Genomic DNA, 57,671 nt, shown 5'->3' with positions numbered 1-57,671 from the left:
TCCGCCTGTCGCGGGAGGCCGACCTGGTGGTGGTGGCCCCCGCCACCGCTGACCTGATGGCCAAGGCGGCCAACGGCTTCGCCGACGACCTCGCCTCCACCGCGCTGCTGGCCACCGACAAGCCGGTGCTGTTCGCCCCGGCCATGAACCCGCGCATGTGGAGCCACCCGGCCACCCGGCGCAATCTGGCGCTGCTGAAAGGCGACGGCGCCGGCATCATCGGCCCCAATGCGGGGGCCATGGCCGAGCGCGGCGAATTCGGCGAGGGGCGCATGGCCGAGCCGATGGAGATCCTCGCCGCCATCGAGGCGCGGTTCGAGGCCCATGCCCCGCTCTTGAAGGGCCGCCGGGTGCTGGTGACGTCGGGGCCCACGGTCGAGCCCATCGACCCGGTGCGCTATATCGCCAACCGCTCCTCCGGCAAGCAGGGCCACGCCATTGCCGCCGCCGCCGCCGCGGCGGGCGCGGAGGTGGTGCTGGTCTCCGGCCCGGTGCAGGTGCCGGACCCGCGCGGCGTCACCGTCATCCATGTGGAGCGCGCCCGCGACATGCTGGCGGCGGTGGAGGAGCATCTGCCGGCGGACATCGCCATCTTCGCCGCTGCGGTCGCCGACTGGCGGGTGGCGGGCGAGGCGGAGCAGAAGATCAAGAAGGGACCGGAGGGCACGCCGGACCTGGCGCTGGTGGAGAATCCGGACATCCTCGCCACCGTCTCGCACCATTCCACCCTGCGGCCGCGCTTGGTGGTGGGCTTTGCCGCCGAGACCGAGAACGTGGTGCCCAATGCCAAGGCCAAGCGCCTGCGCAAGGGCTGCGACTGGATCGTCGCCAACGACGTCTCGCCCGCCACCGGCATCATGGGCGGGGACGCCAACACCGTGCATCTGGTCACCGCCGAAGGGGTAGAGGACTGGCCCTCCGCCAGCAAGGGCGAGGTGGCCCGCCGCCTCGTCGCCCGCCTCGCAGGGGCGCTGACCTGAGCCTGGGCGGACCGGGCTCCCGCGCCGCAGGGCAGGGGGCTTTGCCGCTCGCATCGTGACAGAGGACGAGAAGATGAGTGCAGTCGAAGTGCCGGTGGTCCGGCTGGCCCATGGCGAGGGGCTGCCGCTGCCCGACTATGCGACGGCGGCCTCCGCCGGCATGGACCTCCTGGCGGCGGTGCCGGAGGCCGAGCCGCTGACCTTGCGGCCCGGTTGCTGGGCGCTGGTGCCCACCGGCCTCACCCTGGCGCTGCCCGGCGGCTTCGAGGGGCAGGTGCGTCCGCGCTCCGGCCTGGCGCTGAAATTCGGCGTCACGGTGCTGAACGCGCCGGGCACGATCGATGCCGATTATCGCGGCGAGGTGCAGGTGCTGCTGGTCAACCACGGTCGCGAACCCTTTGTGATCACGCGTGGATTGCGGATCGCCCAGCTGGTGGTGGCGGGGATAAACCAAATAAAGCTGGTAGAAAGTGGAAAATTGGGAGAAACTGCACGTGGCGTCGGTGGTTTTGGCTCGACAGGGCTCGACGGGGCGCCTCAATCGAGATAGCCACAGTCCCATGCCGCGTTTATCCGACAAAAGCCTGCTCGCCATCGCCGCCGTCGTGGACGTTGCCGTTCATGCCCGCGGCACCCCCGTCGCCGCGAAATCCCTGGCTGCCCGCCATGGCCTGCCGCCCCGCCGGCTGGAGCCCGTGCTCCAGGCGCTGGTGCATGCCGGCGTGCTGAAGGGCGTGCGCGGCCCGCGCGGCGGCTACGAGCTGGCGCGGGAGCGCCGCCGCGTCTCCGTGGCGGAGATCGTCCGCGTGGTGGAGGGGGCCGAGGAGGAGAAGGAGATCATCCTCCCGCCTTTGGTCACCGACGTGGTGCAGCCGGCGGTCGCCGCCGCCGAGCAGACCTTCGACACCGCCCTCGACACCGTGACCCTGGAAGACCTGTGCCGCGCCGCCGACACCAAGGGGCACGGCTCGGATCACGACCGCATCGATTTCATCATCTGACCGGCGCGGCCCTCCGCCGTCCGCCGTCCCAATTCGCGAGGAGAACGTCCATGGCGCCGTCCGCTGCCAAAGCCGCCCCTGCGGCCGCCCATCGCCCCGGCCGCGGGCGGGTCTATGATTCCGTCACCGAGACCATCGGCGACACCCCGCTGGTCCGCCTGCACCGCCTGCCGGAACTGCGCGGCGTGAAGGCGAACATCCTCGCCAAGCTGGAATTCTTCAATCCCATCGCCAGCGTGAAGGACCGCATCGGCGTCGCCATGGTGGACGCCATGGCCGAGGCCGGCGCGCTCGACGCCGACACCGTGCTGGTGGAGCCCACCTCCGGCAACACCGGCATCGCGCTCGCCTTCGTCGCCGCCGCGCGCGGCCTGCGGCTGATCCTCGTCATGCCCGAGAGCATGTCGGTGGAGCGCCGCAAGATGCTGGCGCTGCTGGGCGCCGAGCTGGTGCTGACCCCGGCCAACCTTGGCATGCGCGGCGCGGTGCAGAAGGCCGAGGAACTGATCAAGGAACTGCCCAAGGCGGTGATGCCGCAGCAGTTCAAGAACAAGGCCAATCCCGAAGTCCACCGCCGCACCACGGCGGAGGAGATCTGGAACGACACCGACGGCGCGGTGGACGTGGTGGTGTCGGGCGTGGGCACCGGCGGCACCATCACCGGCATCGGCCAGGTGCTGAAGCCGCGCAAGGCCTCGCTGCGCATGGTGGCGGTGGAGCCGGAGGATTCTCCGGTGCTGTCCGGCGGCCAGCCCGGCCCGCACAAGATCCAGGGCATTGGCGCCGGCTTCGTGCCGGACGTGCTGGACCGCAGCATCATCGACGAGGTGGTGACCGTGGGCAACCAGACCGCGTTCGACACCGCCCGCGCGCTCGCCCGCTACGAGGGCATTCCCGGCGGCATCTCCTCGGGCGCGGCCATCGCGGCGGCGCTGGAGATCGGCGCCCGGCCGGAGAATGCCGGCAAGAATATCGTCGTCATCGTGCCCTCCTTCGCCGAGCGCTATCTCTCGACCGCGCTGTTCGAAGGGCTCTGAGGCGCCTCCGGCCCGGCCCCCGTGGGGGGGCGGGCCGCCATGGTTGCCCCATCGGGCAACTGCCGCCAGTATCCTCCCGCACAAGATGACCGGCCGCACATCGATCCGCAGCGGCCGGCGCGAGGGAGGATTGCAGATGGTTCGCACGGGGCGCCTGATCGCCGCGCTGGTGGCGCTTGCTCTTGGGTCATGGTCTGTGGCGCCGGCCGCGCTGGCCCAGTCCGCGCCGCAGGCCGCGGCCGCCGTTCCGGCGGTTCAGACCCGGCCGAAGGTGACGACGCTGGGGCCGGACTTCCCCAAGAGCGCGCTCTTCGTCGGCAACAGCTTCTTCTATTACAACAACGGCATCCACAGCCAGGTGCTGGCGCTGGAGAAGGCCGCCGACCCCGACAACAAGGCCGCCTACCGGGCGATCATGGTGACCATCGGCGGCTCCGGCCTCGATTGGCACGACATGGCGAGCTATTTCCGCCCCGGCGGCCTCGGCGCCTACACGTTCGACGACCAGAACAACGTGGTCTTCAACAAGCCGGGCCGGCTGTTCGACGTGGCGGTGATGATGGATTGCAGCCAGTGCCCGATCCATCCCCAGCTCAAGGCCGCCTTCGCCAGCGAGGTGAAGAAGGACAGCGCCATCGTGCGGCAGAACGAGGCGCGTCCCGTCCTGTTCATGTCCTGGGCTTATGCGGACAAGCCGGAGATGACGGCGGAGCTGGCCGAGGCCTACACCACGGTGGGCAATGCCAATGACGCTCTGGTGATCCCGGCGGGCCTCGCCTTCGCCCGCATGCGCGCCCGCCAGCCGGAGCTGAACCTCTATGCGGCGGACAAGCGCCATCCGAGCCCGGCGGGCAGCTATCTCGCCGCCAGCGTGATCTTCGCCGCGCTGACCGGCCGCTCGCCGGTGGGCAACAGCTATGTCGGCAGCATCGACGCGCCGACCGCCGCCCTGATCCAGGCCGTCGCCTGGGAGACGGTGCAGGACTATTACGGCAAGTGAGCGCCGGGGGCCGGAACGGCTGGGCCTGTCGCAGCCGCCCGGCGGGCCGGAAAGCCCTCTCCCGCGATGCGGGAGAGGGAGCGGGTCGCGCGGGAGGCGTCAGGACCGCGCGCAAGGCATCCCCCCGCCGCGCGGGAGAGGGCGGCGCCGGGTCCCCGGGGCGGGCTTCTAACCCCGGGCCGCCTCCATTAGGATCGGACGCTGATTCGCAGTGGCGGCGCGGCGCTCATGAGGAGCGCTCTGGCGAACGGAAGGACATGGGGCGGATGGCCGATCGGAGCCGGAGCATCGGCGCGCCGTGGACGATCCGGGCGCATCCCAGCGCCGACCACGGCACCGCCACCGCCCCCGCCTTCGTCGCGCAGGTTCCCCAGCCCCTCATGTCCGTGATCCTCTCCCGGCGCCCCGTCCGTTCCGCCCGCCTGCCCGGCGCGGGCCGCTTCCTCGCCGCCGCGCCCGCCGCCGGCGTCCTGCTCCACGCGGGCACCGCCCATGCGGCGGCGGCGGACGGGCTCGCCGCCTCCGGTCTCCTCCTCGGCCTCGCCGGCGGCACCTCGCTGATCGCGCTCGCCGCCGCCGGCCTCGCCGTCGTCACGCTCGGCCGCAAGACGGCGGCGGAGCGGCGGGCAGGGGAGGCCACGCTGCGGCTGCGGGCCGAACTCCAGGCGCTGCGGGCGCTGCTCGCGGTCGGCGCGCGCGGCCTGGTGCTGTGGCGCGACGACGGCGTGCTCGACAGCATCGGCGATGCCGGCGCCGCCTTTCCCGACCCGGCCGACGCCGCCGCCCTGGCCACGGGCCTGCCGCGCTGGCTCGGCGCGGAGGCCGCCGCCGCCCTCGCCGCGCCGCTCGCCCTGCTGCAAGGCGAGGGGCGGGGGTTCAGCCTCCTGACGCGCGATGGCGCCGGCGCGGCGATCCGCGTGGACGGCCGCACGGTGGCCGGCGCCCGGCTGCTGGTGGCCCGGCCCGAACTCGGCGCCGCCGCGCTGCCGCGCGCCGAGGCGGCGGGGGCCAGCATCGAGGCGGAGGCGCTGAAGGCGCTGTTCGACCTTGCCCCGCTGCCCATGTGGCGCCGGGGCATCGACGGCGCGCTGGCCTCGGTCAACGCCGCCTTCGCCAAGGCGGTGGGCGGGCCCGGCGCCGCGCCGGTGGAACTGCTCGACCAGGCGGCCCGCGAGGCGGCGGATGCCGCCCATCGCCAGGGCCAGCCCTATGCCGCCCGCGTGCGCGTGGTGGCCGGCGGCAAGCGCCGCCTGCTGGACGTCACCGAGGCCGCCGGCAGCTTCGGCGCCGCCGGGCTGGCGGTGGACGTCACCGAGGCCGATGCGGCGCGCATCGAGCACGAGCGCGGCCTTGCCGCGCACCGCCGCACGCTCGACCAGCTCAATACGGCGGTGGTGATCTTCGGCGCCGACGAGCGCGTGGTGTTCCACAACACCGCCTATGAGCGCCTGTTCGCCCTGGAGCCGGCCTATCTGGAGCAGCGGCCCAGCGAGAGCGAGGTGCTGGAGCGCCTGCGCGCGGCCCGCAAGGTGCCCGAGCAAGCCGACTTCCGTGCCTGGCGCGAGCAATTGCGCGAATCCTACCGCGCATTGGAGCCGGTGCACGACTGGTGGCATTTACCCGGCGGGCAGATGCTGCGGGTGGTCGCCACCCCCAATGCGGAGGGCGGCGTCACCTATCTGTTCGACGATCTGTCCGAGCGCATGGCGCTGGAGAGCCGCTACAACAGCCTCATCCGCATCCAGGGCGAGACGCTGGACGGCCTCGCCGAGGCGGTGGCGGTGTTCGGCTCCGACGGCCGGCTGCGGCTCTACAACCAGGCCTTCCTGCACCTCTGGTCGCTGAGCGCGCAGGCCCTGGGCGAGCGTCCGCACATCGACGCGGTGGCCGCCATGTGCCGGCCCAAGCACGGCGAGAGCGGCGCCTGGGCGCGCATCCGCAACGTGGTCACCGCCCTCGACCACCGCGAGGGCGAGAGCCTGCGCCTGGAGACCGCCGACAAGCGCGTGCTCGACGGCGCCGCCCAGCCCTTGCCGGACGGCGGCACCATGGTGACCTTCCGCGATGTCACCGACAGCGTGAAGGTGGAGCGGGCGCTGATCGAGCGCAACGAGGCGCTGGAAGCCGCCGACGCGCTGAAGAACGCCTTCGTCGGCCATGTCTCCTACCACCTGCGCACGCCGCTCAACACGCTGATCGGCTATGCCCACATGCTGGCCGAGGGCGTGGCGGGCGAGCTGAACCCGCGCCAGCGCGAATTCCTCGCCCATGTGGGCCAGTCCTCGGACGCGCTCCGGGCGCTGATCGACGACATCCTGGATCTCGCCACCATCGATGCCGGGGCGATGACGCTGGACCTCGCCGAGGTGGACGTGCGCGGGGTGCTGGAAGCGTCGGCGGATTCGGTGCGCGACCTGCTGGAGGAAGCGGGCGTCAGCGTGCAGATCGAGGCCGGCGCGGACCTCGGCAGCTTCGTCGCCGACGGCCGGCGGGTGCGGCAGATCCTGTTCAACCTCCTGTCCAACGCCATCGCGGCCGCCCCGGCCGGCAGCGCCGTGCGCCTGCGCGCCGAGCGCACCGCCGACGCCTTGGTGCTGAGCGTGCGCGACCAGGGGCCCGGCGTGGCGCCGGACATGGTGGAACACCTGTTCCAGCGCTTCGAGACGGCGGGTACCCATCCCGGCGGCACGCGGCATCGCGGCGTCGGGCTCGGCCTGTCCATCGTGCGCTCCTTCATGGAACTGCACGGCGGCACCGTGAGCCTCGCCCCGGCCAAGGGCGGCGGCACGCTCGCCACCTGCGTCTTCCCCCTGGCCGCGCGCCGCCAAGAGGCCGCCGCATGAGCCTGACCCTGGAGCGCGTCCCCGGCGGCATTCCCGCCTTGTCGGTGGTGCTGAACGATCTGGCCGACACCGAGCAGCTGGCCGCCATGCTGGCGCCCTGGCTCGCCACTGGCGACGTGGTGGCGCTGTCCGGCGATCTCGGCGCGGGCAAGACCGCCCTGGCCCGCTTCCTGGTGCGGGCGCTGGCGGGCGAACCGCGCCTGGAGGTGCCCAGCCCCACTTTCTCGCTGGTCATCGGCTACGACTTCGGCCGCGGCAAGGTGGTGCATGCGGACCTCTACCGCCTGGCCGAGCCGGACGAACTGGACGAGATCGGCTGGGACGAGCTGAGCACCGATGCCATCGTGCTGGTGGAATGGCCGGAGCGCGCCGAGGGGCGGCTGCCGGCCAGCCGGCTGGACATCGGCCTGGAGCTGGCCCCGGACATCGGCCCGGAGGCGCGGCGCGCCTTCCTGGTGGGCTCGGGCGCCTTCATCGAGCGGCTCGACCGCATGCATGTGGCCGAATTCCTGGTCGAGGCCAGCGGCTTCGCCGGCGCCGAGCGGCAGTATCTCCAGGGCGACGCCTCCAGCCGCTCCTACGCCCGGCTCGTGCTCGGGCGCAGGTCCGCCGTGCTGATGAACGCGCCCAAGCGCCCGGACGGGCCGCCGGTGCGGCGCGGCCTGCCCTACAGCCGCCTCGCCCATCTGGCGGAGGACGTGCGCCCCTTCGTCGCCATGGCGCGCGGGCTCAGGGCGGAGGGCTTCTCGGCGCCTGAAATCTATGCCGCCGACCTCGACCGGGGCCTCTTGATCCTGGAGGACCTGGGCAGTGACGGCGTCGTCTCCGGCACCCCGCCGGAGCCGATCCGCGAGCGCTACGCGGTGGCGGCCGAGCTGCTGGCGGCGCTGCATTCCCGCCCGCTGCCGAGCGTGCTGCACATCGCCCCGCAGGTGGAATACGTGCTGCCCACCTATACGCTCGAAGCCTTCCTGATCGAGCTGGAGCTGCTGCTGGACTGGTACCTGCCGTTCCGGGGCGCGCAGGCCGACGCGGTGGTGCGCGAGGAATTCCTGCTGCTGTGGCGCGGGGCGCTGAGCGCCGTGCTCTCCGAGCCGCAGACCTGGGTGCTGCGCGACTATCACTCGCCCAACCTGATCTGGCTCAACCAGCGCGAGGGCCTTGCCCGGATGGGGCTGATCGACTTCCAGGACGCGGTGCTGGGACCTGCGGCCTACGACATGGCCTCGCTCGCCCAGGATGCGCGGGTGGACGTGCCGGAAACGCTGGAGGCGGACCTCCTGAGCTATTACCTCCATCTGCGCGTGGACGCCGAGCCGACCTTCGACACGGCCCGCTTCGGGCACCTCTACGCGCTGATGGGCGCGCAGCGGGCGACCAAGATTCTCGGGATTTTCGCCCGGCTCAACGCCCGCGACGGCAAACCGCAATATTTGCGTCACCTTCCGCGTATTAGGCGATACCTCGCCCGCTGCCTCGCCCATCCAGAGCTCGGCTCGCTGCGGATGTGGTACGAAGCCGTCCTGCCATCGAGGGAATTTCAGACGTGACGACGCTTTCTCGCGCCATGGTGCTCGCCGCCGGCCTGGGCAACCGCATGCGCCCGCTGACCGACACCCGGCCGAAGCCCCTGGTGGAGGTGAACGGCAAGGCGCTGGTGGACCACGTGCTCGACCGCCTGGAGGCGGCCGACATCCGCGAGGCGGTGGTCAATGTCCACCATCACGCGGACATGCTGGAGGCCCATCTGGCCACCCGCACCGCCCCGCCGCACCTGCACATCTCCGACGAGCGCGGGGAACTGCTGGAGACCGGCGGTGGCATCAAAAAGGCGCTGCACCTGTTCCATGGCGAGCCCTTCATCGCCATCAATGCCGACACCATCTGGATCGAGGGCGTCCACCCCAACCTCAAGCGCCTGGCGGAGGGCTTCGACCCCGAGACCATGGACGCGCTGCTGCTGGTGGCGGGCACCGCGTCCTCCATCGGCTACGAGGGCAAGGGCGACTTCCTGATGGACGCGCACGGCCGCCTGTCCTGGCGCGGCGAGCGGCTGATCTCGCCCTTCGTCTATGCGGGTGCCTGCGTGCTGAAGCCGGAACTGTTCGCCGACGCGCCGGAAGGGCCGTTCTCCCTGACCCGCATCTTCAACGCCGCCATCGAGCGGCAGCGCCTCTACGGGCTGCGCCTGGAAGGCGTGTGGATGCATGTGGGCACCCCCGGCGCCATCCCCGCCGCCGAGGAAGCCATCCGCCGCTCCAGCGACTGAGCGGCGGGCGGGCGCAAAGCCCTCTCCCGCTTGCGGGGGAGGGTTGGGTGGGGGCGACGGCCGCAGGCCGGCGGCGCTCCGCCCGGCGCGTCCGGCGCTAACGGTTCCGCGCTGCCGCGCGGCCCCCACCCCAGCCCTCCCCCGCAAGCGGGAGAGGGAGCGCGTCGCGCGGGGGCGGGGCGTGTCGCGGAGAACAGTCAGCACGGCCCCGCCGCGCGAGTGATGACCCGCAGCCGGTGAAGGAGAGGCCATGATCGAGCGCACCCCCGCAGGCCGCCCCGCATGACGCGCGTTTTCACCATCCCCTCTTCCGCGCCCTTCTTGCCGACGCTGGCGCACGCTTTGCTCGACGGCCATCTCGTGCCCGGCTTCGCGCCGCGCGGCGATCCCATGGCGCTCGCCTCCGCCACCATCTATTTGCCCACCCGCCGCGCCGGGCGCCTGTTCGGCGCGGCGCTGCTGGACGCCGTCGGCGGCGCGGGCGTGCTGCTGCCGCGCATCGTGCCCCTGGGCGACGTGGACGAGGACGCGCTCGCCTTCTCCGAGGAGGCGGCGCTGCTCGCCCCGCCCCATGCGGTGGCGGGCGTCCACCGGCGCATCGCGCTCGCCGGCCTCGTGGCGCGCTGGCGCGACGCGCTGGCGGAAGGCGAGGGGCAGGCCATGGTGGCCGCCGGCCCCGCCGCCACCATGGCGCTGGCCGACGAACTGGGCCGGCTGTTCGACCAGATGGTGACGGCCAACATCCCCTGGTCGAAGCTCGATGCCCTGGTGCCGGAGGAGCACGACGCCTTCTTCGAGATCAGCCTGCAATTCCTGCGCATCGCCCGCGACGCCTGGGCGGGACATCTGGCGGAAAGCGGCCTCGTGGACCCCGCCGCCCGCCGCGATGCCCTGGTGCATGCGGAGGAGCGGCGCCTCGATGCGCTGGGGGCCGAGGCCGGGCCGGTGATCGCCGCCGGCTCCACCGGCTCCCTGCCCACCACCGCGCGGCTGCTCAAGGCCATCGCCGGCCTGCCGCAGGGCGCGGTGGTCCTGCCGGGCCTCGACCTCACCCTGGAGGAGACGGCGTTCCAGCTCCTGACGGCGGAGGCCACCAGCGCGCCGGACCATCCCCAGTTCGGCCTCGCCCATCTGCTGAAGAAGATGGAGATCGAGCGCCGGGACGTGCCCGAGATCGGCGCCCGCGCGCCGTATGGGCGGGAACGACTGCTCAGCGAGGCGCTGCGCCAGTCGGAGACCGCCGAGATGTGGGCGAGCCTGCCCGAGCGCCTGCCCGAGGCGGAGCGGGCGGCGGCGCTGGCCGACATCCGCGTCATCGCCGCCCAGGACCCGCGCGAGGAGGCGCTGGCCATCGCGCTGGAGCTGCGCGACGCGCTGGCCCGGCCGGACATGCGCGCCGCGCTCATCACGCCGGACCGCGACCTCGCCCGCCGGGTGGCGGCCGAACTGCTGCGCTTCGGCATCGCCATCGACGATTCCGCCGGCGAGCCCTTGGCCGAGACCGCGCCCGCGCGCCTTGCCCGCCTGATCGCCAAGGCGGTGGCGGAGGGCTGCGCGCCGGTGCCGGTGTTCGCTTTGCTGTCCCAGCCTGGCGTGCGGCTCGACCTGGAGCCGGAGGCGCTCCGCGCGGCGGTGGCGGCGCTGGAGCTGATCGCCCTGCGCGGCCCGCGCCCGCGCTCCGGCATCGCCGGCCTGATCGAGGCGGTCGAGGCCTTCGACGGGCGCGATTTGCGCCCCGGCGACCCGCGCAACCGCGTCGATGCCGACCTTCTGGAGGCGGCGCGCGATCTCGTCGCCCGCCTCGCCGAGGCGCTCGGCCCGCTCTGCGCCTTCACAGAGAGGGAAAAGACGCCGCTGGCCGACCTCGTCGCCGCCCATGTCAGCGCCCATGAGGCGCTGTGCGGCCCGCTCGATCCGGAGGCGGACGACCCCGCCGAGGCGTCGCTGGCGCAGGCGTTCGGCGAGATCCGGGACGGGGCGGCGGCCGGGCCGCCGCTGACGCCGGAGGCCTATGCGGACGCCATCTCCGCGCTGCTCGCCGACCGGGTGGTGCGCCCGCGCGGCGCGGGCGAGGAACGCATCCGCATCCTCGGCCCGCTGGAAGCGCGCCTCGTCGCCTTGGACCGGGTGGTGCTGGGCGGGCTGGTGGAAGGCTCCTGGCCGCCGGAGACCCGCACCGACCCGTGGCTCAGCCGCCCCATGCGGGCGGAACTGGGCCTCGACCAGCCGGAGCGGCGCATCGGCCTGTCCGCCCACGACTTCGTGCAGGCGTTCGGCGCCCGCGAGGTGGTGCTGACCTATCCCGGCAAGGTGGGCGGCACCCAGAGCGTGCCCTCGCGCTTCCTCCAGCGGCTGTGGACCGTGGCCGGCCGCGACCTGTGGGCGGCGGCGCTGGCCCGGGGCGAAGCATGGCGCCATGCCGCCGCCGCGCTGGACGACGGCCCCCGCGTGCCCCGCGTCACCCAGCCCGCGCCCAGGCCGCCGCTGGCCCTGCGTCCGCGCAAGCTCAGCGTTACCGAGATCGAGACCTTCCTACGCGATCCCTATTCCATCTTCGCCCGTCACGTGCTGGCGCTCCAGCCGCTGGAGCCGCTCGACGCCATGCCGGGCGGGGCCGAGCGCGGCAGCGCGCTGCACGACGCCTTGGGCGCGTTCGCCCAGGCCCATCCGGTGGATCTGCCGCCGGACGCGCTGGACCGCCTGCTGGACCATGGCCGCGCCGCCTTCGCCCGGCTGGAGGTGTTTCCCGCCGAGCATGCCATCTGGTGGGCGCGCTTCGAGCGGGTGGCCGCCTTCGTGGTGGAGTTCGAGCGCGAGCGGCGGGCCGGTCTCGACCGCGTGGTGGCGGAGACCGGCGGCCGGCTCACCCTGCCGCTGCCCGGCGGCGACTTCCTGCTGACCGGGCGCGCCGACCGCATCGAACTGCGCCGCGACGGGCAGCTGGCCATCCTCGACTACAAGACCGGCACCGCGCCCTCCACCAAGCAGGGCGCGACCTTCTCCCCCCAATTGCCGCTGGAGGCGGCGATGGCGGCGCGCGGCGCGTTCAAGGACGTGCCCGCCGCCCCGGTGGCGGATTTCCTCTATGTGGAACTGAAGGGCGGGGCGCAGGCCGGGCGCGAGAAGCCGGGGGTGGATGACAAGACCACCGCCACCGCCATGGCGGAGGAGGCGCTGGAGCGCCTCACCGACCTGCTGCTGGCCTTCGACGACGAAAGCCGGGGCTACCGTTCGCTCGCCGCCCCGCAATGGCGCGGGCGCTTCGGCACCTATGACCATCTGGCCCGCGTGCGGGAATGGGCGCTCGGCGCCGAGGAGGGCGGGGAATGAGCACCGGCACCGCGCCCGCCACCGAAGCCGCCGCCTCGTCCGCCGCCAAGGCCGAGGCCACCCGCCGGCAGGGCGAGGCGTCCTCGCCGGGCACCTCGGCCTGGGTGTCGGCCAATGCCGGCTCCGGCAAGACCCATGTGCTGGCGCAGCGGGTGATCCGCCTGCTGCTACAAGGCACCGCGCCGGGGCGCATCCTGTGCCTCACCTATACCAAGGCGGCGGCGGCCAACATGGCCAACCGCGTGCTCTCCATCCTCAGCCGCTGGGCGGCGCTGGACGATGCCGCGCTCGACGCGGAATTGCGCCGGATCGACAACGCCCCGCCGACGCCGGTGCTGCGCATCCAGGCGCGGCGGCTGTTCGCGGCGGCGCTGGAGACGCCGGGCGGGCTGAAGATCCAGACCATCCATGCCTTCTGCGGCGGCCTGCTGCACCGCTTCCCGTTCGAGGCCGGCGTCGCGGCCGGCTTCCGCGAGCTGGACGACGTGGGCCGCATGGAGTTGATGGCCCGCATCCGCGCCGAGCTGGTGGTGGAGGCGGCGCGCGCCCCGCACACCCCGCTCGGTCGGGCGCTGACCCGGCTGATGGAGGAGATGTCCGACGGCGGCATCGACGACCTGCTGGAAGCCGCCGTGGGCGCGCGGGCGGCCATCGCGGCGCTGGGCGGGGATGCGCGGGCGCGCGCCGCCCGCGTGGCGGCGGTGCTCGGCGTCACGCCCGGCGCGACGGCGGCCGGCATCGCGGCCGAGATGCTGGCGAGCGTGGTGGTGCCGCAGGCGCATTGGCCGGACATCGAGGCGGTGTTCCTCACCTCCGACAAGGTGAACGACCGCAAGCGCGCGGCGGCGTTTCGGGCGGCGCTGGACGCGCCCGACGATGCCGTCCGGCTCGCCGCCTATCGCGACGTCTTCTTCAAGGCGGACGGCGATCCGCGCTCCGACAAGGACCTGCTGACCAAGGGCCTGCGCGAGGCCTATCCGGAGCTGGCCGCCAATCTGGAGGCCGAGCGCGACCGCCTCGTGGCGCTGACCGAGACGTTGCGCGCGGTGCGCGCGCTGGAGCGCACCGAAGCCGCCCTGACGCTGGGCGCCGCCGCCTGCCAGCGCTACGAGGCGGAGAAGGCCGGGCGCGGCCTGCTGGATTTCGACGATTTGATCGGCCGCACGGCGGATCTGCTCGGCCGCGTGCCGGCGTCCTTCGTGCACTACAAGCTCGATCGCGGCATCGACCATGTGCTGGTGGACGAGGCGCAGGACACCAGCCCCGACCAGTGGCGCGTGGTGCGCGGCCTGGTCTCGGACTTCTTCGCCGGCGAGGGCGCCCGCGAGGGGGTGAAGCGCACCCTGTTCGTGGTGGGCGACGAGAAGCAGTCCATCTTCTCCTTCCAGGGCGCCGACCCGCGCGCCTTCGGCGAGATGCGCCTCGCCTTCGCCCGCGACGCCGGGGCGCAGGACTTCCGCCAGGTGCGCCTGCCGCATTCCTTCCGCTCCGCCCCCGGCGTGCTGGAGGCGGTGGACGCCATCTTCGCCCGCGCCGAGGCGAGCGCCGGCCTCACCATCGACAGCGTGGCCCCGCCGCACGCCGCCATCCGCGCCGACGCGCCGGCCCTGGTGGAGGTGTGGCCGACGGTGACGCCGCTGGCTCGGCCCAAGGTGGACGACTGGCGCCGGCCGCTCGACGAGACGCCGGGCGACGACCCGGTGAACCGCCTCGCCGAACGCATCGCCGCCTTCGTGCGCGACGGCATCGCGCGGCGCCTCGCCATTCCCGCGCGCGGCGGGCGGCCCATGCGGGCAGCGGACGTGCTGGTGCTGGTGCGCCGGCGCGGGCGGCTGTTCGAGGCGGTGATCCGGGCGCTGAAGGAGGCCGGCGGCGGCGTGGACGTGGCTGGCGCCGACCGCCTGGTGGTGGCGCAGCATATCGCCGCCCTGGACCTGATGGCGCTGGGCGACGCTCTGCTCTCGCCCGACGACGACCTCGCCTTGGCCAGCGTGCTGAAGAGCCCTTTGTTCGGCCTCACCGACGACGACCTGCTGGCGTTGTGCCCGCGGCGCGTGGGCCGGCTGGAGGACGCGCTCGCGGCCTACGGCGACGGCGCTATCGCCGCCCGGCTCGGCCTGTGGCGCGGGGAGGCGCGGGCGCTGCGGCCGTTCGATTTCTACGCCCGCGTGCTGGGCCGCGACGGCGGCCGCCGCGCCATGCTGGCCCGCCTCGGCCCGGAGGCGGCGGACGTGCTGGACGAGTTCATGGCGCTGGCCCGCACCTATGAGAGCCTGGAGCCCGCCACCCTGCCGGGCTTCCTCGCTTTCCTGCGGCGCGGCGGCGCCGAGACCAAGCGCGACATGGAGAGCGGCCGCGACGAGGTGCGCGTCATGACCGTGCACGGCGCCAAGGGGCTGGAGGCGCCCATCGTCATCCTGGCGGACACGGTGGACCTGCCCAAGGCCCGCACCGCCGGCGGTCTGCTCAGCGTGACGGCGCCGGACGGCGCGGTGGTGCCGGTGCTGGCGCCGCGCAAGCCGGAGGACCCGGCGGCGCTGGCCGCCGCCCGCGCCGCCCTGACCGCCCGCGAGCTGGAGGAATACCGCCGCCTGCTCTACGTGGCGCTGACCCGCGCCGAGGACGCCCTGATCGTCTGCGGCGCCGAGACCCGCGCCGCCGCCAAGGACAAGGCCCACGCCCGCCCGGCAGGCTGCTGGTACGACCTCGTCCATGCCGCCTTGGCGGACGCGGCGGAGACTGTGCCGGCGCAGGGGTGGGAAGGCGAGGTGCTGCGCTGGCGCAAGTCCGGCCGCTCGCTGGAGCCGGCCGCCACCGATCTCGCGCCGGAAGCGAAGGCACCGGTGCCCCCACCGCCCGTGCTGGCGCCGCTACCCGCGCCGGTGGCGGCGCCCCGCGCGCTGCGGCCCTCGCGCTCCGGCGGCGCCGGCGGCAGTACGCCCGTTGCGCGTGATCCCCATGCTCTCGATCCCCGCGTGCGCGGCGACCTGGTGCACCGCCTGCTGGCCGGGCTCGGCGCCCTGCCGGCCGGGCAGCGCGCGGCGGCGGGCCTGCGGCTGCTGGACCATGTGGCGGCGGGCCTGTCCGATGCGCAGCGCGACGACGTGCTGGCCGAGGTGACGGGCGTACTGGCCCATGCCCCGCTCGACGCCCTGTTCGGCCCGGGGAGCCTCGCCGAGGTGCCGGTGGTGGGCCGGCTGATGGCTGTGGACGGCCGGGTGCTGGCCGTGAACGGCCGGCTCGACCGGCTGGCGGTGCTGGGGGACCGGCTGGTGCTGGCCGACTTCAAGACCGACCGCACTCCGCCCCGCACCCTCGACCATATCGGCGAGGGCTATGTGGGCCAGTTGGCGCTCTATGGCGCGGTGCTGGCCAAGGTGTTCCCCGGCCGGACGCTGGAGGCCCACCTCGTCTATACCCGCGGCCCGCTGGTGCACGTGCTGCCGGCCGAGCGGCTCGCCGCCAGGCTGGAAGCCCTGCTTGCCGCTCCTGCCTGACCCGCGTCACGCCCGCGTGACGCGCCTTGACGGGGAGGGGAGGGGGTTCTTACCTTGGCACCAAGATCCAGTGGATCGCTGCTGAAATCCCCACGAGGTATATCCCAATGGCCGTCGATAAAGTGTCCGATCAGAGCTTCGAGGCCGATGTCCTCAACTCCGCAACCCCCGTCGTCGTCGACTTCTGGGCCGAGTGGTGCGGCCCCTGCCGCATGGTGGGCCCGGTGCTCGACGAACTGTCCGGCGAGCTGGGCGGCAAGGTGAAGATCGTGAAGCTGAACGTGGACGAGAATCCGGTGACGGCGTCCAAGTACGGCATCATGTCGATCCCGACCCTGCTGCTGTTCAAGGACGGCAAGATCGCCTCCCGCCAGGTGGGCGCCGCCGCCAAGGCGAAGCTGGCGAGCTGGATCAACACCGCCGCCTGAGCGCGGGGTTCCGGCGGACGGCAACAAGGCGGGCTTCGGCCCGCCTTTTTTATTGGGGTCTTGGCGAGGCGCGTGCCGGCGCGGTCAGAGATCCAGCTGGCGGAAGCCGCGCGACCAATAGAGCAGGGGCTCCGCCGCCTCGGCGAGGCGGGTGGCCACCACGCGGCCGAGCACGATCATGTGCGAATGGCGCTCGATCACCTCGTCCAGCCGGCAGTCGAAATTGGCCAGCGCCCCGTCGAGGACCGGCGCGCCGGTGGCGAGCTGGGTCCAGCCGCCCGCCGCGAAGCGCTCCTCGCCATGCAGGCCCTTCATGCCGGCGAACCGCTCGGCCAGCTCCTGCTGGCCCGCCGCCAGCACGTTCACCGCGAACACGCCGCGCGCCAGAAGCTCGCCGCGCACCGACGAGCCCTTGTTGATGCAGATGAGCAGCGTCGGCGGGTCCACGGAAAACGAGGTGAGCGAGCTGGCGGTCAGGCCGGTGCGGCTCGTCCCCTCACCCACGGTAAGAACGCTCACCGCCCCGGCGAGGCGCCGCATTCCGGCCCGGTAGGCGTCGGTCAGGGCATGGTTCGGCGGCTCGGCCTGGAGGTTCACGAGGCGGCCCCGGAGATGGAGATAACGGAAAGGCGGGGCAGGAACGGCATCGCAGGGTCCCGAATCACAGGCGCGGTCGAAGGCGCGACCGACGACAGGCAATGTAGGCATGCGGTTCCGCATTTGCGAGATGATGCTCCGTCCCCCGTCCGGCCCGGTTTTCGCCCGGCCGAATCGCACATGGACGGTGTGCCCGGACGGCAGGACGCTTATGGGTGATTGGCAGTGCCGGAGCGCGGCGCTATCAGGATGCGGTTCGACGCATTGCGGGGGTCTCGATGTCTTTTTCCTGTTTCGCTGCGGAGCGCCGGTCGCGGCGGCTCGGCCTGCTCGCCGCCGCGCTGACCCTGGGGCTCGCCTCCGCCCCGGCGGCGTTCGCCCAGACCGCCGCGCCGGCGACGGCCCCGGCGGCGAAGAAGCCCGCTGCCGCACCGGCCGCGCCGAAGCCGGCCGCGCCCGGCCCCGCGCTCGGCCAGGAGGACAGCGGCCCGACCCGTACCACCGCCACCTATGACGACTGGGTGGTGCGCTGCGAGCGTTCCGACGTGGTCGGCGGCGCCAAGGTGTGCGAGGCGGCCCAGACGCTCCAGATCGGTAATCCGCAGCAGGGGCTGTCGGCGCAGGTGGTGTTCGGCCGCCTGACCAAGGAGGCGCCCATGCGCCTCGTGGTGCAGTTGCCCGTGGGCGTGTGGCTGCCCACCGGCATCCGCTTCGTCTATGGCGAGAAGGCGCGGACCGTGGCCGCGCAGTACAAGTTCTGCATCCGCGCCTGCATCGCCGACGTGGAACTGAGCGCCGAGGACGTGGCGGAACTGGGCACCGCCGCCGGGCCGGGCAAGCTGGAATTCCTCGACCGCAACCAGCAGCCGGTGGCGCTCGACATCTCGTTCAAGGGCCTCGCTGCGGCGCTCGCCGCCCGCGACAAGGGCTGAGGAAAGCGCGGCGGGACGGGGCGGGGGCAGGCCTCATGCGCCGGGTGCCGCAACGGCGGCGGCATCCGGCCGCAGGGCGATGCGGACCAGGCCCTCACCCCCAACATACGGCACAGGCACCATATTCCCGCCGTGTGGGCATGGTCATGAGCGGGATGAAAAAAGAGGGTTAACCAAGCCGCATCAGTCCTGTAGCATGCCCGTGCAAGCCGCAGGACAGCCTGCCGGGGCATAAGGTCCGGCAAGATGTAAACCGGCGGGAGCAAGGGTGAGTTCCGACGGGGCGTGGGGGTTTTCGATTTATTTACCGCGATCCATGCTCAATGGGGGCTGGATCAAGGGAAATATCCCAATCCTGGCGTAGGTACGGATGACGCAGGGTGTCGCTTGGCCGATGAGGCAGGCGACGGCCCGCCTGAAGTCCGGCCTTCAATCAGTCGAGTAGCGCGCATCATGACCTATATGGCCTGGATGGATGACGACGAGGCCCCCTTCGAGGCGCCTCTTGCGACCACGGCCAAGTTCCAGCCTCTGCTCAAGGGCGGTATCGTCATCGGGTTCGGCGCCATTGCCGCGGCCGTGCTGATGGTGGCCATCGGCGGCGGGCGCAGCTCCACCGCTCCGGCCTCCGCGCCGGCCGGGCGCGAGGCGTCGCAGACCGCCCTTATCGATCCGCCCGATGCCATCCGCATCTCGCGCGCCCACAGCGCCGGCCGGGTCGAGGCGATTCCCTCCTCCGGCACCGTGGCCGACGGGCGCGACTGGATGTTCGCCCCTTCCGTGCCCGGCGAGCCCACCGCCTTCCTCGGCCGCCAGACCGTGGTCGCCAGCGCCCTGCCCGAGCCGGCGCCGGCGGTCGAATCGGTGCGGGTGATGCCGCTGCCGTCCGCCAATCCTTTGTTCGCCGCCCGCGCGCCGCAGAGCGAGGCCGCCGACCGCGCCGAGATGCGCGCGCTGAACGCCCAACTGGTCGCGCCGCCGCTGCCGACCCGCAATCCGCTGCTCGCCGGCCGCCAGCAGCTCGCGGCGGTCGAGCCCGCCGAGCGCATGCAGGAGCCCGAGCCGGCGCGCACCCCGCCGCCGGCGGCGCCCACGCCAGCCGCCGAATCCATGCTGCCGGGCCCGAGCGACAAGTTCGCGCTCTATGACATCAAGGCCCGCGTGGTCTACATGCCGAACGGCGAGAAGCTGGAGGCGCACTCCGGCTATGGCGACATGTTCGACGACCCGCGCTTCGTGCATAAGAAGATGGTCGGCCCGACCCCGCCCAACGTCTATGAGATGAAGATGCGCGAGAGCCTGTTCCACGGCGTGGAGGCGATCCGCCTCAACCCGGTGGGCGGCGGCAACATGTTCGGCCGCGACGGCATGCTGGCGCACACCTACATGCTCGGCCCGCGCGGCGATTCCAACGGCTGCGTCTCGTTCCGCGACTATCCGAAGTTCCTCACCGCCTTCAAGCGCGGCGAGATCAACCGGCTGGTGGTGGTGACGAGCCTGCCCAGCAAGCCCGAGCCGTCCAACCCGATCCTGGCCTGGCTGTCGCAGGCCTCCGGGCGCTGAGCCTCCGGCGGCGCGCCGCCGGCTTCCAATCCCGTTTCCGAGACACCCGGCCCGCCCTGCGCGCCGGGTGTTTTCGTTCAGGCGGGGGCGCTCAGCGGCCGCGGCGGGGCGAGGGGCGGCCGGAGAGGGCGCGCACCAGGCTGGTCTTCACGCTCGCCACATGCTCGCGCATGAGCATTTCCGCGCGATAGGCATCGCACAGCAGGATGGCGTCATAGATGCGGTGGTGGTCGTCGTGCCGCCGCCGCACGTCCAGATGGTCGAACGACACCACGTTGCGGTGGGAGGATTGCGGCACGCTCTGGCACAGCCGCACCATGTCGCCCAGCATCCGGCAGCGGGCGGCGGTGTGGATGGTGTCGTGGAAGATGAAGTTCACCGTGCCGTAGGCGATGCGCTCCTCCTCGCCCAGTTCGTCCCGCGCCAGGATCTGGTCGCCATCCTCCAGCGCCCGCTCGATGGCGGCGCGCTCCGCGTCGGAGAGGCCGCGCTCGGCGGCGAAGCGGGCGGCCAGCGATTCCAGCATGGCGCGGATCTCGTAGGCGTCCACGATCTCCGAGGTGCGGAAGCGGCGCACCGAATAGCCCCGGTTGGGCGCGTATTCCAGCAGCCCCTCGCTGGCCAGCGACTGCAGCGCCGAGCGCACCGGCGTGCGGGAGACGCCGAGCGTCTCCGACAGGCGCACCTCGTGCAGCTTGGCGCCGGGCTCCAGGTCGCCGGACAGGACTGAGGCGCGGATGCGGTCGGTGACGGACAGCGAGCGGGTCGCGGTGCCGGACCGGGGCGGCTCGATGGGGTCGAGGATGATATCGGCCATGCGCTTTCACGAGATGGAACTTTGCCCGACCCTACCCGCCGGGACGGGTCGGCGGCAAGCATACAATTCGTGCCATAGGAGCGCCGGTGCGGGACCGCGCAAATGCTTTGACAATCCTGTCCGCCACGCGGACCGCCGCTTAAAATGCGGGCAAGGTGCGGCGTGAATTGCAGCAAAAAATGTATACATTGTTTCTTGACCGGAGACAAATTGTATTCAAAGTTTGAGGCATTCGGATTGCATGCGTTTGAAAGGGCGGTGCCATGGGGACTGTGATCGACAGCGCCATCGAGCAGATCACGCAGAACCGGCTGCCCCATTACGAGCCCTATGGCTGGCACCACTGGCCCGAGCATCCCTGGCTCGCCTACCAGTTCCGCCGCGGCCTCGGCGAGACGCAGGAGGGCGGCGGCGCGGTCTCCGAGGTGTTCCAGGCCGCCGCCCGCATGATCCCCGGCGACCTGGAGAGCTGGCATGCGGAGTGGATGCGCATCGCCGAGCGCAACCGGACGCGCGCTCTGGCGGAAGAGCAGGCGGGCCATATCCGCACCGCCATGAACTGCATGCTGCGCGCCGCCGACTACTACCGGCAGGCCGAGTTCCACCTGGAGCCGGACGACCCGCGCCGCCTGCCGACCTTCGAGCTGATGGAAGCCTGCTCGCAGGCCTTCCTCTCCCACCTCAACCCGCCCGGCGTCGCGGTGGACATTCCCTATGAGGACGGCAAGCCGATCTGCGGCTATTTCGTCCGCGCCCCGTTCCCCGGCGAGAAGATGCCGGTGCTGATCTGCATGGGCGGGCTCGACAGCATCAAGGACGAGATGTGGTTCATGCAGGCGCACGGCGCCCTGCAACGGGGCATCAGTGTGCTGATGATCGACGGCCCCGGCCAGGGCGGCACGCTGCGCCGCCACGGCGTGGTGGCGCGGCCCGACACCGAGGTGGCCATCGGCAAGTGCATTGACTGGCTGCTCACCCGCGACGACGTGGACCCCGCCCGCATCGCCGTGTGCGGCTCCTCGCTCGGCGGCTATTACGCCGCGCGCGCCGGCTGCTACGAGCACCGCCTCGCCGCCGTCATCTCGCACGGGGCGATCTGGGACGTGCACGACATGTGGGGCGGCAAGGGCGAGGACTTCGGCCTCGCCATGCACATCAAGTGGGTGATGGGCGCGCCCACCATGGCCGCGGCCATGGAGACGGCGAAGGCCTTCACGCTCGACGGCCACTTGCAGCACATGCGCTGCCCCTACCTCATCCTGCACGGCGGCTATGACGTGCTGACCGTGAGCGCGGCGACGCAGACCCGGGACTATGCGGCAAAGCACGGCGTCAACGTCACCTTCCGCATCGTCGATCCGGAGGAGACCGGCGCCGAGCACTGCCAGCACGACAACCCCACCATGGGCCAGGAAATCCTTGCCGACTGGTTGGCGGACATCTTCGGCATCGACCAGGCGGGGCTGCTGAAGACCGGCTGGAATCCCCTGATCTGAAGGCGCGCGCCATGAGCCAGACAACCCTCCGCCAGCCCCCGCTTCACCAACCCTCCCTGCGCCTCGGCGTGGATGCGCCGAAGGCCGCCATCGTCGCCATCGACCTGCACCGCGGCCATCTGGACATGGCGGTGGCCACCATGCCCACCAGCCCCGAGGTGGCCGCGCGGGTGATCGCCGCGAACGCCAGGCTGTTCGCCTGGGCGCGGGCGGCGGGCGTGCCGGTCGTGCATCTCATGACCTCCTACCGGGATGCGGGGGAGATCGCCGCCAACCCGTTCTGGCGCAGCCGCGCCGAGGACCCCGCCGCCACCCGCAAGAACGTGCTGCGGCACAATCTGGAGGGCGGCCCCGGCTGCCAGGTGATGCCGGAGCTGTGGCTCGCGGGCGATGTCCTGGTGGACACCAAGAAGCGCTACGACTGCTTCATCGCCTCCGACCTTGATTTCTTGCTCAGGAGCCGCGGCATCAACACGCTGATCATCACCGGCGTGAACACCAATTCCTGCGTGCTCGCCACCACCACCGCCGCCAACGTGCGCGACTATGCGGTGATCGTGGTGGAGGACTGCGTGGACACCATGGACGGCCCGGCGCTGCACGAGGCCGGCCTCCTGTGCATCCGCACCGCCTTCGGCTCGGTCCTGTCCAGCGCGCAGGTCATGGCCTCCGATCTGCTCGCCGGCGCGGGCGAGACGGGAGCAGCGGCGTGAACCTGCGGGCGAAAACAGCCATCCAGCAAGGGCGGGCCGTGCTCGCCGTCAATCCCGGCGGGGTCGCCCTGCCGGCGGTAGAGGCGCTGGCGGCCTGCGGCGCGGACTGCCTGTTCATCGATTGCGAGCGCACGGCGGTCTCGGTGGAGAGCATCCCGGCGCTCGCCCGCGCCGCGCAGGCGTGCGGCATGAGCGCCGTGGTGCGGGTGATGGGCAAGGATCCGGCGCAGATCATCCGCGCGCTTGATTGCGGCGTGGACGGCATCGTGTTGCCGCAGGCGGAAAGCGCGGACGACTGCCACATGCTGGTGGCGGCCGCCCGCGCCGCCACCAGGGGGCGCGAGGGGGAGCTGCTGCTGATTGCGCAGATCGAGAGCGTCGCCGCGCACCAGCGGCTGGAGGCGATGGCCGCCGTGCCGGGCGTGGATCTCTTCCTCATCGGCCCCAACGACCTCGCCCACGCCATGGGCTTCCTCGGCGATACCGCGCGGCCGGAACTGAAGGCGGCGGTGGACGACATCATGGCGCGGCTCGCCGCGCTGGGGCGCCCGTTCGGCCTGCCCGCCACCACCGCCAGCGCCCCGGACCTCGTCGCGCGCGGCGCCACCTTTCTCTACGCCACGCTGGAGGGCCTGCTGCGGCCCGGCGTGGCGGCCCTGCGCGGCGCCATGGGCGCCCCGCTTTCCACGCAATGACCCGGGAGGACACCATGGCCATGCTGCCGCGCGAGCGCGCCCCTTATTCCGCCATCGTCGATCGCCCGCCCCTGAAGCTGCCGGGCAAGGCCCGCGTGGTGCTGTGGACCATCGTGAACCTGGAGGTGTGGGACATCGCCCGCCCCATGGCGCGGCAGGTCATCCCCGCGCCCACCGGCCAGGCGCTGCTGCCGGACGTGCCGAACTGGAGCTGGCACGAATACGGCATGCGGGTCGGCGTGTGGCGCTTCTTCAAGCTCTACGAGCGCCTCGGCATCCGCCCCACGCTCTCCATCAATGCCCGCGTGTGCGAGGATTACGCGCGCGTTGCCGGGCAGGCGCGGGACGCCGGCTGGGAGTTCATGGGCCATGCCTATGAGCAGGGCCCGATCCACAAGATCGAGGACCAGCGCGGCATGATCCATCGCTCAATGGACATCATCGAGACCTTCACCGGCAAGCGCGCCAAGGGCTGGCTCGGCCCCGGCCTCACCCAGACGCTGGAGACCCCGGACCTGCTCACCGAGGCCGGGGTGAAATATATCGGCGACTGGGTGTGGGACGACGAGCCGGCGGTGATCGAGACCGTCAACGGCCCGCTGCACACGCTGCCCTACACGGTGGAGCACAACGACATCCCGATGATGGCCGTGGCCCATCATGAATCGCCCTACTGGCTCCAGCGCCTGAAGGACAGCCTCGACCGGCTGCACGAGGAGGGCGAGGAGCGGGCCAAGGTGATGGCGGTGGCCATCCATCCCTATCTGTCCGGCCAGCCGCACCGCATCAGGTATCTTGAGGAATTCTACGCCTATGCCGCCGCCAAGGGCGACGTACTGTTCTGGAATGGCGAGGAGATCCTGGACTGGTACCAGACCACGCAGGGCACGAAGGCGTGAGCGCGATGACCGAGCCTCATGCCTTCGTGTTCGCCCCGCCGGCGATCGAGAGCCTGCCCGTGGTCGGCGCGGAGGCCCGCTTTCCGGTGCGGCGGATCTATTGCGTCGGCCGCAACTATCTCGCCCACATCCGCGAGATGAAGGAGGCGGAGGACGAGCGCGACCCGCCCTTCTTCTTCCAGAAGCCGCGCGACAGCCTGGTTGAGGACGGGGCCACCGTGCCCTATCCGGCGGATACGGACGACTACCAGTTCGAGGTGGAGCTGATGGTCGCCATCGGAGCGGCGGGCCGGGACCTTTCGGTGGTTGAGGCCGAGGGCGCGATCTTCGGCTATGGCGTGTGCCTCGACATGACGCGGCGCGACCGCCAGAGGGAATGCGGCGGCAAGCGCCTGCCCTGGGAGCGCGGCAAGGCGTTCGATCAGTCCGCCCCCTGCGGGCCGGTGTTTCCCAAGGCCCTGGGCGGCAATCCGGCCAAGGGCGCCATCACCCTCACGGTGAACGGCGAGGAGCGCCAGCGCGGCGACCTCGCCCAGTTGATCTGGAGCGTGCCGGAGATCGTCGCCAACCTGTCGGCCTCCTATGCGCTGGCGCCCGGCGACATCATCATGACCGGGACCCCCGCGGGCGTCGGCCCGGTGAAGCCCGGCGACGTGATCGTCGGGGCCGTGGACGGCTTCGGCACCCTGACCCTCACCATCGGCGGCCGGGAGGCCTGACATGCTGCCCACCGAGCGGATCTCCTATTCCCCCATTTCCCAGCGCCCCAAGCTGACGCTGCCCGGCGGCAAGCGCATGGCGGTGTGGGTGATCGTCAACATCGAGGAATGGAACCCGCGCGAGACCATGCCGCGCACGGTGCTGACCCCGCCGGCGGGCGGCTCGCCGAGCCCGGACATCCCCAACTGGGCCTGGCACGAATACGGCAACCGCGTCGGCTTCTGGCGCATGCTGGAGATGTTCGACGAGACCAAGGTGCCGGCGGTGCTGGCCATCAACGGCACCGCCATCTCAAGCTACGAGCCCATCGCCAGGGCGGCGCTGGAGCGCGGCTGGGAGTTCATGGGCCACGGCTACACCCAGAAGAACATGCAGAAGGTGGAGAACGAGCGCGAGGATATCGCCCGGACCACGCAGGCGATCGCCGCCTATACCGGCAAGCGCCCGCGCGGCTGGCTGGGGCCGGGCCTCACCGAGACCTGGGAGACCCCGGACCTGCTGGTGGAGGCGGGCTACGACTATGTGTGCGACTGGGTGCTGGACGACCAGCCGGTGGTGCTGAAGACCCGCTCAACGCCGATCGTGAACATTCCCTACACCCAGGAATGCAACGACGTGGCGATGATGCTGATCCAGCATCACAAGGCCAGCGAATATTACGACCGTGCCCACGACCAGTTCGAGCAGCTCCATCACGATGCCCGCGACAGCGCCCGGGTGATGGCCCTGGTGGTGCATCCCTACATCATGGGCGCGCCGCACCGGATGAAATACTTCCGCCGCATCATCGAGGAGATCCGCGCCATGGACGACGTCGCCTTCATGACCGGCGAACAGATTTTCGACTGGTACCTGCGCGAGCGGCCGGACGCGCTCGCGGCCGGGAGCGCCGGATGAGCGGGCTCAACGCCTTCCAGCTCCTCAACGGGCTCACCTTCGCGGCTCTGCTGTTTATCGTGGCCTCCGGCTTCACGCTGATCTTCGGCCTGCTGCGCATCGTCAACCTCGCCCATGGCGCGCTCTATCTGCTGGGCGGCTACGCCGGCTATGCCGCCGCGCACGCCTCGGGCAGCTTTCTCGTCGGCGTGCTGGCGGCCATGGCGGCGGTGGCCGTGGTCGGGCTGGTGCTGGACCAGGGCCTGCTGCGCTTCGTGCGCGGCTACGAGCTTCGGCAGGTGTTGCTGACCCTCGGCGTCGCGTTCCTGCTGAACGACCTGACCCTGGTGGCGTTCGGCGGCGACACCTACACCGTGCCGGCGCCGGAGGCGCTGCGCGGGGCGGTGCGCTTCTGGGGCCTGTTCTATCCCAAGTACCGCCTGTTCGTGCTGGCGCTGGGCGTGGCGGTGTTCATCGCTCTGTGGCTGCTGATCAACAAGACGCGGCTCGGCGCGCTGATCCGCGCCGGGGTGGACGATCCGGAGATCATCGCAGCCATGGGCGTCAACATCCGCCGGGTGTTCCTGCTCACCTTCATGCTCGGCGCGGCGCTGGCCGGCCTCGGCGGCGCCGTGGGCGGCGCCTTCCTGACGCTCTATCCCAGCGCCGACGCGGAGATCCTGGTGTTCTCGCTGGCGGTGGTCATCATCGGCGGGCGGGGCAGCCTGGTGGGCGCGGCGGTGGGCGCGCTCATCGTCGGCATGCTCAACACGGTGGGACAGGTGATGTTCCCCGAGTTCGCCTATTTCGTCATCTTCGGCCCCATGGCGGCGATCCTCGCCTTCCGCCCGCTGGGCCTGTTCGGGAGGGCGGTCTGATGAGCGCGCCGTCGTCGCCCGTACCCGCGCCCTTGGGCTCCCGCGTGCCGCTGGCCGGCCTCGCCGTCGCGCTCGGGGCGCTGGCCTTCGCCGTGCTGCCGCTGCTGGTGCCCACTTATCAGGTGAGCATCCTCACCGAGATCCTGATCTTCGCCGTGCTGGCCATGGCGGTGGACGTTCTGGCGGGCTTCACCGGCCGCACGCCGCTGTGCCACGGCGCCATCTTCGGGGTGGCCACCTATGTGGTGGTCTATTGGAGCCAGCAGGGCGGGGCGCCGGTCACCGGCGTGCTGCTGGCGGTGGCGGCGGCGACGCTGGTGGCGGCGATCTTCGGCCTGCTCGCCATCCGCACCTCGGGCGTCTATTTCCTGCTGCTCACCCTGGCGCTGGGCATGATCGTGTGGGGCGTGTGCCTGCGCTGGACCTCGGTGACGGGCGGAGAGAACGGCCTGCGCGGCACGGTGCGGCCTGAATTGCTCGCCGGGCACCTGCCGTTCTATTACGCCGTGTTCGCGGTGGTGGGGATCATCACCTGCGTGATGTGGCGCTTCGTGCGCTCGCCCTTCGGCCTGACGCTGCGCGGCATCCGCGACAGCGAGAGCCGCATGCGCGCGCTCGGCTACAATGTCTCGCTGCATTTGTTCCTGGCCTTCACCATCTCCGGCTTCTTCGCCGGGCTGGCGGGCGCGCTCTACGCCATGTTCAACGATTTCGTCAGCCCCTCCACGGTGGCGCTGTCGCAGTCGGTGGAGGGCCTGCTGATGGCCATCACCGGAGGCATCGGCACGCTGTTCGGCGCCTTCATCGGGGCGGCCGCCATCATCGGGCTGGAGAATTTCGTCAGTCAATATACCGAGCGCTGGCAGAGCGTGCTCGGCCTCATGTTCATCCTCATCATGATCTTCGCCCCGCAAGGGGTGATCGGGCGGGTGCGCGACCTTCTCACCCGCCGCCGCTGAGCAGCCGAAAAACAAATAACAGCCGACCAGACCGAACCGACAGGAGTGGAACCATGGACCGCAGGACGTTTCTGAAGACGAGCGTTGCCGCCGCCGCTGCCGGCGCGGTGGCGATGCCCCATGTCGCCCGCGCCCAGGGCGGGCCGATCCGCATCGGCCTCATGGCCCCGCTCACCGGCGTCGTCGCCGCCGGCGGCCGCGAGATGGTGGACGGCTTCAACATGTATTGGGAGGAGCACGGCAACGAGGTCGCCGGGCGCAAGGTGGAGGTGATCGTCGAGGACGACGCCGCCAATCCCGACACCGCATTGCAGAAGGCCCGCCGCCTGGTGGAGCAGGCCAATGTCAGCATGCTGTTCGGCAACCTGCTGGCCAACACCGGCCTCGCGGTGGCCAATTATGTGAAGGGCAACGGCATGCCCTATTTCATTCCGATCATCGCCGCCGACGACCTCACCCAGCGCAACCGCATCAAGAACGTCATCCGCGTGGCCGGCTATACCGCCAGCCAGTTCCCCCGCCCGCTGGCGGACTGGGCGCTGAAGCAGGGCTACAAGAAGGTCGCCACCATCAGCCAGGACTACACCTTCGGCCACGAGCAGTGCGGCGGCTTCTGCCAGACCTTCACCGAGGGCGGCGGCAAGGTGCTGGGCCAGTTCTGGCACCCGCTGAACACCTCCGACTTCAGCCCCTACCTCGGCCAATTGGCCAATCTCGGCGCCGACGTGGTGTTCGCCATGGAGACCGGCGCCGATGCCACGCGGCTGATGCAGCAATATGCCAATTTCGGCCTGAAGGGGCAGATCCCGCTGATCGGCGCCATGAACATGACCGACCAGTCCGTCATCCGCACCATGGGCGACGAGGTGGACGGCGTCGTGGTGGCGGCGCATTTCGCCGAGGGCTCGCCCGCCCCGGTCACCCAGTCCTTCGTCGCCGCCTACGGCAAGAAGTTCGGCAAGCTGCCCTCGCTCTACGGCTTCTCCATGTATTCCGGCGCCATGTGGGTGGATGAGGCGCTGAAATCCATCAAGGGCAATGCGGAGGACCGCGACGCCTTCCTCGCCAGCGTGATGAAGACCGACCTTACCGGCTCGCCGCTCGGCCAGACGGTGAAGATGGACGACTATGGCAACCCGATCTACGACGTTCACATCCGCAAGGTGGTGAAGAACAAGGACGGCAAGTATTGGAACGAGCCGATCGCCAATTATCCGAACGTGTCGCAGTTCTGGAAATACGATCCGGTCACCTACATGAAGCAGCCGCCCTATTCACGCGACTTCCAGGGCATCAAGAAGTCCTGATCCCGTCGCCGGGCCGCCGCCCGCTTCGCGCGGACGCGGCCCGGCCTCAGAGCCTGCCGGCAACGGCTGGCCGGGCGCGCCTCTCTTCCAACCCTCCCCCCGGGAGAGGGGCGCGATCCGCGGCCCGGCCAAGCAGGAGACGATCCGTTGAACCCAAGGCCCGCTCCGTGACCGATCTGCTGCATCTTGAGGGCATCTGCGTCCAGTTCGGCGGCCTGCGCGCCGTAGACGACGTGAGCATCCGCGTGCCGGTGGGCGAGCGCCGGGCCATCATCGGCCCCAACGGCGCCGGCAAGACGACGCTGTTCAACGCCATCACCGGCGTGGTGCGCGCCACCTCGGGCCGGGTGATGTTCGAGGGGCGGGATGTCACCCGCCTGCCGGTGCACGCCCGCGCCAGGATCGGCATGAGCCGCACCTTCCAGATCACCAACCTGTTTCCCAACCTCTCGGTGGCGGAGAACATGCGCCTCGCGCTGCGCGGCCTCTCGCCGCGCAAGTTCTCGCTGCTGGGCGGCGGCGGGCTCGACGCAGCCGAGCAGGATCGCGCCGACGCGGCGCTCGGGATCTCCCGCCTGCATGCCCGGCGCGATGCGCTGGTGAAGGAATTGTCCTATGGCGAGCAAAGGCAGCTGGAGCTGGCCATGGCGCTGGTGGCGCAGCCGCGCCTGCTGCTGCTGGACGAGCCGGCCGCCGGCCTGTCGCCGTCCGAGCGGGTCATCGTCTCGGACATCATCCGCGCCTTGCCGCGCGACCTCACCCTGGTGCTGATCGAGCACGACATGGATCTGGTGCTCTCGCTGGTGGACTACGTGACCTGCCTCAACAACGGGAAGATGCTGGTGGAGGCCCCGCCCGCCGAGATCCGCACCAACAGCCTGGTCCAGGACGTCTATCTGGGAAAGGCGCGCCACAATGCTTGAGGTGGCCGATCTGCACAGCTTCTATGGCGAGGCCCACGTGCTGCACGGGGCGAGCCTCACGGTCAATGCGGGGGAGGTGGTGGCGCTGCTCGGCCGCAACGGCATGGGCAAGACCACGCTGATCCGCTCCATCATGGGCCTCACCCCGCCGGACGTGCGCGCGGGCTCCGTGCGCTGGAAGGGCGCGGAGCTGCGCGGCGTGCCCTCGCACGAGATCGCCCGGCGCGGCATCGCCATCGTGCCGCAGGGGCGGCGGCTGTTCCCCTCGCTCACCGTCACCGAGCACCTCACCGTGCTGAAGCCGGCGGGCGCGACCCATGGCTGGACGGTGGCCAAGGCGTTCGAATTCTTCCCCCGCCTCGCCGAGCGCCGGCACAATCGCGGCAACCAGCTCTCCGGCGGCGAGCGGCAGATGCTGGCGGTGGCCCGCGCGCTGATGATCGACCCCGAGCTGATCCTCATGGACGAGCCCTCGGAAGGGCTCGCCCCGGTGATGGTGCAGCATCTGGAGGGCATCATCCTGCACTTGAAGCAGGCCGGGCTCGGCATCCTGCTGGTGGAGCAGAATCTCTACAGCGCCCTGGCGGTGGCCGACCGCGCCTATATCCTGGAGACCGGCCGGGTGGTGCACGAGGCGCTGGCATCGGATATTGCCAGGGATCCCTCGACGCTGACCCGTTTCCTCGGCGTCCATTGACGAGAGCGTCCATGGCAGAGATTGAGCAGACCCCGTCCGACTTCGCCGCCGCCATCCTCGCCCGGCAGGGCGTGACCATCCGGCCGGAGGAGGCGCAGGGCCTCGCCGCGCTCGCCCGCCAGCTCAACGCGGCGGTGGCCGCCGGGGCGCAGGCGCGCGTCACCATCGATGCCAGCCCCTGGAGCTTCCCGACGCTGCGGGCCGAGATCGCCGAGCGCGGGGAGGCGGAGGCGTGAGCGCGCTGCACGAACTCGGCCTCGTGGAGACCGCGGAGGCCATCGCCAGCGGCGCCGTCACGTCGGAGGCGGTCACCCGCGTCGCGCTCGACCGGCTCGAATCCCTCGGCCCGCGCTACCACGCCATCATGGCCATCGATCGCTACGGCGCGCTCGATGCCGCCCGCGCCGTGGATCTCGCCCGCGCCAAGGGCGAGGACATCGGCCCGCTGGGCGGCGTGCCCCTGGCGCACAAGGACCTGCTCTATCGCGCCGGCCGCGTCTGCACCGGCGGCTCGATCATCCGCAAGGATTTCGTGGCCGACACCACCGCCTCGGTTCTGGAGCGGCTGGACGGCGCCGGCGCGCTCGATCTCGGCACGCTGCACCTGGCCGAATTCGCCCTCTCGCCCACCGGCTTCAACGCCCATTACGGCCATGGCCGCAGTCCGTGGAACCTCGACTACGGCTCCGGCGGCTCCTCTTCCGGTTCCGGCGCGGCGGTGGCCGCGCGGCTGGTGAGCGGGGCCCTGGGCTCGGACACCGGCGGCTCCATCCGCCATCCGTCCGCCATGTGCGGCGTCACCGGGCTGAAGCCCACCCACGGCCTCGTGCCGCTCTACGGCGCCATGCCCATGGCGCCGAGCCTCGACACCATCGGCCCGCTGACCCGCAGCGCGCGGGACGCCGCCCGGCTGCTGTCGGTGATCGCCGGCCCCGACGTGCGCGACGCGGCGACCCTCTCGGCGCCCGAGCGCGACTATGAGAGCGGCCTCGTCGGGGACCTGAAGGGCCTCACCATCGCCGTGCCGCAGGGCTATTACCGCACCACGGCGGATCGCGAGATCCTGGCGCTGATGGACGAGAGCCTCGCCGTGCTGCGCGAGGCGGGGGCGAAGGTCGTCGAGACCACGGTGCCGGACATGGCGCTGGTCAATGCGCTGATGCAGGTGGTGATGACCTCGGAGGCGGCGGCGCTCCATCGCCGCTGGCTCACCGAGCGGCCGGAGGACTATGGCGCGCAGGTGCGCGCCCGCATCCTGCCGGGCTTTGCCTTGCCGGCGACGCGCTATGTGGAGGCGCTGATGATGCGCGCCGACGTCGCGCGCGACTGGCTCGCCTGCGCCATGGGCGAGGCGGACATGGTGCATGTGCCGACGCTGCCGGTCCCGGTGCCCAGCATCGCGCAGACCACCCAGGGCGCGCCGGAGGACGTGGCCATCGCCATCGCCCGCGTGACCCATTGCACGCGGGGCATCAGCTATCTCGGCCTGCCGTCCCTGTCGGTGCCCTGCGGCTTCACCGCCAACGGCCTGCCGGCGGCGTTCCAGCTGGTGGGGCGGCCCTATGGCGAGCCGGTGCTGCTGCGCGCGGGCGACGCCTACCAGCGCCGCACCGACTTCCACACCCGCCTGCCGCCCGATTGCGGCGAGGCGTGAAGCTTCCGCTGCGCGGCCCGGCCGGGCCGCGCAGAAGCGGTCAGCGGAACAGGTTGCGCTTGGCCAGTTCCAGCAGCTCGTCGCCGCGTCCGTTGATGATGGCCCGCGCCGCATAGAGCGAGAAGCCCACCGCCTGCTCGGCCTTGATGGCGGGCGGAATCACCAGCTCCAGCTTGTCGGTGACCACGTCCACCACGGCCGGGCCGTCATGGGCGAAGGCGGCTTCCAGCGCGTCCTTCACGTCAGCGGGGTCCTCCACCCTGCGGCCGAAGATGCCGATGGCATTGGCCATGGCGGCGAAGTCGGGGTTTTGCAGGTCCGTGCCCACGTTGAGGAAGCCGGCGGCCTTCATCTCCATGTCCACAAAGCCCAGCAAGCCGTTGTTGAAGATCACGATCTTCACCGGCAGGTTGAGCTGGCGCAGGGAGAGGATGTCGCCCATCAGCATGGAGAAGCCGCCGTCGCCGGACAGCGAGACCACCTGCCGGCCGGGGTAAGCGCCCTGCGCGCCGATGGCCTGGGGCATGGCATTGGCCATCGAGCCGTGGATCAGCGAGCCGATGAGCCGCCGCTGGCCGTTCATGGCGATGTAGCGCGCCGCCCACACCGTGGTCTCGCCCACGTCCACGCTGAACACCGCATCCTGCGCCGCCACCTCGTCGATCACCTTGGCGAGATATTGCGGATGGATGGGCTTCACGCCGGGCGTGCCGGTGGCGAGCGCGTCGAGGTCGCGGCGCGAGGTCTTGTAATGCTCCTGCACCTTCTTGAGGAAGGCGTCGTCGGTGCGCGGCGTCAGCCGGGCGAGCAGGGCGGCCAGGGTGGCCTTCACGTCGCCCACGAGGCCGAGATCGAGCCGGGTGCGGCGGCCGAGATTCTCCGGCCGGATGTCGATCTGCGCCACCTTGGCGTCGGAGGGGTAGAACTGCCGGTAGGGGAAATCGGTGCCCACCATCACCAGCAAATCGGCATCGCGCATGGCGTGGTAGCCGGATGGGAAGCCGATGAAGCCGGTCATCCCCACGTCGTAGGGATTGTCATATTCCACGAACGGCTTGCCGCGCAGGGTGTGGACCACGGGGGCCTTCAGCGCGGCGGCGAACGCTACCAATTCGTCATGGGCGCCCTCGCAGCCGCCGCCGGCCAGGATGGTGATGCGGCTGGCGGCGCCGGCCAGGGCGATGAGCTTGTCCAGCTCCGCCTCCGGCGGCAGGACGGTGGGGAAGGCCACATGCGTCCAGCTCGCGTCCGCCTTGCCCTCGGCGGCCTGGAGCGCCACGTCGCCGGGGATGACCACCACCGCCACGCCCTGCTTCTGGATGGCGGTACGCATGGCGATCTCAAGCACGCGCGGCATCTGCGCCGGGCTCGTCACCATCTCGCAATAATGGCTGCATTCCTTGAACAGGCTTTCCGGGTGGGTCTCCTGGAAATAGCCTGAGCCGATCTCGGGGCTGGGAATATGGGCGGCGATGGCCAGCACCGGCGTGCGGCTGCGGTGGCAATCGAACAGCCCGTTGATGAGATGCAGGTTGCCCGGCCCGCAGGAGCCGGCGCACACCGCCAGCTTGCCGGTGAGCTGGGCCTCGGCCCCGGCGGCGAAGGCCGCCACCTCCTCGTGCCGCACATGCATCCATTTCACCTGCGGCGTCGCGCGCAGGGCATCGGTGAAGCCGTTGAGGCTGTCGCCCACCACGCCCCACACCCGTTCCACTCCGGCGGCCGCCAATGTGCGCGCCATCACGTCCGCAACCCGAACTCCGGCCATGTGGTCCTCCTGCTCTGCCTTGCCCCACCCGCGGAGCGCCGTATCCGGATGCCGGCCGCCGACGCGCGCCGGACTGTTGACGTATCATCATGCCAGCGGCAGATCACGCAAGAGGGCAGCCGCGGCCATCGCGAGGGCGGGTGGCGGGCGGCTGCGAACGGCGGCATCATGCCGGCGCATCGGCGGGAGGCGGGGCCATCATGACCAGTCGGCGGGACCTCGTCGAGCGTCTGCGGACCAGGGGCGCGCGGTGGATCGAGCCGCCGCTCGCGGCGTCGGAGCGCTATGCGGTCTCGGCGCTGGAGGATCTCGCCGCCTTCAGCCTGACCGGCCATCGCGCGCAGGTGGCGCTGCGGGTGACGCTGGGCATCCTCGTCGCCATCGGCATCGCCCATGCGCTCAGGCTGGAAATGCCGGTATGGGCCGCCATCAGCGTGCTGCGGGTGTGCCAGAACGACCGCTCGGCCACCGTGAAGCGGGGCCTGGAGCGGGTGGCGGGCACGCTCGCGGGCGGCTTCATCGCCTATGTCATCATGCTCGGGGGCGCGGTGCACGGCTGGGTCTATGTGGCGACCGGGCTGGCGTGCGCCGCCGCAGTCTATGCCCAGGCGGTGAGCCGCTACAGCTACGCCTTCGTGCTGGTGGGCTTCACCGTGCCGCTGATGACCTATCACGCGCTCACCTCCGACCAGCCCATCGGGCATGTGATCGTGATGCGCGGGCTGGAGGTGCTGGTGGGCGTCTGCGTCGCCACCGCCGTGGACATGCTCACCTCGGTCGGCAAGGCTTCGCCCCCGAAGAAGCCCTTGTTCGGCGAGACCGACGCGGTGTTCCTCGGCCACGCGCTCACGGTGGGCATCGCGGTGGCATTGGTGCCGGTGGTCTGGACGGTGTTTCATCTGCCGGGCTTCGAGCAGACGCCGATCACCGCCTTCATCGTGGTGGGTGCGGCGCGCGAGGGCATCGGCTGGAAGTCGCTGAACCGCTGCATCGGCTGCCTGATCGGCGCGGCGGTGGGCTTCCTCGGCCTGCTGGTCCTCGACGGCAGCCTGTGGACGTGGCTGGCCTTCGTCTTCGTCGGCCTGTTCGTCTTCACCCAGGTCTGCTTCGGCGGCAGCGTGATCGCCTATACCGGCGTGCAGGCGGGCATCGCCTTCCTGCTGGTGATGGTGCAGGAGCCCATTCCGCATCTCGATGTCGCCGCCGGCATCGGCCGCATGTGGGGCATCGCCGGCGGCATCGCCATGGTGGTGCTGGTTGGCCTCGCCACCTGGCCGATCCGCCGCCGCATCGCCGAGCGCCTGCAGCCGCGCGGCTTGCACGAGGCGGCGCACTGAGGACCTGAACGCGCAACGGCCGGCCCGGGTTGCCCGGGCCGGCCGTCAGTCGTTGTCGATGGTTGTGCGGGCTATGCGGCGCGGACTGTGTCGAGGAAGCGCTGCATCTCGACTTCGAGGCGCTTGGCCTGGTCGGTGAGGGCGCCTGCGGCGCCCAGCACCTGCCCGGCGGCGGCGCCGGTCTCGTCGGCGGTCTTGGCCACGTCGGAGATGTGGCTGGTCACGGTATTGGTGCCGGTGGCCGCCTGGTCCACGTTGCGCACGATCTCGCGGGTGGCGACGCCCTGCTGCTCCACCGCTGCGGAGATGCTGGTGGCGACGTCGCTCATGCGGCGGATCTGGCCGCCGACGCCCTCGATGACGGTGACCGCCTGCTGGGTGGTGGCCTGGATGGCGCCGATCTGGCTCTCGATCTCGCCCGTGGCCTTGGCGGTCTGGGTGGCGAGCGCCTTGACCTCGGAGGCGACCACGGCGAAGCCCTTGCCGGCGTCGCCGGCACGGGCCGCCTCGATGGTGGCGTTGAGGGCCAGAAGGTTGGTCTGTTCGGCGATGCTGGAGATGAGGCCGACCACGTCGCCGATGCGCGCCGCCGCCTGGGCGAGCTCGCGGATGACGTCGCCGGTCTTCTCGGCTTCCTTGACCGCGACGCCGGACATCTCGGCGGACTGCTGCACCTGGCGGCCGATCTCGTCCACCGAGGAACCGAGCTCCTCGGCCGAGCTCGCCACCATGACGACGTTGGTGGAGGCTTCTTCCGCTGCGGCGGCGACGGCGGTGGACTGCTCGGAGGTCTTGCGGGCGGCGCCGGCCATGGTCTGGGCGGTGCCGTGCAACTGGGCCGAGGCGGAGGCGACGCTGCCGATGATGCCGCCGACCGCCTGCTCGAAGTCGTTGGCCAGCGCCAGCATGCCGGCGCGGCGATCCGCCTCCGACTTCACCCGGACCTGCTCGGCTTCCGCCTCCAGCGCGGCGTTGCGCGCCATCTCCTCCTTGAACACCAGCATGGTCTGCGCCATGGCGCCGATCTCGTCGCGTCGCGCGGTGTTGGGAATATCCACCGCCAGGTTGCCGCTGGCCAGGACCTGCATGGTCTCGGTGAGGTGGCTGAGCGGCCGCGTGACCCGGCGGATGACCACGATCAGGCCGGCGGCGGCGATGAGCAGGGCGGCAGCCAGGGCGACGGCGTAGAGCACCAGGGACGACCATGCGGCATCGGAGATGTCGTCGGCGGCCGCGGCCAGGCTGTCCATGGCGCCAAGGCCGACGGCGGCGATGAACTCCAGCGCCGGGATCGACTGGCCCCGCCACTGGTCGGCGGTGACCGCCGGCAATTGGCCGGACGAGAGCGCGGCGACCACCTGGTCGCGCAGGTCTTTCACCGGGCCGGAGAAATAGCGCTGCCCGGCGGCGTCCACCGCAGCCTTGAGCGAGGCGGGCATGTCGGGCGCGTCGACGAAGGTCAGCACCTGGCTCCAGCCCAGGCTGGTCTTGGCGTCGGTGGCGGCGAGGCCGGAGATCTCCGCCGGTTTCAGCGGGCGCTGGTCGCGCAGCGCGGTGGAGAACAGCAGGGAGGAATCGCCGGCCGTGACGCGCGCCGTGCCGGCGGCGACGCGCACGACGATGAAGCGCAGCAGGCTCGGCTGCTCGGCGCGGATCTGCTTCTCGATGGCGGTGGTGGCGTCCTCGATCTGGGCCAGGATGGCGATGCCCTCGTCCAGCACCCGGGCGCGCAGCTTGGGATCGCGGGCCTCCGCCGGCTGGCGCAGCGCCGCGTCGACTTCCGCGCGCAGCGTCTGGATGGACTGGGCATTGTTGCGCAGCTGCTTGGCAAGGGCGGCGGTGGCGGGCGTGCCGGCCGCCTCCAGCCCGGCGATGGCCGCGGAAAGGCCGGGGTCCACCTTGACGCGGCGGCTGGCGATGCTGGCGATGCCGCCCTGCACCTTGTCGAGCGGCAGGGGCAGCGTGTTGCTGGCATCGGCGCGTTCGAGGCGGTAGTTGGTGAAGGCGCCGTACAGCGCGTGATCGACCTTGACCAGTTGCAATGCGGCTTCGGCCGTCTGGTAGCGATGGTAGGCGCTGAGGAGCGAGGAGACGCACAGTCCCGCGAGAATGGCGCTGATCAGTGAAAACAGCGCGATCAATGTCGTCTTGATGGACAAATTCATACCCGCCCCCAAATTCTATCCGCTCCGAATATCCACCGGGGCTGTCGCGAAGCTTGCATGTTGCGATGCAGTATACCGCAAGTATATGCTGCGGAATCGGCCGTTTCGAAGGGGCGCCCGAACATGGCGATGCACGGTGACGCCGTGACGCATCCTCGCCATGTCCAGCGCGCCGCAGCCGGGTACGGTACGCCGCCGGAAGCCTGGCGCGGCGCGCGATGTTTCATCCTTCCGCTCGCATGGCGAGCGTCAATGTACTGACATACAGGCGGGATAGTCGGGGCGCGCGGCGCGGGACGTCGGTGGGGGACTATTGATGCAGCCGATCCTGCGTGTGGCGGAGGTGACGAAGGCCTTTGACGAGACCCCGATCCTCAAGGGCGTGAGCTTCCAGATCGCGCAGGGCGAGTTGGTGTCGATCATCGGGCCGTCCGGCTGCGGGAAGTCGACCCTGCTGCGCTGCCTCAACGGACTGGAGACGTTCGATACCGGCAGCGTGGAGATCTGCGGCGTCCGGATGGCGCGCGGTCCCGGTGCCGGGCCGTAGCCCAAGGACACCCCTCATCGCCTGCGCCGGAACGTCGGCATGGTGTTCCAGGGCTTCAACCTGTTCCCCCATCGGACGCTGCTTCAGAACGTGATGATGGCGCCCATGGTCGTGAAGAACACCGACCGCGAGGAAGCCGCAGGTCTCGCCGAGCACCTGCTCAGGAAAGTCGGTCTGTCCGAGCAGATGGACCGCTATCCCGTCAACCTCTCCGGCGGCCAGCAGCAGCGCGGCGCCATCGCCCGCGCGCTCGCCATGGCGCCCAAGGTGATGCTGTATGACGAGCCGACCGCCGCGCTCGACCGGGCGCTGGTGGACGAGGTGCTGGACGTGATGCGCCAGCTCGGCGCCGAGGGCCTGACACAGATCGTCGTCACCCAGGAGATGCGCTTCGCCCGCGAGGCGGATCGCGTCGTCTATATGGAGGCCGGCGAGATCGTTGAGATTTCGGGCAAGGGCGCGATCTTCGAGCGCCCGCAGGAATCCCGCGCCCGGCAGTTCCTGGAATGCTTCGCATGATCCGCGGTCCTCGTCCCCCGATGGCCGTCCTGTGCCACGCGCTCGCATGTGTCCTGTCCGCCCTATGCGTGGTGATGGCCGGGGCCGCAGCCCAGGCCCAGGACCGGCCGGCGTCCGCCGGTTTCTTCGGCACGCGGGCCAAGGCGCCGGATGCCGCGCTCACCTCGGCCCCGCAGGTGCTGCGCTATGGCGGCGACGGCGCCTCCGGCGCGCCCTATCTGTTCAAGGATCCCGCCGCGCCCAGCCGGATCATCGGGCTGGAGGTGGACATCATGGCCGCCCTCGGCCCCCGGCTCGGCCGCCTGCCGATCTTCGTCCAGGCGAGCGCTGAGACGATCGGCCGTGGGCTCGATGCCGGCGCCTACGACCTCGCGATCAGCCACGCCTCCGGCCGGCAGGCCGCGACCGAGACCTCCATTCCCTATTACACCACCTTCGGCCAGATCGTGATCCGGCGCGGCGATCCCGAGGTCCAGGGACTGGAGGGGCTGAAGGAGAAGACCGTCGGCACGCTGCGGGCGAGCCCGCTGGAGGACCTGCTCTCCCGCACGCCCGGCCTCACGGTTGAGGCCTATGCCACGGAAGGAGAGGCCCTGGCGGAGCTGAAGCGCGGCACGCTCGACGCCGTGGTCATGGATTTTCCTACGGCGGTCTACTACGCCCGGCCCGACCGCGCCCTTCAGTTCAGCGGCAAGCCGGTCGGGCGGATCGAATACGGCTTCGCGCTGCAACGGGGCGCGAACCCGGCCCTCATCGCCGCGCTCAATACGGCGCTGTACGCGATGACGATGGACGGCTCGCTGCGCCCCATCCTCGACCGCTGGGCGCTGTGGACGCCGATGATGGCCCAGGACACCGGCGACAAGCGGCCGATGCAGGCCCAGCCTTCGGCCTACGAGCATTTCGTCGAGGCCACCGCGCCCTGGAGCGTGATCGCCGAGGTGGAGCGCTACACCCGCTTCCTGCCGCAGATCGCGCAGGCGGTGCTGGTGACGCTGGAGATTTCGCTGCTGGCGATGGCGGCGGCTATGGCGCTCGGCGCCCTGCTGGCGCAGGCCAGGGTCCACGGCGGGCGCTGGCTGGACCGGGTGGTGCGGACCTATATCGACTGCGTGCGCGGCACGCCGCTGCTGATCCAGGTGCTGTTCATCTATTACGGATTGCCCAAGCTCGGCGTGCAGTTCGACCCGTTCGTCGCCGGCGTGGTGGCGCTGGGGCTCAACTACGCGGCCTACGAGGCGGAGAATTATCGCGCCGGCCTCCTCGCCATCCCGCGCATGCAGATGGAGGCGGCGATCGCGCTCAACATGTCGGGTCGCCAGGCGCTGCGGCACGTCATCGTGCCGCAGCTGGTCCGCATCGTGCTGCCGGGCAGCAGCAATCATTTCGTCTCGCTGATCAAGGATTCATCACTGCTCAGCGTGATCTCGCTGGTGGAGCTGACCAAGACCTACGAGCTGATCTCCACCACCTATTACGACTATTTCGGCACCGGCATCCTGGTGGCGGCGGTCTATCTCATCATCAGCCTGCCCTTCGTGCGCCTCGCCAAATGGGCGGAGCGCGCGGCGAGCCGCGGCACCCAGCGCACGGTGCAGTGAGCGCCTTCGCGCTCAGGCGTAGCGGGCGACGGTGAGGCCCTCGATGTCGATCTCCGGCGTGCGGCCGGACACGAGATCGGCCACCACGCGCCCGGTGCCCGCGCCCATGGTCCAGCCCAGTGTGCCGTGGCCGGTGGCGAGGTGCAGATTGTCGTAGCCGCACGGGCCGAGGATCGGCGGGCCGTCCGGCGTGTTGGGCCTGAGGCCGCACCAGAATTCGGCTTGGGAGACGTTGCCGCCGTCCGGAAACAGGTCGGTGACCACATGCTCCAGCGTCGCCCGGCGCTTGTCATGCAGATCGAGATCGAAGCCGGCGAGCTCCGCCGTGCCGCCAACGCGGATGCGGTCGCCGAGCCGGGTGACGGCGACCTTGTGGGTCTCGTCCATGACGGTGGATTCCGGCGCGCCGGCGGCGTCGGTGATGGGCAGGGTGAGCGAATAGCCCTTCACCGGATAGACCGGCACCTTGACCCCGAGGGGGGCGAGCATCTTGGGCGAATAGCTGCCCAGCGCCAGCACATAAGCGTCGGCCGTCACCATGCCCTGGTCGGTCTCCACGCCGGAGATGTGCTTGCCGGCGAAGGTGAGCGCGCGGATGGTGCGGCCGTAGCTGAAGGTGACGCCGCTTTCCGCCGCCAGCTCGGCGAGGCGGTTGGTGAATTTGAAGCAGTCGCCGGTCTCGTCGCCGGGCAGCAGCAGCCCGCCCGCCACCTTCTCGCGGACGCGGGCGAGCGCGGGCTCGACGCGGATGCAGCCGTCGCGGTCCAGCATTTCATAGCGCACGCCGGAGCGCTCCAGCACGGCGATGTCGGCGGCGGCGTGGTCCACCTGGGCCTGGGTGCGGAACATGTCGAGCGTGCCCTGGGTGCGCTCGTCATAGGAGATGCGGGTGCGCTGGCGCAGGGCGTCCAGGCAGTCGCGGCTGTATTCCGCGAGGCGCACCATGCGGCTCTTGTTCACCGCGTAGCGGGCCTCGGTGCAGTTGGCCAGCAGTTGAAGGCCCCAGGCCCACATGGCCGGATCGATGCGCGGGCGGATGACCAGCGGGCTGTGCGGCATCAGCATCCACTTGATGGCCTTGAGCGCCAGGCCCGGCGCCGCCCAGGGCGCCGAATAGCCCGGCGAGACCTCGCCCGCATTGGCATAGCTGGTTTCCAGCGCCGGGCCGGGCTGGCGGTCGATCACCGTCACCTCGTGCCCGTCCTGGGCCAGATAATAGGCGCAGGCGACGCCGATGACGCCAGAACCCAGCACGACGACCTTCATGGGAGATCCCTTTTGCGGCGCAGCATCGCGAGGATGGTGCCGCGAAACGCGCGCGGCAAGGGCTGCCGCGCGCCGGTGTGTCTTGGTGGTGCGTTCCGGGGCGTCAGGCGACGTCGCGGATCAGCTTGCGCAGCAGGCTCACCATGTCCTTGATCTCCTGCTCGGTGGAGATGAAGGGCGGCGAGAAGGCGAGGCTCTCGCCGGTGTAGCGCATGTAGAGGCCCTGCTTCAGGCCCTGCTCGAACACCGTCAGGGCGCGCATGCCGGGCGCGTCGGGGGCCGGGGCCAGCTCCACCGCGGCGGTGAGGCCGAAGTTGCGGATGTCGATGACGTTCGGCTCGCCCTTGAGGCTGTGGAATTCCGCCTCCATCAGCGGCTCCAGCGCCCGCACGCGGCCGAACAGGTCCTCTTCCTCGAACACGTCGAGCGTGGCGTGGCCGGCGGCCGCCGCCATGGGATGGCCCGAATAGGTATAGCCGTGGCAGAACTCGATGGCGGCGGGCGGGCCGCTCATGAAGGCATCGTAGATCTCCTTGCGGGCGATGACGCCGCCCATGGGGATGATGCCGTTGGTGATGGCTTTCGCGAAGGTGATCATGTCCGGCACCACGCCGAGGCGCTCGGCGGCGAACGCGTAGCCGGTGCGGCCGAAGCCGGTGATGACCTCGTCGAAGATCAGCAGGATGCCGTGCTTGGTGCACAATTCGCGCAGGCGCTCCAGATAGCCGAGCGGCGGCACGATCACGCCGGCCGAGCCGGACATGGGCTCGACGATGACGGCGGCGATGGTGGAGGCGTCATGCAGCGCCACCAGGCGCTCCAGCTCGTCCGCCAGATGCGCGCCCCAGGCCGGCTGGCTCTTGGAGAAGGCCATCTCGGAGAGGTTGTGGGTGTGGGGCAGATGGTCGACGCCGTTGACCATGCCGGGGGCGAACATCTTGCGGTTCGACACGATGCCGCCGACCGACATGCCGCCGAAGCCGACGCCGTGATAGCCCTTCTCGCGGCCGATGAAGCGGGTGCGCGTGGCATTGCCGGTGAGGCGGTGATAGCCCATGGCGATCTTCAGCGCCGTATCCACCGCTTCCGAGCCGGAATTGGCGAAGAACACCCGGTTGAGGCCGTCCGGCGCCATGTCGGCGATGCGCTCGGCGAGCTGGATGGTGGCCGGGTTGGCCACCTGGAAGGCCGGGGCATAGTCCAGCGCGCGCACCTGGCGGGACACCGCGTCCACGATGCGCGGATGGGCATGGCCGAGCGGGGTGCACCACAGGCCTGAGGAGCCGTCGAACAGGCGCACGCCGTTGGCATTGGTGTAATAGGCGCCCTCCGCCGAGACCAGGGTACGGTCGGTCGGGTCGGCCTTGAAGCGGCGGTTGGATGTGAACGGCGCCCAATAGGGCTCCACATTGAGCTGCCGGGCGGTGGCGCCCTTGTCGGTGACCTGTTCCATCACTGTCTCCAAGGCTTGGGGGCACGCGATCGCCGCGCCGAAATTACGCAGCCTCACCTTAGGCATCGCTCGGATTTTGTATATATACAGTAAGCGGAATGATGTCAGGTGCTGTAGCGGTGCATCGACCGATACAGCCTGTGTCGCTTTGTTCATTTCCCTTGGCCTGCAGCAGACTTATAGCTAGGGATGCATATCTTTTGGGCCGTTGCCGCGCGGCTGGGCGGCGGCGTGGAGTGTCCATAGGCACCGGGCCTCGCACCGGGGGCTGTGGTGACAGGGGGTCGCGGTGCAGATCACGCTCGATACCGACGGCAAGGTGCCGCTCGTTTCGCAGATCGTCGCGGCGGTGACGGCGCGCATCGCCGAGGGCGCGCTGCCGCCAGGCACGCGCCTGCCCTCGGTGCGGGCGCTGGCCGGGCAGTGCGGGGTCAGCACGCTGACGGTCTCCAATGCCTACAACCGCTTGGTGGCGGAGGGGTTCCTGGAGGCGCGCCGGGCCAGCGGCTACTACGTCGCCGCCCGCAAGGCCGCGCGCGAGGCGCCGCGCCGCCTGCCGGCGGGCTCGGTGTCGATCGACGCGCTATGGCTGCTGCAGCGGGTCTATGAGGACGACCCCAACCTGCTGAAGGTGGGCGCCGGCTGGCTGCCGGAGAGCCACCTGTTCACCGACGGCCTGCGCCATGGCCTGGCCGCGCTGGCCAAGAAGCCGCCCTCCGCGGTCTCGCGCTACGGCAACCCGCACGGCTACGCGCCGCTGCGCCGGGCGGTGCAGATGCTGCTGGCCCAGCGGGCCATCGACTGCGAGCCGGACAACATCATCCTCACCCACGGCGCCAGCCAGGCGCTGGATCTGGCGGCGCGCGGCCTGCTCCAGGCCGGCGATACCGCCTTCGTGGACGATCCCGGCTATTGCAACCTGTTCCCCACCCTGCGGGCGCTCGGGGTGCGGGTGGTGGGCATCCCGCGCACCACCCAGGGGCCGGACGTGGACGCGCTCAGGACGCTGGCGGAGCGCCACCGGCCGCGGGTGTTCTTCACCAACACCATCCTGCACAACCCCACCGGCACCGGCTGCTCGCCGGCGGTGATCTACCGGGTGCTGCGGGTGGCGGAGGAGTTCGATTTCTTCATCGTCGAGGACGACATCTTCGCCGGCATGGCGCCGGACCAGGTGCCCAATATCGCCAGCCTGGACCAGTTCCGCCGGGTGCTCTACGTGGGCTCCTTCTCCAAGACGGTCTCGCCCAGCCTCAGGGTCGGCTATCTGGTGGTGGGCCGCGAGCTGGTGGAGCGGATGCTCTACCTGAAGTTGTCCGGCGGCCTCACCAGCTCCGAGATCACCGAGCAGGTGGTGCATGCGATCCTGACCGAGGGGCACCACAGGCTGCATCTCGCCCGCCTGCGCGACAAGCTGGCGGCGGCGCAGAAGGCGGTGTGCGACAGCCTGGAATCCGCCGGGCTCAGCATCTTCCACCGGCCCTCCGGCGGCATGTTCGTCTGGGCCGGGCTGCCGGGGGCGCCGGACATGGCGGAGGTGGCGCGCCAAGCGCTGGACGAGGGCATCATGCTGGCCCCCGGCGCGCTGTTCCGCGCCGACCAGAAGGCCACGCCCTTCATGCGCTTCAACGTCACCCACGCTGACCATCCGCGGCTCTACCGCTTCCTGGAGCGGGTATCCGAGGGGATGGTACGAGATACGGCTTGATCCGGCCGGAAAGTTCGTCCACTCGGTTGGCGAACCGTCCCCGACCCACACGCAGCGCGTTTCGACACGGAGTTTCCCACATGCGCCTCACATCGGATGCCAGCGGGCTTTTTCCCATTGCCCCCACGCCCTTCCACCCCGATGGCCGCATCGACGAGGCCTCCATTGACACATTGATGGAACGTTATGTGGCAGCCGGCGCCACCGGCGTCACCGTGCTCGGCATCATGGGCGAGGCGCCGAAGCTGGAGCCGGACGAGAGCCTCAATATCGCCGGCCGCTTCGTGAAGGGCATGGCCGGCCTGCCGGTCATCGTCGGCGTCTCCGCGCCGGGCTTCGCCGCCATGCGCTGGCTCGCCCGCGCCGCCATGGACAAGGGCGCCGCCGGGGTGATGATCGCCCCCGTCCCGAGCCTGCGCACCGACGACCAGATCCTCACCTATTACCGCCAGGCCATCGAGGCCATCGGCACCGACATCCCCTTCGTCATCCAGGACTACCCGCTCACCCTCTCGGTGCAGATGACCCCCAAGGTCATCCGCCAGATCGTCGAGGAACACCCCTCCTGCGTGATGCTGAAGCACGAGGACTGGCCGGGCCTGGAGAAGATCAGCACGCTGCGCGGCTTCCAGAAGGACGGCACCATGCGGCCGATCTCCATCCTCACCGGCAACGGCGGCATGTTCCTCGACTTCGAGATGGAGCGCGGCGCCGACGGCGCCATGACCGGCTACGCCTTCCCCGAGATGCTGGCCGACGTGGTGAAGCTGCAGAAGGCCGGCAAGCGCGACGCCGCCCATGACCTGTTCGACGCCCACCTGCCGCTGCTGCGCTACGAGCAGCAGCAGGGCGTGGGCCTGGCCACGCGCAAGTACGTGCTGATGAAGCGCGGCTTCATCGCTTCCGACGTGCAGCGCAAGCCCGGCGCCGCGCTCACCGCCACCGCGCGGGCGGAGGTGGACTATCTGCTGGCCCGCCTCGCCCGGATCGACGCGCGGGCGCTGCCCCAGGCCGCCTGAACCAGACACAGCGCCGCGCGGTCCCTGCGCGGCGCCTTTGCTTCCAGCCCCGTTCCGGAGACACCAGATGACCCGAACCGCCCTCGTCACCGGCGCCTCGCGGGGCATCGGCCGCGCCATCGCCCTGCGCCTCGCCCGCGACGGCTTCGCCATCGGCGTGGGTTACGCCGGGCAGGCGGGGAAAGCCGCCGAGGTGGTGGACGAGATCACCGCCGCCGGCGGCCGCGCCGTCGCGCTCCGGGCGGATGTCGCCCAGTCCTCCGATGTGGAGCGGATGTTCAGCGAGGCCGAGCAGGCGCTCGGCCCGGTCACCGCCGTGGTCAACAGCGCCGGCGTGCTGAAGATGGTGCCGATGGCCGCGTGCACCGACGCCGACTTCGCCGCGCTCATGGCCATCAACGTCACCGGCGCCTTCAATGTGCTGCGCGCCGCCGCCAACCGGCTGCCGGACGGCGGGCGCATCGTCTCCATCTCCACCACGGTGGTGGCCACCGCCATGCCTAATTACGGCCCCTACGCCGCCTCCAAGGCCGCCGTGGACCTGTTCACCCGCGTGCTGGCCAACGAGATGCGCGGCCGCAACATCACGGTGAATGCGGTCGCCCCCGGCGCCACCGCCACCGACCTGTTCTTCGAGGGCAAGACCCAGGAGCTCGTGGATCGCCTCGCCAAGGCGTCGCCGCTGGAGCGCCTCGCCGTGCCCGAGGACATCGCCGGCGTGGTGGCCTTCCTGCTCGGCCCCGACGGCGGGTGGGTGAACGGCCAGATCCTGCGCGCCAACGGCGGCGTGGCCTGATCCCGGGGGGCATCCGCGCCGGAGCTTTCCACAGGACCTCACGAGGGGCGTCCGCGCGGCGGACCTGAAGCGCCCCCAAGCCGCCAGACCAGGAGAACACTGTGCTGCAGCCGCCCCCCGCCGAACCCGGCATGCGCGAGGACGAGGTCGATACCCCGGCCCTGATCCTCGACCTTGACGCCTTCGAGGCCAATCTCGACACCATGGCGGCGCGCCTTGCGCCCACCGGGGCGAAGCTGCGCGCCCATGCCAAGACCCACAAGAGCGCGGTGATCGCGCGGCTGCAGATGGCGCGCGGCGCGGTCGGCCAGTGCGTGCAGAAGGTGGGCGAGGCGGAAGCCCTCGCCCATGCGGGCATCGACGACATCCTGGTCAGCAACGAGGTGGTCTCGCCGCGCAAGCTGGCGCGTCTAGCGGCGCTCTCGCCCATCGCCCGCGTGCAGGTCTGCGCCGACGATCCGGCCATGGTGCCCGTGCTGGAGGCCGCGGCCGCGGCGGCCGGCATCCGGCTCTCCGTTTTGGTGGAGATCGAGGTGGGCGCCCGGCGCTGCGGCCTGGAGCCCGGCGCCCCGGCGGCGGAGCTGGCGGCGCGCATCGCCGCCTCCAAGCATCTCGCCTTCGGCGGCCTGCAGGCCTATTTCGGCAGCGCCCAGCACAAGCGCCAGCCGGAGGAGCGGCGCGCCGCCATCGCCTTTGCCGGCGCCTGCGTCGAGCGCACGCTGGAGCACCTGCGCGCCCACCATCTCGACTGCCCCATCGTCGGCGGCGGCGGCACCGGCACCTTCGCCTTCGAGGCCGGCAGCGGGCTGTGGACCGAGATCCAGGCCGGCTCCTACATCTTCATGGATGCGGACTATGCCCGCAACATCGAGCCGCCGCCGTTCCGCCATTCCCTGTTCGTGCTGGCCCAGGTGATGAGCGCGCCGGCGGGCTCCGGCCGCGCGGTGGTGGACGCCGGCCACAAGGCGGCGCCCATCGACAGCGGCTTCCCGGTGGTGTTCGGGCGGCCGGACCTCGCCTATGTGGGCGCCTCCGACGAGCACGGCGTCATCGAGGCCCGCGACGGCGCGCTGCCGGCGCTGGGCGAGAAGCTGCGCCTCATCCCCGGCCATTGCGACCCGACGGTGGACCGCTACGACTGGTATGTGGGCGTGCGGGGCGGCCGGGTGGAATGCCTGTGGCCGGTCACCGCCCGGGGCATGATGGCCTGAGGCGTCCGAGCCTCAGGTCTCCTGTTCGAGCCGCACCTTGCTCTCCACCGCCAGCGGGCCGAGGCCGGTGTGGAACACCCGGAACTCCAGGTCCGTGGCGGTGCGGGGCAGGACGAAGGGCAGGTCGATCCGCTCATAGTCCCCCTGCGCCATGTCGCCGAAGGTGAGCACGCGCTCGGCAAGAAGGCGCGCGCCGCCTTCCGCGCAGACGTCGATCCGCGCCACCGGCGTATCCGGCGCGGGCGCGCCGTCCATGGCGGCCATTCCAATCTGGAACTGCGCGCGGTAGCGGCCGGCGCGCAGCCGCGCATAGGGGCCGAACATCAGGAAGCCGGGCGTGCCGGGCTCGCCATGCACGCTGGTGCGGGCATAGTGGACGACCTTGCGGCCGGCCGCGTGATGCAGGCGATCGAACACGCGCGGCCGGGGCCCGACCTGGGCCAGGAAACGCGCCCTGGCCGCCTCGTAGACGATGGTGTCCAGCCGCGTGCGCAGGACCAGCAGTTCCTCGGTCTCGTCGTCGATCTCGACGGCCTCCACCGGCACGAAGCTCTGCGGATCGAGCGTGAAATTCTCCCGCGTGTTGTTGGTCCAAGCGATCTCGCGCGGCGGCGCGACGTCGAACAGGCGGCAGGCGAGGTCGATGCTCTCCGGCAAGTGCTCGTAGATGCCGCAGAAGTCGATCCTGTCCAGGTTTTCGAGCGCGGCTTCCAGCATCTCATGCTCGTCGCGCCAGAGCTCGCCCCTGGAATTGAAGACCTTGTCGCTCAGGAAGCGGGTGGTGAGATTGTCGATCTCGTTGAAGAGCGCCGGAACCGGGAGCTTCAGGAAGCTCTTCAGGTCGTGCAGCTTGGCGAGGCGCAGGATGTGGATGTTCTGCCGGTCGATCACGGCATTGCTGTAGGAGCGCCAGTAGAGATAGTGCGACAGCAGGCGGTCGATCGGCTCGCGCAGCACCGTCATCATCCGCCACGGCGGCGGGATGCGCGACAGGTTCTGGTAGCTGTCGTGCATGGAGAAGAAACGGAATCTTCCGAGCTGCTCCGGCGGCCAGAACCTGATGCCGTCCAGGCGCTCCGGGCAGACGTCATCGGCCGGATAATAGGACCGCATGATCTGGTCGATGGTGGTGCCGGCGGTCTTCGGAACGTGCAGGAAGACGATGCGCGGCAGCCCGGCCCGGATCGGGTCCGGCTGTCCGCCGGCGGGGGCGACGCCGGCGTGCCCTTCCGCTTCGGGGAACGGGTTCAGCGCGTCGACCAGCCGGGGCCGGCGGTGCGGACGTCGGTTCTTCATCGCCTGGCCTCGCGCAGGCCGCCGGCGGCCGGCTTCGCGCCGGGGATGCGCATGATGTTGCGAAAGGTCTCGTGCCCGGAGAAATCGCGGTGGCGTGTCAATCGCTCTCGCGGCGGGGCGGCGAGGTCAGCGTCTTCCGGCAAGGCGTGCGGGCGCGGCTTGGCGTGGAAGGTGAGGCCGGGGCCCTCGGAGCCGCGCAGGACTGCACAGTCGCGATTCGAATCCCCGTCCGAAGCGCTGCGCGCCGGTGTATTGACCTTCAATTTCATCATTTTTGCAGTGCGAAGAAATAAACGGCGTGCCGATCCCGGTCCTTAAACTGGCGGAACCCGGCCGGCTGTCAATAGCCATCTAAATAGCATGCAAAGAAGGTATCAAAGTACACCGCCGTGCGCGGCGGGAGAGCTTGCGTCCGGTGGGCGGATGCTCTGCCGCGACGGTCAGTCCCGGGGCGGCGGCACCAGGAAGTCGAAGTCGCAGCCGAGGTCGGCCTGGAGCACGGCGGCGTCGAACAGGCGCGCGTAGCCCCGCGCCGGGGCGGTGGCTTGCGGCCGGGCGGCCAGCGCGGCGGCGCGCCGGGCCAGCTCGGCCTCGTCGATCAGCAGATCAATACGCCGGCCGGCGAGGTCGAGCCGGATGGCGTCGCCGGTTTCCACCAGCGCCAGCGGCCCGCCCACGGCGGCCTCCGGCGTGATGTGCAGGACGATGGTGCCGAAGGCGGTGCCGCTCATGCGCGCGTCGGAGACGCGCACCATGTCCTTCACCCCGGCGCGGGCCAGCTTCAACGGTATCGGCAGATAGCCCGCCTCCGGCATGCCCGGTGCGCCACGGGGGCCGGTGTTGCGCAGCACCAGCACGTCGTCGGCGGCCACATCGAGCGCGGGATCGTCGATGCGCCGCGCCATGTCCTCCACATTCTCGAACACCACCGCCCGGCCGGTGTGCTGGGTGAGGGCGGGGGAGGCGGCGGCCTGCTTGATGATGGCCCCGCCGGGGGCGAGGTTGCCGTGGAGCACGGCCATGGAGCCCTGCGGCTTGATCGGGTTTCCGCGCGGGCGGATCACGTCCTGTCCGGGCACGTCCTCGGCGCTCGCGGCGATCTCGCGCAGGCTCGCGCCGGAGACGGTCGGGGTGTCGAGGTCGATCAGGTCGCCGAGCCGGGCCAGCAGCCGGGGCACGCCGCCGGCATGGTGGAAATGCTCCATGTAGTGGGCGCCGGAAGGCTTCAGGTCCACCAGCACCGGCACCTCGCGGCCCAGCGCGTCCAGCATGCCGAGGTCGAACGGCAGGCCGAGCCGGCCGGCGATGGCGGCAAGGTGGATGACGCCGTTGGTGGAGCCGCCGATGGCCTGGAGCACCACCGCCGCATTGCGCAGCGACCGCGCGGTGATGAGGTCGCTGGGGCGCGGCGCGCCGCTCGCCGCCATCCGGGCGGCCAGCGCGCCGCTGGCCTCGGCGAGGCGGATGCGCTCCGCATGCGGCGCGGGGATGGTGGCGCTCATGGGCAGCGCGAGGCCCATGGCCTCGATCACGGCGGCCATGGTGCTGGCCGTGCCCATGACCATGCAGGTGCCCACCGAGGGGGCGAGGCGGGCGTTGACCGCGGCGATCTCCTGTTCGTCCATGGTGCCGGCGCGGTGCGCCGCCCACAGCCGCCGGCAGTCGGTGCAGGCGCCCAGCACCTCGCCCTTGTGATGGCCCACCACCATGGGGCCGACCGGGAGGACCACGGTGGGCAGGTCCACGCTCGCCGCCGCCATGATCTGCGCCGGCAGCGTCTTGTCGCAGCCGCCGATGACGATGGCCGCGTCCATGGGCTGGGCGCGGAGCATCTCCTCCGTGTCCATGGCCATGAGGTTGCGCAGATACATGGAGGTGGGGTGGGCGAAGCTCTCGTGGATGGAGATGGTGGGGAACACCATGGGCATGGCGCCGGCCAGCATCACCCCGCGCTTGGCCGCTTCGATCAGCGCCGGCACGTTGCCGTGGCAGGGGTTGAAGTCGGAATAGGTGTTGGTGATGCCGACGATCGGCCGCTCCAGCGCGTCGTCGGAATAGCCCATGGCCTTGATGAAGGCCTTGCGCAGGAACAGCGAGAAGCCCGCGTCGCCATAGCTCGTCAGCCCCTTGCGCAATCCCTTGGCCATGCCCGTCTCCCTGGTGCCGTCTTTGCTGCGACCATTCGGGGCGGTGGCGGGAATGTCAACGTGGGCGCGGGGTCGCCGTGGCAAAGCTTGCGGCGGCGGCGCGCAGTATAGTACCAACCTTGGCGAGTGGTAAAAAGGCGTTTCGCAGAAAAGCCGCGACTGTTACTATCGAGCGCGGGAAGCGAGGTCTTGACTGTAGCATGACAGCGGAGAAGGACAGTGGCACTCCCGTCGAGCATCTGCTTGATGCCGACGATCTGGCGGACGCGCTGGAGGACCGCCGGTTCAAGCAGTTCCTGGACCAGGTGCCGGTGGCCATCGCGGTTGCGGAATTGAACCTGCCGGATCCGCCCGCGGGCGAGCGGATCATCTATGCCAATCTGGAATTCGAGCGCCTGACCGGGCAGGCCGCCGCCGCCGTGATCGGCCGCGGCTGGGCCGACCTGCCCGGCCATGCGGCGGAGGATGCGGATCGCGCGCTCGGCGCGGCCATCGCCCGCGACGAGGATTTCATCGGCGCCTTCGTGCTGCCCCGCGACGGCGCCGAGCTGCGCGTCGACGCCTGGTCGAACGTGATCGAGGACGACGGCGGCGCGCCGCTGTTCCGCCTCGTCGCTTTGGTGGAGACCGGCCGCTCCGGCGCCGAGGAGCAGAGCCTGCGCACGCGGATCCGCGACCAGGACACGCTGCTCAAGGAGTTGCAGCACCGGGTCAAGAACAACCTGCAGATGATCACCGCGCTGATCCGCCTGGAATCGCGCAACCTCTCCGACGAGGCGGCGAGCGAGCGGTTCGACCGCCTCGCCGGACGAGTGGAGGCGCTGGCGCTGCTCTACCGCTCGCTCTCCGACGAAGAGAAGGGGCAGGTCATCGATCTTGGCGTCTACCTCAGCCAGATCGCCTCGGCGGTGATGGGCGCCCATGCGGTGGAGGGCATCCGGCTCGACATGAAGGTGGATACCTGGCCGGTCTCGATCAACGTGGCCATGCCCACCGGCCTTGCGGTCAACGAGCTGCTCACCAACGCCCTGAAGCACGCCTTCATCGGCCGCGAGGGCGGCACCATCACGCTGCACAGCCTGGTGGACGCGCACGGCTGCCGGGTGGTGGTGGCGGACGACGGCATCGGCCTGCCCGAGGGCGCCGCGTGGCCGCGCACCGGCAAGCTGGGCGCGCTGATCGTCAATTCCCTGCGCGACAACGCCAATGCCTCGGTCACGGTGGACTCCCGTCCCGGCGCGGGCGTGCGGGTCACCATGTTCTTCGCCCGGGCGGATGCGACGCCCGAGGCCGCGGATGCGACGCTTGAGGCGCGTTCGTGATAGCTTTGCGCGGCTGCCGCCGTACATCCAACGGCCGGTCCGGCCCAATATCATTCCAGAGGATGCTGTAATGCGCCGTTCGGCTCTGACCCTTCTGTTCGTGCTGGCGCTGGCGGCGCCGGCCGGGGCGCAGCAGCAGCCCTATGCCGGCAAGGAGCAGGACGGCCTGCGCCGCTGCTTCGACGACAGCGTGATGAAGCTCGGCGAGCAGAAGGTGCCGCTGGAGGATTTCGGCGTGGTCGCGGTCGGCCTGTGCGATGCCCCCATCCGGGTCTATCGCGACTATGTCATCGCCTTCGAGATGCGGCGCGGCAATGCCAAGCCGGGCGCGCAAGGCCGCGCCGAGGCGGCGCTGGCGGCCGAGTTCCGCCGCGCCAAGGACGCCTTCATCGCCTATCAGAAGAAGGGCTCGGAGCGCAAAGACCTCGGCACCCACGCCGAGGCGGAGGTCTGAGCCCGGCGCTCAGGCCCGCGCCAGCGCCAGCAGCCGGTCGAGCCCCGTGGCATCGCCCAGCACGGCGGCCTTCTCCCGCGCGGTGAGACCGGCCAGCGCCTCGGCCAGCGTCTCCGCATCCTCCACCTTGGCCAGTCCCACCAGCCGCTCCACGCCGACGTCGCCCTTGGGGCGCAGGCCGCCGGATGGCAGCATCGCGCGGTGGGCGGCGAGCAGCGCCGGGTCGGCGGCCAGCCGGCCGACCGCTTCCGGCACCGGGCCGGTGGCGGCGAGCTGCTCCGACAGCGCGCGGGCGCGTTGCAGCACGGCGGGCGGGTCCCTCTCCTCCGGCGTGCGCAGCAGGCCGAGCCGGGCGAAGGCGGCGCCCCAGCCGCGCCGCGCCGTGCCGGCGGCGATGGGCACCGCCAGCACCAGGCCGAGGATGACCGGCAGCATCCAGTAGAACAGCTCCACCGCGATCAGCCACGCAGTCACCGCCAGCACGAGGCCGAGGAGGGTCTCGGTGGCGTAGCGGCGCAGCGTGTCCGTGAACGGCACCGAGCCGTCGTCGCGCCGCTGCGGCTGCCAGCCGGCGTCGCGGCCCAGGAGAATGCCCGCCACCCCACCGGACTGCACGACCATGAGGATGGGGGCGGCAAGGCCGGAGATCAGCGTCTCCACCACAAGCCCGGCGAAGGCCGCGAGCCCGCCGCCGAAGCCGCGCCGCCGGGCGCTGAACAGCAGCAGCGCATAGGCGATGAACTTCGGCAGCAGCAGCACCGCCATGGTGCCGGCGAACACCCAGGCCGCGCGCACCGGGTCCTGCGCCGGCCAGCTCGGAAACAGCGTCGCGCCGGAGGGGAAATAGTCCGGCGGGATGAAGCGCGCCTGCACCGAGATGGCGAGGCCCACCAGCAGCAGCACCAGCCACAGCGGCGAGGTGATGTAGGAGCCGATGCCGGTGAGCAGGTGCACCCGGCTGGCGAAGGCGAGGCCGCGCGCGGGCAGCACCGCCGCATGCTGGAGATTGCCCTGGCACCAGCGCCGGTCGCGGATGGCGAGGTCGGTGAGCGAGGGCGGGCCCTCCTCGTAGCTGCCCTCCAGGCCGGGCACCATGTGCACGCCCCAGCCGCCGCGCCGGATCAGCGCCGCTTCGATGAAGTCGTGGCTGAGGATGTGCCCGCCGAACGGCGTGCGCCCCTTCAGGTGCGGCAGGCCCGCCTCGCTGGCGAAGGCGGCGACGCGGATGATGGCGTTGTGGCCCCAGTAATTGCTGTCCGCCCCGTGCCACCACGCCAACCCCTGCGCCAGCAGCGGGCCGTAGAGGCGGCCGGCGAACTGCTGCGCACGGGCGAACAGGGTGCGCCCGCCGACGATGATCGGCAGGGTCTGGATCAGCCCCACGTCCGGGTGCGCCTCCATGGCGGCGGCGAGGCGCACGATGGCGTCCCCGGTCATGACGCTGTCGGCGTCGAGCACGATCATGCTCTCATAGGCGCCGCCGAAGCGCGTGACCCATTCGCCGATATTGCCCGCCTTGCGGTCGATATTCTTCGGCCGGCGGCGATAGAAGATGCGCTCTGCCCCGGGATACTCCGCCCGCAGCCGCGCGCGCAGCGCCAGCACGCCGGCCTCCTCGGCCACCCAGGCGTCCGGGTCCGTGGTGTCGGACAGGATGAAGACGTCGAACCATGCCCCGGCGCCGGTCTCCTGGAGCGATTCGTAGGTCGCCTGGAGCCCGGCCAGCACGCGCTCGGGCGCCTCGTTATAGGTGGGCATGAGCAGCGCCACCCGGTGCGTCACCGGCGGCAGCGGAGCGTGGGGATCGATGCCCAGCGGCCGGCCGTGGCCGATCATCGCGATCGCGCCGCCGACGGCGCTGGTGCAGGAAAACGAGATCCAGGCGAACAGCACGACGAAGAGCGCCAGCACCACGGCTTCCAGCAGGGTGAGCCCGCCCACCGAGAGTACCAGATACATCTGCCAGGCGGCGACCATGGTCATGCCCGCCGCCCCGCCCATGACGAGGAGGCGGCGCAGCCAGAGGCCGGCGGGGCGGGTGGAGGGCTGGCGCGCCGGACGGGTCCAGCGGGCCAGGTCCTGCACCGGCATGGCGAGCGGCGCCTCCGGCGGCATGAGCGGTGCCGGGGGAGGGGCCATGGCGGCGGTGCCCGCGGCGCGCCCGGTCAGGACGTCCATCGGTAGACCCAGGTCTCGGACACCCGCTCCTGGTCGCGCATCACCACGGCGCGCAGTTCCACGGGGCTGGTGTTCTTCGGGTCGAGCGTGAAGGCGAGGCGCCAGCCCTTGATGTCCGGATTGGGTTCCAGCACCACGTTGCGCACCTCGCCGCCCGAGGCGCTGACGTCCGCCCGCACCGCCTCCATGGGGATGGAGGCGAGGCTCTCGCCGACGATGTCGAGCACGAACTGCCGCCCCGAGGCGCCGGCGCCGGCGCGGGTGGCGGCGAAGCGGCCGAGCTTGGCGGCATCCGGCCCGTCCCAGCCCCAATGCAGGCGGTAGACATAGCTGTATTCGCCGCCCTTCTTCAGCGGCTCCTTCGGCCGCCAGAAGGCGACGATATTGTCGTGGATCTCCTCCTTGGTGGGGATCTCGATGAGATGCACGGCGCCCTCGCCCCAGTCGCCGATGGGCTCCACCCAGACGCTGGGGCGGCGCTCGTAGCGCGCCTCCAGGTCCTGATAGTCGAAGAAGGAGCGCTGGCGCTGCATCAGGCCGAAGCCGCGCGTGTTGGTGTCCATGAAGACGGAGAATTCCAGCCGCTGCGGATTGGTGAGCGGCCGCCAGATGCGCTCGCCGGCGCCGTTGATGAGCGCCAGCCCCTCCGCATCGCGCACCGCGGGGCGGAAGTCGTCCACGCCGTTGCGGTCGTTGGGGGCGAAGAAGAACATGGAGGTCAGCGTGGCGAGGCCCGACTGGGCGACGTCGGTGCGCGGATAGAGGGTCATCTCCACCGCCATGTCGGTGGCCGTTCCGGGACGGATGGTGAAGCGGAAGGCGGCGGCGGCGCTCGGGCTGTCGAGCAGCGCGTGGACGACGCAGGAATCCGCCTGGGGGCGCGGCACCTCGACCCAGAACGCCTTGAAGACCGGGAATTCCTCGCCGCCGGGATCGCCGGTCTTGATGGAGAGGCCACGGGCCGAGGAGCCGTAGATCTGGCCCTTCGCCACGGCGCGGAAATAGCTGGCGCCCTGGAACACCGCCACCTCGTCGAAATAGTCCGGCCTGTTCATGGGCGCGTGCAGGCGGAAGCCGGAGAAGCCGAGGTCGAGCTTGGGATCGGGGGCGGGCAGCTTGTTGTCGAAGCGGAAATAGTCCTGCGCATAGGGCAGGGCGCGGGCCTTGCCGTCGGCCACGAGAGCGATGTCCACCCGGTCGCGGAACAGGAATCCGCGATGCAGGAGCTGCATCTCGAACGGCAGGTTGTCGCCGCGCCAGAGCGACTTTTCCGGCTTGAAGCGGATGTTGCGGTAGTCGTCGTAGCTGAGCTTGTCCAGCTCCGCCGGCAGCTTGGTATCGGGCGCCTGGTAGGGCTTCTGCGCCAGGTCGCGGGCGAGCTGGCGCACGGTGGAGGGGCTGAACGGCGTGCCCTGCGGATCCTGCGCCTGTGCCTGGCTGACCAGCCCCTGCCAGCCCGTCCCGCCGAGGACGGACAGAAACGGCACTGTGGCGGCGCCCTTGAGCATCTGGCGGCGATCCATGGTTCCTCCGGCTGTGTGACGGGCGGGCCGCGCTGCATGTGCGAAGCTCCGAGCCCCAACTTCTGCGGCCGAGCTTAGGTTCCCGAACGGGAGGAAAGCTGGGCGCAAACGTGGCCACCCCGGGCATTCGGCGTGGCCGCGGCGTGGCAGCCCATGCGAGCGCGGGGGGGCGCCGGCGGCTATCGCGCAACGGGCCCGCCGGCATTGCCGCCACAGGACGGTGCCATTTGAACGGAACCTGCTCTAGCTTGCCGGCGCCTCAGCCGGGAGACCGCATGTGACCACGCTCGTCCTTACCCGCCACGGCCATGTGCCGGGCATCGCGCCGGAGCGTTTCCGGGGGCAGATCGAACTTGAGCTTTCGCCCACCGGCATGGCGCAGGCGGAGGCGGTTGCGGCGCGCATCGCCGGGCGCTGGCAGCCGTCGGCCATCTACACCAGCCCGCTCGGCCGCTGCGTCGCCACCGGGGCGAAGATCGCCGCCGCCGCCGGCTGCGCGGCGCAGGCCCATCCCGCCCTCGCCGACATCCATTATGGCGACTGGACCTGGAAGACCCACGAAGCCGCGCAGGCCGAGCATGGCGCGCGCTATGCCCAATGGCGGGCGGCGCCGCACCGGGTGCGCTTTCCCGGCGGCGAATCGCTCCAGGACGTGGCGGTGCGCGCCGCCGACCTGATGCGCCACGTGGCCGAGGCGCACGAGGGGCAGACCGTGGTGCTGGTGGGGCACGACAGCTTCAACCGCGTGCTGCTGATCCACCTGCTCGACCTGCCGCTGTCCGCCTATTGGAACATCGGCCAGGACCCCTGCAACCTCACCGTGCTGGAATGGGCTGGAACGGGGCCGGCGAAGCTGCTGCGGCTCAACGACACCGGCCACACGGAGCACCTGCCGCCGGCGCCGCCGGCCTGACTCCTAGTGGGCGAGAGAGAACGCTTTACCGTTCAAATGGCGATGCTATTTGAACGAAACGTGCTCTAGGTAGTGTGGACTCTTGGGGTTCCCGGGCTGAATGATCTGTGATTCAAAGCTGCCTTTGATGAGGCAGCGATGGGTGTTCTTGATCGACTGGTGCTTGGGGATGAGCAGTGGGCGCGGATAGCGCCGCACATCATCGGCGACGAGCGGACGCGCGGCTCTTCGGGCCGGGACAATCGTATGTTCATCGAGGCGGTGCTGTGGATCGTGCGCACCGGCTCGCCTTGGCGCGATCTGCCGGAGCTGTTTGGAGAATGGAACACCGTCTTCC

General features: G+C 70.8%; 45 protein-coding genes and 2 pseudogenes (1 of these 47 running past the window's edge). 37 read left to right on the top strand and 10 right to left on the bottom strand.

Annotation, left to right across the window (positions count from 1 at the left end; all coding sequences use genetic code 11):
- The 11 genes from coaBC to trxA form a co-directional block, all read left to right on the top strand.
- Positions 1-980, top strand: the 3' portion of a protein-coding gene (coaBC, locus tag YU1_RS0118920) for a bifunctional phosphopantothenoylcysteine decarboxylase/phosphopantothenate--cysteine ligase CoaBC (protein WP_029005423.1). The gene continues 223 nt to the left of window position 1, outside the view; 980 of the gene's 1,203 nt are visible here — the last part of the coding sequence; the start codon falls outside the window, past its left edge; it ends in the stop codon at positions 978-980.
- Between the two features lie 73 nt (positions 981-1,053).
- Positions 1,054-1,530 (top strand): dUTP diphosphatase, encoded by a 477-nt coding sequence (dut, locus tag YU1_RS0118915; RefSeq protein WP_029005422.1) that lies wholly within the window; start codon positions 1,054-1,056, stop codon positions 1,528-1,530.
- Between the two features lie 10 nt (positions 1,531-1,540).
- Positions 1,541-1,981: an RrF2 family transcriptional regulator gene (locus tag YU1_RS0118910; protein WP_029005421.1), complete on the top strand. Its 441-nt coding sequence runs from the start codon at positions 1,541-1,543 to the stop codon at positions 1,979-1,981.
- Between the two features lie 50 nt (positions 1,982-2,031).
- The gene (gene cysK / locus YU1_RS0118905; protein ID WP_029005420.1) at positions 2,032-3,018 is read left to right on the top strand and encodes a cysteine synthase A; all 987 of its coding nucleotides are present in this window, start codon (positions 2,032-2,034) and stop codon (positions 3,016-3,018) included.
- Positions 3,019-3,148: 130 nt separating this feature from the next.
- Complete coding sequence (locus YU1_RS0118900; protein WP_425339165.1) at positions 3,149-4,018, top strand: DUF4886 domain-containing protein; 870 nt, start codon at positions 3,149-3,151, stop codon at positions 4,016-4,018.
- Positions 4,019-4,284: 266 nt separating this feature from the next.
- The gene (locus YU1_RS30175) at positions 4,285-6,861 is read left to right on the top strand and encodes a sensor histidine kinase (protein ID WP_051357025.1); all 2,577 of its coding nucleotides are present in this window, start codon (positions 4,285-4,287) and stop codon (positions 6,859-6,861) included.
- On the top strand, positions 6,858-8,411 hold the full coding sequence (gene tsaE, locus YU1_RS0118890) for a tRNA (adenosine(37)-N6)-threonylcarbamoyltransferase complex ATPase subunit type 1 TsaE (protein WP_051357024.1): 1,554 nt from the start codon (positions 6,858-6,860) through the stop codon (positions 8,409-8,411). The genes YU1_RS30175 and tsaE overlap by 4 nt, the downstream gene beginning before the upstream one ends.
- 17 nt (positions 8,412-8,428) lie before the next feature.
- Positions 8,429-9,130 (top strand): nucleotidyltransferase family protein, encoded by a 702-nt coding sequence (locus tag YU1_RS0118885; RefSeq protein ID WP_051357023.1) that lies wholly within the window; start codon positions 8,429-8,431, stop codon positions 9,128-9,130.
- A gap of 282 nt (positions 9,131-9,412) precedes the next feature.
- On the top strand, positions 9,413-12,460 hold the full coding sequence (addB, locus tag YU1_RS0118880) for a double-strand break repair protein AddB (protein WP_029005416.1): 3,048 nt from the start codon (positions 9,413-9,415) through the stop codon (positions 12,458-12,460).
- Positions 12,457-15,957, top strand: coding sequence for a double-strand break repair helicase AddA (addA, locus tag YU1_RS30170; RefSeq protein ID WP_051357022.1), 3,501 nt, complete (start codon positions 12,457-12,459; stop codon positions 15,955-15,957). Before addB ends, addA begins: the two co-directional genes overlap by 4 nt.
- 107 nt (positions 15,958-16,064) lie before the next feature.
- On the top strand, positions 16,065-16,385 hold the full coding sequence (trxA, locus tag YU1_RS0118870) for a thioredoxin (RefSeq protein ID WP_029005415.1): 321 nt from the start codon (positions 16,065-16,067) through the stop codon (positions 16,383-16,385).
- A gap of 84 nt (positions 16,386-16,469) precedes the next feature.
- Here trxA and YU1_RS0118865 read toward each other — a convergent pair whose 3' ends face one another.
- The gene (locus YU1_RS0118865; protein ID WP_029005414.1) at positions 16,470-16,982 is read right to left on the bottom strand and encodes a flavin reductase family protein; all 513 of its coding nucleotides are present in this window, start codon (positions 16,980-16,982) and stop codon (positions 16,470-16,472) included.
- 278 nt (positions 16,983-17,260) lie between these two features.
- Here YU1_RS0118865 and YU1_RS0118860 point away from each other — a divergent pair, with 278 nt between their 5' ends.
- Both YU1_RS0118860 and YU1_RS34065 read left to right on the top strand, forming a co-directional pair.
- Entirely contained in the window at positions 17,261-17,914 is a 654-nt protein-coding gene (locus YU1_RS0118860; protein WP_051357021.1) for an invasion associated locus B family protein, read from the top strand.
- 453 nt (positions 17,915-18,367) lie between these two features.
- Entirely contained in the window at positions 18,368-19,477 is a 1,110-nt protein-coding gene (locus YU1_RS34065) for a DUF2778 domain-containing protein (RefSeq protein WP_084539973.1), read from the top strand.
- A gap of 91 nt (positions 19,478-19,568) precedes the next feature.
- On the opposite strand, the gene YU1_RS30160 is transcribed toward YU1_RS34065, so the two are convergent.
- Positions 19,569-20,294 carry a GntR family transcriptional regulator gene (locus YU1_RS30160; protein ID WP_051357020.1) on the bottom strand — a complete coding sequence of 242 codons (726 nt, stop codon included), beginning with the start codon at positions 20,292-20,294 and terminating at the stop codon, positions 19,569-19,571.
- Between the two features lie 263 nt (positions 20,295-20,557).
- Between YU1_RS30160 and YU1_RS32135 the strand changes: the two genes are divergently transcribed.
- From YU1_RS32135 to YU1_RS0118785, 13 genes are all read left to right on the top strand, one after another.
- A complete protein-coding gene (locus tag YU1_RS32135; RefSeq protein ID WP_051357019.1) occupies positions 20,558-21,790 on the top strand; it encodes an alpha/beta hydrolase family protein in 1,233 nt (410 codons plus the stop codon).
- 11 nt (positions 21,791-21,801) lie between these two features.
- Positions 21,802-22,503 (top strand): cysteine hydrolase family protein, encoded by a 702-nt coding sequence (locus YU1_RS30150; RefSeq protein ID WP_084539972.1) that lies wholly within the window; start codon positions 21,802-21,804, stop codon positions 22,501-22,503.
- Positions 22,500-23,198: an HpcH/HpaI aldolase family protein gene (locus YU1_RS0118835; protein WP_029005412.1), complete on the top strand. Its 699-nt coding sequence runs from the start codon at positions 22,500-22,502 to the stop codon at positions 23,196-23,198. Before YU1_RS30150 ends, YU1_RS0118835 begins: the two co-directional genes overlap by 4 nt.
- Positions 23,199-23,212: 14 nt before the next feature.
- Entirely contained in the window at positions 23,213-24,097 is an 885-nt protein-coding gene (locus YU1_RS0118830) for a polysaccharide deacetylase family protein (protein WP_035715906.1), read from the top strand.
- 5 nt (positions 24,098-24,102) lie between these two features.
- Positions 24,103-24,816 carry a fumarylacetoacetate hydrolase family protein gene (locus YU1_RS0118825; protein ID WP_029005410.1) on the top strand — a complete coding sequence of 238 codons (714 nt, stop codon included), beginning with the start codon at positions 24,103-24,105 and terminating at the stop codon, positions 24,814-24,816.
- A gap of 1 nt (position 24,817) precedes the next feature.
- Positions 24,818-25,714, top strand: a complete 897-nt coding sequence (locus tag YU1_RS0118820; protein ID WP_029005409.1) for a polysaccharide deacetylase family protein — start codon at positions 24,818-24,820, stop codon at positions 25,712-25,714.
- The gene (locus tag YU1_RS0118815; RefSeq protein ID WP_029005408.1) at positions 25,711-26,571 is read left to right on the top strand and encodes a branched-chain amino acid ABC transporter permease; all 861 of its coding nucleotides are present in this window, start codon (positions 25,711-25,713) and stop codon (positions 26,569-26,571) included. The genes YU1_RS0118820 and YU1_RS0118815 overlap by 4 nt, the downstream gene beginning before the upstream one ends.
- On the top strand, positions 26,571-27,530 hold the full coding sequence (locus YU1_RS0118810) for a branched-chain amino acid ABC transporter permease (RefSeq protein WP_084539970.1): 960 nt from the start codon (positions 26,571-26,573) through the stop codon (positions 27,528-27,530). The genes YU1_RS0118815 and YU1_RS0118810 overlap by 1 nt, the downstream gene beginning before the upstream one ends.
- A gap of 53 nt (positions 27,531-27,583) precedes the next feature.
- Positions 27,584-28,837 carry an ABC transporter substrate-binding protein gene (locus YU1_RS0118805; RefSeq protein WP_051357017.1) on the top strand — a complete coding sequence of 418 codons (1,254 nt, stop codon included), beginning with the start codon at positions 27,584-27,586 and terminating at the stop codon, positions 28,835-28,837.
- 167 nt (positions 28,838-29,004) lie between these two features.
- Positions 29,005-29,760: an ABC transporter ATP-binding protein gene (locus YU1_RS0118800; RefSeq protein ID WP_029005405.1), complete on the top strand. Its 756-nt coding sequence runs from the start codon at positions 29,005-29,007 to the stop codon at positions 29,758-29,760.
- A complete protein-coding gene (locus YU1_RS0118795; protein ID WP_029005404.1) occupies positions 29,753-30,457 on the top strand; it encodes an ABC transporter ATP-binding protein in 705 nt (234 codons plus the stop codon). The genes YU1_RS0118800 and YU1_RS0118795 overlap by 8 nt, the downstream gene beginning before the upstream one ends.
- An 11-nt stretch (positions 30,458-30,468) precedes the next feature.
- Entirely contained in the window at positions 30,469-30,693 is a 225-nt protein-coding gene (locus YU1_RS0118790; RefSeq protein WP_029005403.1) for a hypothetical protein, read from the top strand.
- Positions 30,690-32,111 carry an amidase gene (locus YU1_RS0118785; RefSeq protein ID WP_029005402.1) on the top strand — a complete coding sequence of 474 codons (1,422 nt, stop codon included), beginning with the start codon at positions 30,690-30,692 and terminating at the stop codon, positions 32,109-32,111. The genes YU1_RS0118790 and YU1_RS0118785 overlap by 4 nt, the downstream gene beginning before the upstream one ends.
- A gap of 40 nt (positions 32,112-32,151) precedes the next feature.
- Here YU1_RS0118785 and poxB read toward each other — a convergent pair whose 3' ends face one another.
- Entirely contained in the window at positions 32,152-33,879 is a 1,728-nt protein-coding gene (poxB, locus tag YU1_RS0118780; protein ID WP_029005401.1) for a ubiquinone-dependent pyruvate dehydrogenase, read from the bottom strand.
- 200 nt (positions 33,880-34,079) lie between these two features.
- On the opposite strand from poxB, the gene YU1_RS0118775 reads away from it, so the two are divergent.
- Entirely contained in the window at positions 34,080-35,216 is a 1,137-nt protein-coding gene (locus YU1_RS0118775) for an FUSC family protein (RefSeq protein WP_029005400.1), read from the top strand.
- 71 nt (positions 35,217-35,287) lie between these two features.
- On the opposite strand, the gene YU1_RS34765 is transcribed toward YU1_RS0118775, so the two are convergent.
- The gene (locus tag YU1_RS34765; protein ID WP_051357016.1) at positions 35,288-37,381 is read right to left on the bottom strand and encodes a methyl-accepting chemotaxis protein; all 2,094 of its coding nucleotides are present in this window, start codon (positions 37,379-37,381) and stop codon (positions 35,288-35,290) included.
- Between the two features lie 316 nt (positions 37,382-37,697).
- Here YU1_RS34765 and YU1_RS30145 point away from each other — a divergent pair.
- A pseudogene (locus YU1_RS30145) lies at positions 37,698-38,447 on the top strand (amino acid ABC transporter ATP-binding protein).
- Entirely contained in the window at positions 38,444-40,048 is a 1,605-nt protein-coding gene (locus tag YU1_RS30140) for an ABC transporter permease subunit (RefSeq protein ID WP_198018979.1), read from the top strand. The pseudogene YU1_RS30145 and the gene YU1_RS30140 overlap by 4 nt, the downstream one beginning before the upstream one ends.
- 12 nt (positions 40,049-40,060) lie before the next feature.
- On the opposite strand, the pseudogene YU1_RS0118755 reads toward YU1_RS30140, so the two are convergent.
- A pseudogene (locus YU1_RS0118755) lies at positions 40,061-41,332 on the bottom strand (D-amino acid dehydrogenase); the annotation flags it as partial.
- 85 nt (positions 41,333-41,417) lie between these two features.
- Positions 41,418-42,767 (bottom strand): omega-aminotransferase AptA, encoded by a 1,350-nt coding sequence (gene aptA / locus YU1_RS0118750; protein ID WP_029005397.1) that lies wholly within the window; start codon positions 42,765-42,767, stop codon positions 41,418-41,420.
- 289 nt (positions 42,768-43,056) lie between these two features.
- On the opposite strand from aptA, the gene YU1_RS0118745 reads away from it, so the two are divergent.
- The 4 genes from YU1_RS0118745 to YU1_RS0118730 all read left to right on the top strand — a co-directional run bounded on the left by YU1_RS0118745 (position 43,057) and on the right by YU1_RS0118730 (position 47,501).
- A complete protein-coding gene (locus YU1_RS0118745) occupies positions 43,057-44,475 on the top strand; it encodes an aminotransferase-like domain-containing protein (protein WP_035715903.1) in 1,419 nt (472 codons plus the stop codon).
- An 80-nt stretch (positions 44,476-44,555) separates the two neighbouring features.
- Complete coding sequence (locus tag YU1_RS0118740) at positions 44,556-45,494, top strand: dihydrodipicolinate synthase family protein (RefSeq protein ID WP_029005395.1); 939 nt, start codon at positions 44,556-44,558, stop codon at positions 45,492-45,494.
- Positions 45,495-45,561: 67 nt separating this feature from the next.
- Entirely contained in the window at positions 45,562-46,290 is a 729-nt protein-coding gene (locus YU1_RS0118735; RefSeq protein ID WP_029005394.1) for an SDR family oxidoreductase, read from the top strand.
- Positions 46,291-46,421: 131 nt separating this feature from the next.
- Positions 46,422-47,501 (top strand): DSD1 family PLP-dependent enzyme, encoded by a 1,080-nt coding sequence (locus YU1_RS0118730; protein WP_035715912.1) that lies wholly within the window; start codon positions 46,422-46,424, stop codon positions 47,499-47,501.
- 12 nt (positions 47,502-47,513) lie between these two features.
- Here the strand turns inward: YU1_RS0118730 and YU1_RS0118725 are convergent, their stop codons facing one another.
- Positions 47,514-48,797 (bottom strand): sulfotransferase family 2 domain-containing protein, encoded by a 1,284-nt coding sequence (locus YU1_RS0118725; RefSeq protein WP_029005392.1) that lies wholly within the window; start codon positions 48,795-48,797, stop codon positions 47,514-47,516.
- A gap of 440 nt (positions 48,798-49,237) precedes the next feature.
- Positions 49,238-50,944, bottom strand: coding sequence for an IlvD/Edd family dehydratase (locus YU1_RS0118715; RefSeq protein ID WP_029005391.1), 1,707 nt, complete (start codon positions 50,942-50,944; stop codon positions 49,238-49,240).
- 200 nt (positions 50,945-51,144) lie between these two features.
- On the opposite strand from YU1_RS0118715, the gene YU1_RS0118710 reads away from it, so the two are divergent.
- Together YU1_RS0118710 and YU1_RS0118705 are read left to right on the top strand one after the other, a co-directional pair.
- Positions 51,145-52,266: a sensor histidine kinase gene (locus tag YU1_RS0118710; protein ID WP_029005390.1), complete on the top strand. Its 1,122-nt coding sequence runs from the start codon at positions 51,145-51,147 to the stop codon at positions 52,264-52,266.
- Positions 52,267-52,336: 70 nt separating this feature from the next.
- On the top strand, positions 52,337-52,720 hold the full coding sequence (locus YU1_RS0118705) for a hypothetical protein (protein WP_029005389.1): 384 nt from the start codon (positions 52,337-52,339) through the stop codon (positions 52,718-52,720).
- A 9-nt stretch (positions 52,721-52,729) separates the two neighbouring features.
- Here YU1_RS0118705 and mdoH read toward each other — a convergent pair whose 3' ends face one another.
- Together mdoH and YU1_RS0118695 are read right to left on the bottom strand one after the other, a co-directional pair.
- The gene (gene mdoH, locus YU1_RS0118700) at positions 52,730-54,898 is read right to left on the bottom strand and encodes a glucans biosynthesis glucosyltransferase MdoH (RefSeq protein WP_035715901.1); all 2,169 of its coding nucleotides are present in this window, start codon (positions 54,896-54,898) and stop codon (positions 52,730-52,732) included.
- Entirely contained in the window at positions 54,886-56,421 is a 1,536-nt protein-coding gene (locus YU1_RS0118695; RefSeq protein WP_029005387.1) for an OpgD/OpgG family glucan biosynthesis protein, read from the bottom strand. Before YU1_RS0118695 ends, mdoH begins: the two co-directional genes overlap by 13 nt.
- 277 nt (positions 56,422-56,698) lie before the next feature.
- Between YU1_RS0118695 and YU1_RS30135 the strand changes: the two genes are divergently transcribed.
- Together YU1_RS30135 and YU1_RS30130 are read left to right on the top strand one after the other, a co-directional pair.
- Positions 56,699-57,334, top strand: coding sequence for a histidine phosphatase family protein (locus YU1_RS30135; protein ID WP_035715900.1), 636 nt, complete (start codon positions 56,699-56,701; stop codon positions 57,332-57,334).
- Positions 57,335-57,472: 138 nt separating this feature from the next.
- A partial coding sequence (locus YU1_RS30130) for a transposase (RefSeq protein WP_035713249.1) occupies positions 57,473-57,671 on the top strand: 199 nt, incomplete at its 3' end.

This window comes from Azorhizobium doebereinerae UFLA1-100 (assembly GCF_000473085.1).
Lineage (GTDB): Bacteria > Pseudomonadota > Alphaproteobacteria > Rhizobiales > Xanthobacteraceae > Azorhizobium > Azorhizobium doebereinerae.
The sequence above is the reverse complement of the archived record's forward strand: the minus strand, read 5'-3'. Positions and strand labels throughout refer to the sequence as shown.

What these genes read in the sequence shown, in the direction of transcription:
- dut (WP_029005422.1), top strand. Translation starts at nt 1,054, where the DNA reads ATGAGTGCAGTCGAAGTGCCGGTGGTCCGGCTGGCCCATGGCGAGGGG.
- YU1_RS0118910 (WP_029005421.1), top strand. Translation starts at nt 1,541, where the DNA reads ATGCCGCGTTTATCCGACAAAAGCCTGCTCGCCATCGCCGCCGTCGTG.
- cysK (WP_029005420.1), top strand. Translation starts at nt 2,032, where the DNA reads ATGGCGCCGTCCGCTGCCAAAGCCGCCCCTGCGGCCGCCCATCGCCCC.
- YU1_RS30175 (WP_051357025.1), top strand. Translation starts at nt 4,285, where the DNA reads ATGGCCGATCGGAGCCGGAGCATCGGCGCGCCGTGGACGATCCGGGCG.
- tsaE (WP_051357024.1), top strand. Translation starts at nt 6,858, where the DNA reads ATGAGCCTGACCCTGGAGCGCGTCCCCGGCGGCATTCCCGCCTTGTCG.
- YU1_RS0118885 (WP_051357023.1), top strand. Translation starts at nt 8,429, where the DNA reads ATGGTGCTCGCCGCCGGCCTGGGCAACCGCATGCGCCCGCTGACCGAC.
- addB (WP_029005416.1), top strand. Translation starts at nt 9,413, where the DNA reads ATGACGCGCGTTTTCACCATCCCCTCTTCCGCGCCCTTCTTGCCGACG.
- addA (WP_051357022.1), top strand. Translation starts at nt 12,457, where the DNA reads ATGAGCACCGGCACCGCGCCCGCCACCGAAGCCGCCGCCTCGTCCGCC.
- trxA (WP_029005415.1), top strand. Translation starts at nt 16,065, where the DNA reads ATGGCCGTCGATAAAGTGTCCGATCAGAGCTTCGAGGCCGATGTCCTC.
- YU1_RS0118860 (WP_051357021.1), top strand. Translation starts at nt 17,261, where the DNA reads ATGTCTTTTTCCTGTTTCGCTGCGGAGCGCCGGTCGCGGCGGCTCGGC.
- YU1_RS34065 (WP_084539973.1), top strand. Translation starts at nt 18,368, where the DNA reads ATGACCTATATGGCCTGGATGGATGACGACGAGGCCCCCTTCGAGGCG.
- YU1_RS30160 (WP_051357020.1), bottom strand. Translation starts at nt 20,294, where the DNA reads ATGGCCGATATCATCCTCGACCCCATCGAGCCGCCCCGGTCCGGCACC.
- YU1_RS32135 (WP_051357019.1), top strand. Translation starts at nt 20,558, where the DNA reads ATGGGGACTGTGATCGACAGCGCCATCGAGCAGATCACGCAGAACCGG.
- YU1_RS30150 (WP_084539972.1), top strand. Translation starts at nt 21,802, where the DNA reads ATGAGCCAGACAACCCTCCGCCAGCCCCCGCTTCACCAACCCTCCCTG.
- YU1_RS0118830 (WP_035715906.1), top strand. Translation starts at nt 23,213, where the DNA reads ATGGCCATGCTGCCGCGCGAGCGCGCCCCTTATTCCGCCATCGTCGAT.
- YU1_RS0118825 (WP_029005410.1), top strand. Translation starts at nt 24,103, where the DNA reads ATGACCGAGCCTCATGCCTTCGTGTTCGCCCCGCCGGCGATCGAGAGC.
- YU1_RS0118820 (WP_029005409.1), top strand. Translation starts at nt 24,818, where the DNA reads ATGCTGCCCACCGAGCGGATCTCCTATTCCCCCATTTCCCAGCGCCCC.
- YU1_RS0118815 (WP_029005408.1), top strand. Translation starts at nt 25,711, where the DNA reads ATGAGCGGGCTCAACGCCTTCCAGCTCCTCAACGGGCTCACCTTCGCG.
- YU1_RS0118810 (WP_084539970.1), top strand. Translation starts at nt 26,571, where the DNA reads ATGAGCGCGCCGTCGTCGCCCGTACCCGCGCCCTTGGGCTCCCGCGTG.
- YU1_RS0118805 (WP_051357017.1), top strand. Translation starts at nt 27,584, where the DNA reads ATGGACCGCAGGACGTTTCTGAAGACGAGCGTTGCCGCCGCCGCTGCC.
- YU1_RS0118795 (WP_029005404.1), top strand. Translation starts at nt 29,753, where the DNA reads ATGCTTGAGGTGGCCGATCTGCACAGCTTCTATGGCGAGGCCCACGTG.
- YU1_RS0118790 (WP_029005403.1), top strand. Translation starts at nt 30,469, where the DNA reads ATGGCAGAGATTGAGCAGACCCCGTCCGACTTCGCCGCCGCCATCCTC.
- poxB (WP_029005401.1), bottom strand. Translation starts at nt 33,879, where the DNA reads ATGGCCGGAGTTCGGGTTGCGGACGTGATGGCGCGCACATTGGCGGCC.
- YU1_RS0118775 (WP_029005400.1), top strand. Translation starts at nt 34,080, where the DNA reads ATGACCAGTCGGCGGGACCTCGTCGAGCGTCTGCGGACCAGGGGCGCG.
- YU1_RS34765 (WP_051357016.1), bottom strand. Translation starts at nt 37,381, where the DNA reads ATGAATTTGTCCATCAAGACGACATTGATCGCGCTGTTTTCACTGATC.
- YU1_RS30140 (WP_198018979.1), top strand. Translation starts at nt 38,444, where the DNA reads ATGATCCGCGGTCCTCGTCCCCCGATGGCCGTCCTGTGCCACGCGCTC.
- aptA (WP_029005397.1), bottom strand. Translation starts at nt 42,767, where the DNA reads ATGGAACAGGTCACCGACAAGGGCGCCACCGCCCGGCAGCTCAATGTG.
- YU1_RS0118740 (WP_029005395.1), top strand. Translation starts at nt 44,556, where the DNA reads ATGCGCCTCACATCGGATGCCAGCGGGCTTTTTCCCATTGCCCCCACG.
- YU1_RS0118735 (WP_029005394.1), top strand. Translation starts at nt 45,562, where the DNA reads ATGACCCGAACCGCCCTCGTCACCGGCGCCTCGCGGGGCATCGGCCGC.
- YU1_RS0118730 (WP_035715912.1), top strand. Translation starts at nt 46,422, where the DNA reads ATGCGCGAGGACGAGGTCGATACCCCGGCCCTGATCCTCGACCTTGAC.
- YU1_RS0118725 (WP_029005392.1), bottom strand. Translation starts at nt 48,797, where the DNA reads ATGAAGAACCGACGTCCGCACCGCCGGCCCCGGCTGGTCGACGCGCTG.
- YU1_RS0118715 (WP_029005391.1), bottom strand. Translation starts at nt 50,944, where the DNA reads ATGGCCAAGGGATTGCGCAAGGGGCTGACGAGCTATGGCGACGCGGGC.
- YU1_RS0118710 (WP_029005390.1), top strand. Translation starts at nt 51,145, where the DNA reads ATGACAGCGGAGAAGGACAGTGGCACTCCCGTCGAGCATCTGCTTGAT.
- YU1_RS0118705 (WP_029005389.1), top strand. Translation starts at nt 52,337, where the DNA reads ATGCGCCGTTCGGCTCTGACCCTTCTGTTCGTGCTGGCGCTGGCGGCG.
- mdoH (WP_035715901.1), bottom strand. Translation starts at nt 54,898, where the DNA reads ATGGACGTCCTGACCGGGCGCGCCGCGGGCACCGCCGCCATGGCCCCT.
- YU1_RS0118695 (WP_029005387.1), bottom strand. Translation starts at nt 56,421, where the DNA reads ATGGATCGCCGCCAGATGCTCAAGGGCGCCGCCACAGTGCCGTTTCTG.